The organism is Pseudooceanicola atlanticus, assembly GCF_000768315.1.
Taxonomy (GTDB): domain Bacteria; phylum Pseudomonadota; class Alphaproteobacteria; order Rhodobacterales; family Rhodobacteraceae; genus Pseudooceanicola; species Pseudooceanicola atlanticus.
In genome coordinates this window covers 1-56,378 of record NZ_AQQX01000017.1, presented here as the reverse complement: position 1 = coordinate 56,378, position 56,378 = coordinate 1, and the positions used below count along the sequence as shown (strand labels likewise).

54 protein-coding genes, 2 tRNA genes, 1 pseudogene and 2 riboswitches (1 of these 59 running past the window's edge) are annotated in these 56,378 nt (G+C 62.8%); of the genes and pseudogenes, 20 read left to right on the top strand and 37 right to left on the bottom strand.

Annotation, left to right across the window (positions count from 1 at the left end; translation table 11 throughout):
* From ATO9_RS20925 to ATO9_RS20875, 12 genes and pseudogenes are all read right to left on the bottom strand, one after another.
* Positions 1-326: the beginning of a strawberry notch-like NTP hydrolase domain-containing protein gene (locus ATO9_RS20925; protein WP_043754047.1), read on the bottom strand. The gene continues 3,934 nt to the left of window position 1, outside the view; the window shows 326 of its 4,260 coding nt (coding positions 1-326); the start codon lies at positions 324-326; the stop codon falls past the left edge of the window.
* A 112-nt stretch (positions 327-438) separates the two neighbouring features.
* On the bottom strand, positions 439-1,095 hold the full coding sequence (locus ATO9_RS20920) for a DUF6927 domain-containing protein (protein ID WP_043754045.1): 657 nt from the start codon (positions 1,093-1,095) through the stop codon (positions 439-441).
* A complete protein-coding gene (locus ATO9_RS20915) occupies positions 1,095-1,688 on the bottom strand; it encodes a hypothetical protein (protein ID WP_043754043.1) in 594 nt (197 codons plus the stop codon). The genes ATO9_RS20920 and ATO9_RS20915 overlap by 1 nt, the downstream gene beginning before the upstream one ends.
* Positions 1,689-1,758: 70 nt before the next feature.
* Positions 1,759-3,732: a ParB/RepB/Spo0J family partition protein gene (locus tag ATO9_RS20910; protein WP_043754041.1), complete on the bottom strand. Its 1,974-nt coding sequence runs from the start codon at positions 3,730-3,732 to the stop codon at positions 1,759-1,761.
* Positions 3,733-3,880: 148 nt separating this feature from the next.
* On the bottom strand, positions 3,881-4,270 hold the full coding sequence (locus ATO9_RS20905) for a DUF3768 domain-containing protein (protein WP_043754039.1): 390 nt from the start codon (positions 4,268-4,270) through the stop codon (positions 3,881-3,883).
* A gap of 90 nt (positions 4,271-4,360) precedes the next feature.
* A pseudogene (locus ATO9_RS20900) lies at positions 4,361-4,567 on the bottom strand (zincin-like metallopeptidase domain-containing protein); the annotation flags it as partial.
* A 56-nt stretch (positions 4,568-4,623) separates the two neighbouring features.
* Positions 4,624-5,526: an ArdC family protein gene (locus tag ATO9_RS20895; protein ID WP_043754035.1), complete on the bottom strand. Its 903-nt coding sequence runs from the start codon at positions 5,524-5,526 to the stop codon at positions 4,624-4,626.
* 51 nt (positions 5,527-5,577) lie between these two features.
* Positions 5,578-6,687: a hypothetical protein gene (locus tag ATO9_RS24810; protein ID WP_238318834.1), complete on the bottom strand. Its 1,110-nt coding sequence runs from the start codon at positions 6,685-6,687 to the stop codon at positions 5,578-5,580.
* Positions 6,648-7,766, bottom strand: a complete 1,119-nt coding sequence (locus ATO9_RS24805; protein WP_238318833.1) for a hypothetical protein — start codon at positions 7,764-7,766, stop codon at positions 6,648-6,650. The genes ATO9_RS24810 and ATO9_RS24805 overlap by 40 nt, the downstream gene beginning before the upstream one ends.
* Positions 7,763-9,550, bottom strand: coding sequence for a hypothetical protein (locus ATO9_RS20885; RefSeq protein ID WP_043754032.1), 1,788 nt, complete (start codon positions 9,548-9,550; stop codon positions 7,763-7,765). The genes ATO9_RS24805 and ATO9_RS20885 overlap by 4 nt, the downstream gene beginning before the upstream one ends.
* Complete coding sequence (locus ATO9_RS20880; protein ID WP_043754031.1) at positions 9,547-10,896, bottom strand: tyrosine-type recombinase/integrase; 1,350 nt, start codon at positions 10,894-10,896, stop codon at positions 9,547-9,549. The genes ATO9_RS20885 and ATO9_RS20880 overlap by 4 nt, the downstream gene beginning before the upstream one ends.
* 165 nt (positions 10,897-11,061) lie before the next feature.
* Positions 11,062-11,793: an ArdC family protein gene (locus tag ATO9_RS20875; protein WP_373284071.1), complete on the bottom strand. Its 732-nt coding sequence runs from the start codon at positions 11,791-11,793 to the stop codon at positions 11,062-11,064.
* Between the two features lie 276 nt (positions 11,794-12,069).
* On the opposite strand from ATO9_RS20875, the gene ATO9_RS20870 reads away from it, so the two are divergent.
* The 9 genes from ATO9_RS20870 (at position 12,070) to panC (ending at position 19,865) form a co-directional block, all read left to right on the top strand.
* A tRNA-Ile gene (locus ATO9_RS20870) sits at positions 12,070-12,145 on the top strand.
* A 1-nt stretch (position 12,146) separates the two neighbouring features.
* Positions 12,147-12,232 (top strand) — tRNA-Leu (locus ATO9_RS20865).
* Positions 12,233-12,872: 640 nt separating this feature from the next.
* Positions 12,873-13,190 (top strand): Dabb family protein, encoded by a 318-nt coding sequence (locus ATO9_RS20860; RefSeq protein ID WP_043754029.1) that lies wholly within the window; start codon positions 12,873-12,875, stop codon positions 13,188-13,190.
* Entirely contained in the window at positions 13,177-14,358 is a 1,182-nt protein-coding gene (locus ATO9_RS20855; RefSeq protein WP_156127932.1) for an aminodeoxychorismate synthase component I, read from the top strand. The genes ATO9_RS20860 and ATO9_RS20855 overlap by 14 nt, the downstream gene beginning before the upstream one ends.
* Before the next feature lie 173 nt (positions 14,359-14,531).
* Positions 14,532-15,584, top strand: coding sequence for a quinolinate synthase NadA (gene nadA, locus ATO9_RS20850; protein WP_043754027.1), 1,053 nt, complete (start codon positions 14,532-14,534; stop codon positions 15,582-15,584).
* A 4-nt stretch (positions 15,585-15,588) separates the two neighbouring features.
* The gene (locus ATO9_RS20845) at positions 15,589-17,172 is read left to right on the top strand and encodes an L-aspartate oxidase (protein WP_043754026.1); all 1,584 of its coding nucleotides are present in this window, start codon (positions 15,589-15,591) and stop codon (positions 17,170-17,172) included.
* Positions 17,169-18,029, top strand: coding sequence for a carboxylating nicotinate-nucleotide diphosphorylase (gene nadC / locus ATO9_RS20840; protein WP_043754024.1), 861 nt, complete (start codon positions 17,169-17,171; stop codon positions 18,027-18,029). The genes ATO9_RS20845 and nadC overlap by 4 nt, the downstream gene beginning before the upstream one ends.
* A gap of 124 nt (positions 18,030-18,153) precedes the next feature.
* A complete protein-coding gene (gene panB, locus ATO9_RS20835; protein ID WP_043754022.1) occupies positions 18,154-18,981 on the top strand; it encodes a 3-methyl-2-oxobutanoate hydroxymethyltransferase in 828 nt (275 codons plus the stop codon).
* The gene (gene panC, locus ATO9_RS20830) at positions 18,978-19,865 is read left to right on the top strand and encodes a pantoate--beta-alanine ligase (RefSeq protein WP_043754020.1); all 888 of its coding nucleotides are present in this window, start codon (positions 18,978-18,980) and stop codon (positions 19,863-19,865) included. Before panB ends, panC begins: the two co-directional genes overlap by 4 nt.
* A 15-nt stretch (positions 19,866-19,880) precedes the next feature.
* Here panC and ATO9_RS20825 read toward each other — a convergent pair whose 3' ends face one another.
* Positions 19,881-21,032, bottom strand: coding sequence for an HPP family protein (locus tag ATO9_RS20825; protein ID WP_043754018.1), 1,152 nt, complete (start codon positions 21,030-21,032; stop codon positions 19,881-19,883).
* Between the two features lie 99 nt (positions 21,033-21,131).
* Positions 21,132-21,248, top strand: a riboswitch (TPP riboswitch).
* Positions 21,249-21,282: 34 nt separating this feature from the next.
* Between ATO9_RS20825 and ATO9_RS20820 the strand changes: the two genes are divergently transcribed.
* Positions 21,283-21,732: an NUDIX hydrolase gene (locus tag ATO9_RS20820; RefSeq protein WP_043754014.1), complete on the top strand. Its 450-nt coding sequence runs from the start codon at positions 21,283-21,285 to the stop codon at positions 21,730-21,732.
* Positions 21,729-22,535, top strand: coding sequence for a bifunctional hydroxymethylpyrimidine kinase/phosphomethylpyrimidine kinase (gene thiD, locus ATO9_RS20815; protein ID WP_043754012.1), 807 nt, complete (start codon positions 21,729-21,731; stop codon positions 22,533-22,535). The genes ATO9_RS20820 and thiD overlap by 4 nt, the downstream gene beginning before the upstream one ends.
* Here thiD and thiE read toward each other — a convergent pair.
* The 10 genes from thiE to ATO9_RS24510 form a co-directional block, all read right to left on the bottom strand.
* Positions 22,524-23,162 (bottom strand): thiamine phosphate synthase, encoded by a 639-nt coding sequence (gene thiE, locus ATO9_RS20810; RefSeq protein ID WP_043754009.1) that lies wholly within the window; start codon positions 23,160-23,162, stop codon positions 22,524-22,526. The genes thiD and thiE overlap by 12 nt on opposite strands.
* Positions 23,159-23,962 carry a hydroxyethylthiazole kinase gene (gene thiM / locus ATO9_RS20805; RefSeq protein WP_043754006.1) on the bottom strand — a complete coding sequence of 268 codons (804 nt, stop codon included), beginning with the start codon at positions 23,960-23,962 and terminating at the stop codon, positions 23,159-23,161. The genes thiE and thiM overlap by 4 nt, the downstream gene beginning before the upstream one ends.
* The gene (thiC, locus tag ATO9_RS20800) at positions 23,959-25,773 is read right to left on the bottom strand and encodes a phosphomethylpyrimidine synthase ThiC (RefSeq protein ID WP_043754005.1); all 1,815 of its coding nucleotides are present in this window, start codon (positions 25,771-25,773) and stop codon (positions 23,959-23,961) included. The genes thiM and thiC overlap by 4 nt, the downstream gene beginning before the upstream one ends.
* A gap of 98 nt (positions 25,774-25,871) precedes the next feature.
* Positions 25,872-25,990: riboswitch (TPP riboswitch) on the bottom strand.
* A 126-nt stretch (positions 25,991-26,116) separates the two neighbouring features.
* Positions 26,117-27,691 (bottom strand): cytochrome-c peroxidase, encoded by a 1,575-nt coding sequence (locus ATO9_RS20795; protein ID WP_043754004.1) that lies wholly within the window; start codon positions 27,689-27,691, stop codon positions 26,117-26,119.
* Entirely contained in the window at positions 27,688-28,914 is a 1,227-nt protein-coding gene (locus tag ATO9_RS20790; protein WP_202902171.1) for a His-Xaa-Ser system-associated MauG-like protein, read from the bottom strand. The genes ATO9_RS20795 and ATO9_RS20790 overlap by 4 nt, the downstream gene beginning before the upstream one ends.
* The gene (locus ATO9_RS20785; RefSeq protein ID WP_229737720.1) at positions 28,898-29,296 is read right to left on the bottom strand and encodes a TIGR03982 family His-Xaa-Ser system protein; all 399 of its coding nucleotides are present in this window, start codon (positions 29,294-29,296) and stop codon (positions 28,898-28,900) included. The genes ATO9_RS20790 and ATO9_RS20785 overlap by 17 nt, the downstream gene beginning before the upstream one ends.
* On the bottom strand, positions 29,271-29,810 hold the full coding sequence (gene hxsA / locus ATO9_RS20780) for a His-Xaa-Ser repeat protein HxsA (RefSeq protein ID WP_043754003.1): 540 nt from the start codon (positions 29,808-29,810) through the stop codon (positions 29,271-29,273). Before hxsA ends, ATO9_RS20785 begins: the two co-directional genes overlap by 26 nt.
* Complete coding sequence (hxsC, locus tag ATO9_RS20775) at positions 29,807-30,886, bottom strand: His-Xaa-Ser system radical SAM maturase HxsC (protein ID WP_043754002.1); 1,080 nt, start codon at positions 30,884-30,886, stop codon at positions 29,807-29,809. Before hxsC ends, hxsA begins: the two co-directional genes overlap by 4 nt.
* Positions 30,883-32,292 (bottom strand): His-Xaa-Ser system radical SAM maturase HxsB, encoded by a 1,410-nt coding sequence (gene hxsB, locus ATO9_RS20770; RefSeq protein ID WP_043754001.1) that lies wholly within the window; start codon positions 32,290-32,292, stop codon positions 30,883-30,885. Before hxsB ends, hxsC begins: the two co-directional genes overlap by 4 nt.
* Positions 32,292-32,549: a hypothetical protein gene (locus ATO9_RS24510; protein WP_043753999.1), complete on the bottom strand. Its 258-nt coding sequence runs from the start codon at positions 32,547-32,549 to the stop codon at positions 32,292-32,294. The genes hxsB and ATO9_RS24510 overlap by 1 nt, the downstream gene beginning before the upstream one ends.
* 338 nt (positions 32,550-32,887) lie before the next feature.
* Here ATO9_RS24510 and ATO9_RS20760 point away from each other — a divergent pair, with 338 nt between their 5' ends.
* Entirely contained in the window at positions 32,888-33,220 is a 333-nt protein-coding gene (locus tag ATO9_RS20760; protein ID WP_043753997.1) for a YegP family protein, read from the top strand.
* A 186-nt stretch (positions 33,221-33,406) separates the two neighbouring features.
* Here the strand turns inward: ATO9_RS20760 and ATO9_RS20755 are convergent, their stop codons facing one another.
* Positions 33,407-34,294 (bottom strand): ImmA/IrrE family metallo-endopeptidase, encoded by an 888-nt coding sequence (locus ATO9_RS20755; RefSeq protein WP_043753995.1) that lies wholly within the window; start codon positions 34,292-34,294, stop codon positions 33,407-33,409.
* Positions 34,291-34,626, bottom strand: coding sequence for a helix-turn-helix domain-containing protein (locus tag ATO9_RS25075; RefSeq protein ID WP_081979695.1), 336 nt, complete (start codon positions 34,624-34,626; stop codon positions 34,291-34,293). The genes ATO9_RS20755 and ATO9_RS25075 overlap by 4 nt, the downstream gene beginning before the upstream one ends.
* Positions 34,627-34,765: 139 nt before the next feature.
* On the opposite strand from ATO9_RS25075, the gene ATO9_RS20750 reads away from it, so the two are divergent.
* The 6 genes from ATO9_RS20750 to ATO9_RS20730 all read left to right on the top strand — a co-directional run bounded on the left by ATO9_RS20750 (position 34,766) and on the right by ATO9_RS20730 (position 40,529).
* The gene (locus ATO9_RS20750; protein WP_043753993.1) at positions 34,766-36,133 is read left to right on the top strand and encodes a nucleotidyltransferase domain-containing protein; all 1,368 of its coding nucleotides are present in this window, start codon (positions 34,766-34,768) and stop codon (positions 36,131-36,133) included.
* Entirely contained in the window at positions 36,117-36,686 is a 570-nt protein-coding gene (locus tag ATO9_RS25115; protein ID WP_475274215.1) for a type II CBASS E2 protein, read from the top strand. Before ATO9_RS20750 ends, ATO9_RS25115 begins: the two co-directional genes overlap by 17 nt.
* A complete protein-coding gene (locus tag ATO9_RS20745) occupies positions 36,610-37,677 on the top strand; it encodes a CBASS cGAMP-activated phospholipase (protein ID WP_052418505.1) in 1,068 nt (355 codons plus the stop codon). Before ATO9_RS25115 ends, ATO9_RS20745 begins: the two co-directional genes overlap by 77 nt.
* Positions 37,678-37,938: 261 nt before the next feature.
* A complete protein-coding gene (locus tag ATO9_RS20740) occupies positions 37,939-38,769 on the top strand; it encodes a type IV toxin-antitoxin system AbiEi family antitoxin domain-containing protein (protein WP_043753988.1) in 831 nt (276 codons plus the stop codon).
* A complete protein-coding gene (locus ATO9_RS20735; RefSeq protein WP_043753984.1) occupies positions 38,759-39,676 on the top strand; it encodes a nucleotidyl transferase AbiEii/AbiGii toxin family protein in 918 nt (305 codons plus the stop codon). Before ATO9_RS20740 ends, ATO9_RS20735 begins: the two co-directional genes overlap by 11 nt.
* Positions 39,677-39,689: 13 nt before the next feature.
* Complete coding sequence (locus tag ATO9_RS20730; RefSeq protein WP_043753982.1) at positions 39,690-40,529, top strand: hypothetical protein; 840 nt, start codon at positions 39,690-39,692, stop codon at positions 40,527-40,529.
* A gap of 95 nt (positions 40,530-40,624) precedes the next feature.
* Here ATO9_RS20730 and scpB read toward each other — a convergent pair whose 3' ends face one another.
* A complete protein-coding gene (gene scpB / locus ATO9_RS20725) occupies positions 40,625-41,221 on the bottom strand; it encodes an SMC-Scp complex subunit ScpB (protein ID WP_043753981.1) in 597 nt (198 codons plus the stop codon).
* Between the two features lie 2 nt (positions 41,222-41,223).
* Positions 41,224-42,108 carry a DUF1403 family protein gene (locus ATO9_RS20720; RefSeq protein ID WP_043753980.1) on the bottom strand — a complete coding sequence of 295 codons (885 nt, stop codon included), beginning with the start codon at positions 42,106-42,108 and terminating at the stop codon, positions 41,224-41,226.
* 156 nt (positions 42,109-42,264) lie between these two features.
* On the opposite strand from ATO9_RS20720, the gene ATO9_RS20715 reads away from it, so the two are divergent.
* The gene (locus tag ATO9_RS20715; protein WP_043753978.1) at positions 42,265-43,362 is read left to right on the top strand and encodes a tyrosine-type recombinase/integrase; all 1,098 of its coding nucleotides are present in this window, start codon (positions 42,265-42,267) and stop codon (positions 43,360-43,362) included.
* A gap of 12 nt (positions 43,363-43,374) precedes the next feature.
* Here ATO9_RS20715 and repC read toward each other — a convergent pair whose 3' ends face one another.
* The 4 genes from repC to ATO9_RS20695 form a co-directional block, all read right to left on the bottom strand.
* Complete coding sequence (gene repC / locus ATO9_RS20710) at positions 43,375-44,667, bottom strand: plasmid replication protein RepC (RefSeq protein WP_081979697.1); 1,293 nt, start codon at positions 44,665-44,667, stop codon at positions 43,375-43,377.
* 241 nt (positions 44,668-44,908) lie between these two features.
* A complete protein-coding gene (gene repB, locus ATO9_RS20705; protein WP_224557949.1) occupies positions 44,909-45,856 on the bottom strand; it encodes a plasmid partitioning protein RepB in 948 nt (315 codons plus the stop codon).
* A 23-nt stretch (positions 45,857-45,879) separates the two neighbouring features.
* On the bottom strand, positions 45,880-47,064 hold the full coding sequence (gene repA, locus ATO9_RS20700) for a plasmid partitioning protein RepA (RefSeq protein ID WP_043753973.1): 1,185 nt from the start codon (positions 47,062-47,064) through the stop codon (positions 45,880-45,882).
* 199 nt (positions 47,065-47,263) lie between these two features.
* The gene (locus ATO9_RS20695; protein WP_043753972.1) at positions 47,264-47,602 is read right to left on the bottom strand and encodes a DUF736 domain-containing protein; all 339 of its coding nucleotides are present in this window, start codon (positions 47,600-47,602) and stop codon (positions 47,264-47,266) included.
* 595 nt (positions 47,603-48,197) lie between these two features.
* Here ATO9_RS20695 and ATO9_RS20690 point away from each other — a divergent pair.
* Positions 48,198-48,533 carry a hypothetical protein gene (locus tag ATO9_RS20690; RefSeq protein WP_224557947.1) on the top strand — a complete coding sequence of 112 codons (336 nt, stop codon included), beginning with the start codon at positions 48,198-48,200 and terminating at the stop codon, positions 48,531-48,533.
* 121 nt (positions 48,534-48,654) lie between these two features.
* Here ATO9_RS20690 and ATO9_RS20685 read toward each other — a convergent pair whose 3' ends face one another.
* The 6 genes from ATO9_RS20685 to ATO9_RS20660 all read right to left on the bottom strand — a co-directional run bounded on the left by ATO9_RS20685 (position 48,655) and on the right by ATO9_RS20660 (position 56,292).
* Positions 48,655-49,566 carry a DUF2493 domain-containing protein gene (locus tag ATO9_RS20685; RefSeq protein WP_043753967.1) on the bottom strand — a complete coding sequence of 304 codons (912 nt, stop codon included), beginning with the start codon at positions 49,564-49,566 and terminating at the stop codon, positions 48,655-48,657.
* A 298-nt stretch (positions 49,567-49,864) separates the two neighbouring features.
* Positions 49,865-50,911: a DUF7146 domain-containing protein gene (locus tag ATO9_RS20680; RefSeq protein ID WP_043753964.1), complete on the bottom strand. Its 1,047-nt coding sequence runs from the start codon at positions 50,909-50,911 to the stop codon at positions 49,865-49,867.
* Complete coding sequence (locus ATO9_RS20675; protein ID WP_043753962.1) at positions 50,908-55,305, bottom strand: strawberry notch-like NTP hydrolase domain-containing protein; 4,398 nt, start codon at positions 55,303-55,305, stop codon at positions 50,908-50,910. Before ATO9_RS20675 ends, ATO9_RS20680 begins: the two co-directional genes overlap by 4 nt.
* A 126-nt stretch (positions 55,306-55,431) precedes the next feature.
* A complete protein-coding gene (locus tag ATO9_RS20670; RefSeq protein ID WP_027246190.1) occupies positions 55,432-55,731 on the bottom strand; it encodes a type II toxin-antitoxin system RelE/ParE family toxin in 300 nt (99 codons plus the stop codon).
* A complete protein-coding gene (locus tag ATO9_RS20665; RefSeq protein ID WP_081979693.1) occupies positions 55,724-55,975 on the bottom strand; it encodes a type II toxin-antitoxin system ParD family antitoxin in 252 nt (83 codons plus the stop codon). Before ATO9_RS20665 ends, ATO9_RS20670 begins: the two co-directional genes overlap by 8 nt.
* Positions 55,976-56,025: 50 nt before the next feature.
* Positions 56,026-56,292: a hypothetical protein gene (locus ATO9_RS20660; protein ID WP_238318832.1), complete on the bottom strand. Its 267-nt coding sequence runs from the start codon at positions 56,290-56,292 to the stop codon at positions 56,026-56,028.
* Between the last annotated feature and the right edge of the window lie 86 nt (positions 56,293-56,378).

The window sequence follows — 56,378 nt, the reverse complement described above, 5'->3', positions numbered from 1 at the left end:
GAGAACTGTTGCAGACGGATTTGCTGCTCGGAGCGCCGGGTCTCCGTCAGGAGCCGTGAGGCGAGCAATCTGGCCGTCGCGAGCACGTCCGAACCGCTGTCCTGCATGATCGTCGTCACCGTGGCGGCCTGCATCAGGTCATAGGCCATGCGCCAGGACCACGCGCCGCCGGCATCGCTGCCACCGAAAGTCTCGCGCATGATCCGAGCGAGCGATGAGCTCTTGAGCGGTTGCTTCTCAATCTCGCTGCCGATCAGGCGAATGGCCTGCAGAAGGTGAGGTTTCGATGGGAAATCGCGTGCGAGTGCCAGGCTTCGGTTGTCCATATCGTCTGTCCTTTGAGTCAGGTTGTGGGTCCGACAGGACAGAAAGCCGCCTCTGCGCTTTCAAACGCGCGGAGGCGGCTCAAGGCCGGACAGATGACGTCGCTGCCGGCGGTCAGGACCCCTTCCCGGCGAAAAATTCGGCCAGAACCGGACTCGCCGCACTCTTCGCCGAGCTGAGGAGTTCGGACCCGGCGAGCGAGGCTTTCGACAGACGCACGAGGTCGCCTGTCTCCTCGATGCGGTAGCAGCGACGCTTTTGCCCTCCGCGCCGGTAATGGGTGGCGGTCACGATCTGGCAGGTGCTGCCATCGGTCAGCGTTACCGGTGAGGCCAGTTTGATCTTGTCACCCTCGTCGTAGTCCGGGATTGCCGCCCAATCGCGGCAGCGCTGACGCCAAGCATGGGCATAGCTGTCGGGATCCTTCAACTCGGAGAGCAACACCAGAAGGCTGAGCGGCGCGCGGGACTCGACCGGGCCGACGCTCTCCTCCATGTCCTTGTAGCCCCAGCAGCCCTCGTCATAGCGGGTGAGGAAGACGGCGCCGAAGGTGATCGACCCGTCGGCATCGGTCACGTAGGTTCTGTCTTCAACCGGCCCGCCATCGATGTTGGTGAGCCTCAAAGCTGCATACCAGGTCGAGCCGACCTTGCAGGCCTTGAGCAACAATGTCTTGCGGGTATCCGTCTCGAAGGTGCAGAGCCGGGCGATTTCTGCCTTCTCCTCCGCGTAGGTTTTGACGCGGCGGTCGGTGTAGAAGAGCCAACCCACTATGCCGCCCTCCGGTCATCGATTTCGATGAGCGCATCGAGCGGCACGCGGTAAGGCAGCATATCGTCGAAATCCTCGCAATTGCCGCTATTCTGCACGAGGGCGTGGGTGTCGGTGGCGTCCTTCAGGATCACCCGGAACGTCCCGCCGAGACCGGAGGGCACGTCGTAGGTGCCGCCGATCAGGTAGTCAGCGGCGCGGCGCAGGAAAACGCAGATCGTGTGGCCATCGGTTGCCAGCCGGATAGTGTCGTGACCGCGGTCGATCAGCATCTGCACGTCATCGAGAATGTCGGTGTAGAACTGGCCCGTCAAATCGCGAAACGCCGCCTGCCGCGCCGCCATCCAATCCGGATCGCGGAACGGGTTGATGCCCTTGGCGAAGGCATATGTGGGATCGGCGCGTTCGGTGGTGACGATCCGCGTGGTCGAACCGTCGATGCCATTGGAGCGCAGATGCACACCAGTGCCGACGATCAGGATCAGGGCGGGTTTGCCCACCGGCCCGTTCCAGTTGGGAAGGAAGGTGGAGCAGCCGCGCGCATGCGCGATCTGCGCCGCGACGCTCGCGGCAGTGAAGCTAAGAAGGGACATGGGATTTACCTGTAAGATGGAGGGAAGGGTGCGACCCGCGCCGGACATGCCGAGCGGGCCGCCTGCTCGATCAGGCCGCTTTGGCGACCCCGGTTGCGTCTACGGGTGTCTCGGACTCGCCAGCATCAACCGGCTCGACACCTGCCGTCTGCATCATCGGAGGACACCAGGCCGCGACCGCCGCGCGCTGCGCCTCCGTCAGCGTGGCGAAAGGCTCCGCAAAGAGCTTTTCGCAGAATTCGACGACTTGCTTCTTGGTCGAAGAGGCCAATGTCACCGCCTCTTGTGCGAGCCCCAGCTCCTCGCCGAGAATCTTCAGAAGCCAGGCCTTCTTGAAGCGGTTGAAAAGCGCCGCATTCGGCGTCCAATGCGCCCGTATGTCCGGCATGATCTCGACTTCGAAGTCATGCATCAAGCTGTCGCGCTGCCTGTCCCGTGCGAAACAGGATTGCGTGGTCGCGGCCGTAGCGTAGGCGACGAGTTTCGCCTTCTCGCCCGCGTCAAGGGCCCGGAAGAGCGCAAACTGGTCGGCAGGGGACTTCGCGTCATCGGCCCAGGAGAGGTTGAGCGCGTCATGCGCTGCCGCCACCTGTTCGAGCGATGTGCCGTCGATCTCGTCCATCTTCGCGTGGGTGCGATACTCCTGTCGCGCGTCGACCTTGATCGCCTGGGTGACGCCCAAACCGCTGGTAAGCACATCCGTAACCAGCTTGAAGAGCGTGAGATCAAGCGTCGCCTCCGGGTGCTTGGCCATGGCCGCGCCGAGCGCCATTGCCCGTTCGGTCTTGAGATCCTCGGTGAGCGAGGCGGGATAGGTGATCTCATCGCCGTCTGCGGCGCCCTTGTCACTCGGTGCGCCGGTGCCTTTGCCAGACCGCTCTGTCTTGTCTTCAGGGCGCACCATCCCGACATGCAGGGAGATCTTGCCATGCGACCAGGACGCGATCACGCCGGAGCTGGCAAGATCCTCGGTGCTATAGGCCTCCCGGAGGTCCCGCGCCTCGGCTTCCAGCGCGTCCACGCGTTCGTAGAGTTCATTGTACGCCTCGTCCTCGAGTTCTTCGTTCTCCATCTCGTGTTCGAGTTTCTCAAGCTCGGCGGTGATCTCGTCGACGCGCCTCGAACCCTTCTCGTCGGGCTCGACCGGACCCGGATAGACCCGACCATAATCCGCCATGGCGGCATAGTCGTACTGAATGACCGCGTCGGCCCAGGCAAAGCCGATCTCTGCCCGAGCCTCTTCGGCGGCGGCGGCGAGTTTTTCCAGCAGGATCGTTTCGACCAGCGCGGAATCCTCGAGCACGGAATGCTCGTCCAGCAGATCGGCCGCGATGGCACCGCCGCGCGCCTCGTAGTCTTTACGCACGAAGGCCCCGATATCGTCGCTGACCTGGACACCGCGGGACTTCAGCGCGTTCCGCACGGTGTAGGCCTGGACATGGTTGTCCTCCTTGGTGAGCGCCTCGAAGACCTCGCGTTGCACCTCCTGGCTGGGATGATCGGCGAAAGCCTTCATCGTATCGAGCGTGATCGATTTGGCGCGGGCCGCGGCGCGGATGTCGGGATGGATGAGCCCATAGCGCAGACGGCCTTTGACAGCGGCGACCGTGGTACCGAAGGTCTTGGCGATGGTTTCCGGCGTCTGACCATCGACCTCCATCATCCGGGCGAAGGCCTCGAACTCGTCGATCGCGTTCATCGGGGCCTGGGTGATGTTTTCGGCGAGCGAGAGCGCGGTGGTCACATCACAATCTTCGGAGACCAGTCGGCAATCGATCTTCGTGCTGTTGGTGAAGCCCTTGGCGGCCTTGTCCGCAGCAAGTTCCAGCAGGGCCGCGTGTCGACGGCCACCGGCGAGCACCCCGAACTTGCCGTCGATCTTCTGGACGAGCAGCGGTTGCAGGAGGCCCAATACGGCGATGCTGGCCTTGAGATGCGCGATATTCTCGGAGGCGTAGGTCTCGGGGGAATTGGTCCGTACGTTTGCGGGATGGGCGACAAGATCGCCGATGGCGACGGTGGTGGGTTTGAACGACTGAGTCATGGCATGTCCTTCTCGACGTGATTGAGAGGGCCGCGAGTTTCCGTGCGACCGATCCCCGGATCCGGGAACCAACAGGACAAGAGGCCCACTTTCCCTTTCGGAGGGTCAGCGGGCCTGTCGGTGATGTAAGGTTGGGGTGCGGCCTGCCCTACCAGTCGCGCGCCATCATGATGGTAAGAACGCGCATGGTGGTTTCTGGATTGTCGGGAGCCTCGGCGCCGTAGCGGAAGTCGGAACCGGCCTCGTAGAGGTCAATTTTCCAGAACACAGTCTCGCCGCGGATCGTCACCGCCCCGAAATCGTGCCAGCCGTCAGGGTCATTGTCGGGCTCGAATGTATCGAACGCACCGGTGGCCTTCACGGCTTCCGTCACGAAACCATCGCCGGCCTCGATCAGGGACTGGGTCACGACGAGGCGGCCCTGGATCGCCTGATCCGGGGCGATGCCCAGACAGGCAAACCTGCGGAAGGCATCGTTATGGGCGGCGATGACGGTGGCGTTCGGTCGGGGATACTCTGCGGGTTCGGCATGGCTCATGGGGCTGTCCTTTCGGGATGTGTTGAAACCACCAGACCCAAAGCCAGCTTTTCCTTTCACACGCCCTACCAGCCCGGACAGCCTCGGACGTCATGCGGCCTGTTCCCCCTGCCCCGCCTCCGACACGGCGACGAGATAGTCGCAGGCGCGCTGCGCGTCCGCCGCATGTTTGAAGATCGCCCGCTTGTCTGAGCGGAGCACCCGGACCCAGTTGCTGAGATAGGCCGCATTCAGCTCCAGCGTATGCGCCGAAAACCCCTGCTTCTGACCCAAAAACACCGTACAGAGCTCCGCGACATATCCTGACAGTCCAGCCCCATTCTGAAATTTTTCGGCAATGAGAACGGTTTTGGTCATGCCGCTACCTCCTCTGCATGGGGCTGCTGCGCATGCATCCAGTCGGCCGCCTGCTGCGCCTTGCTGGCGGCGGTGAAGATGGCCTTGGGGTCGTCTTTCAGGACCTTGAGCCACGAGGCAATATAGGCGGCATGATCGGGGCGTGGATGGTGGGCGATCCCGAGGTCTGCCAGGACCAGCCCGCTGAGAATTTCCACGCAGCATTCTTCGGCGGCATAGGCGGCCGAACCAAAGCGACCGGAAAGGTCGCGGTTGAGCCTGTGCTTTGCGCCACTGGCGTGACCATTCTCGTGTAGCCAGACACCGTAGAACGACGCGGCATCGCGAAACGAAGTGAACGGCGGCATGAACACGGTGTCGGTCGACGGGCGGTAATAGGCTTCCGATCCACCGAACTCCGTCTTGACGCCCAGGTTTGTGATGAACGCTTCCGCATGGGCAAGGCGTTCAGCCTCGGGCAGCACAGGGGTCGCCGGGCGCTCGTACCCGTCCACCTGAGCGATATTGAAGACAGAAAATGCGCGGGCGAACATCCGTCGATGCCCGTCATCATCGTCTTCGTCGTCGGCCTGCTGGGAAACCTTGATCTCCCTCCACAAGACGACCGTGGTAGAGCGTTCTCCTTTACGCACCTGCGCGCCGGCATCCTGCCATTGCTTGTACGTTCCCCAGATACCGTCGCAATATCCGGCGGCGAAGCCCGTGGCCCAGAGCGCCAAGGTGTTTATGCCGCGATAGCGCTTGCCAGATGAAACGTTGGTCGGACGCGCGATGCTGCTCCCGTCGTGGAACCAGGGCGCACGCCAGTCGCCGGAGCCTGCCTCGATGGCGGCGATGATCTCGGTGGTGATACGGTTATAAACATCGGCGCGCCCGGCCGATGAGGAAGATCGGGACATGACAGGTCTCCAGGACGGGCGGAACAGGCCTTTCCCGCTCTCCTCATCCCGTCACTCACCCCGATCCCAAGCCTCCTCTCCCTTTACCGCCGACCGAACGGGCGGCGGCGCGATCCGGGCCAGCACACCCTCGATCCGGTCAACTTCCTGCTGAAGCGCGGCCCGCTGCAATCCGGGCAGCCGCTTCTCGCGCAGCAACATGCGTGCCTCATCGGCACTCCGCTCCCACACGGGCCTGTGATGTTGCGCGATGCAGGCGTTCGGGCAGCGGGTCGGTTCACAAAGCGCTGTCAGCGGGCGGTCTGCCGCGGCATCCGTCACGCGCTTGAGGCACAGGGCGGTTGCCGGATCGAAGAAGCAATCGGCAAGCGGTCCGACATGCAGGGTGCGGGCCAGACTGGCGAGCATAGTGCGCAGACGGGACCGGTCGGCGATCATCGGCGGCAATGGCCCAAGCTCGGTGGCTGTCTCGTCGAGGGTACGCGCGACACGAAGACCGGCCGGCCCACCAAGGTCGGCTCCGCCGCGCCGCCTGTCGAAATACTCGAGCAGATCATCGATCTGGCCGAGCCGGCGTTGCGCCTCGACCTCGGCGCGGAAACCCGAGGCGCTGCTACCCGCGTAGCCTTCGAACGCGGCGACGGATGCATGCTTGTACTGGATCATGCCGGCCACCGTTCCGAAGGAACGGTTGGCGATGTGCCATGCGATCGTGCGACGAAACTGGCGCGTCGTGATCCGCCAGGGCTTACCGTCCGGCCCGGGCGGTATGGCGGGCGCCTCTTCCGTCCCGAACAGCCTGTTCAGGTGGTCACGATAGGCGTTTAACTGGCGCACGATCTCGGCGGAGACGTGCGGTTTGCTACTTCGCGTCACTGACAGCACGGGCCAGAGCGTATCGAGACCATGGGCAACAGCCGCGCGCCGGGTCAACTGTTCGAGCACCCCGATCGCATGGGCGACGGGCTCGATGGTCACCCACTCCGCCGACGCTCCCCGGCCCCCCTTTCCCTTGTACGCAGTGGAACGGACGCGGTGTCGTGACACGGTGCCGTCCTCGCTGCGCGCAAGCGTCAGGCATCCCCGGCGCATCGCCTGCACCTCGCAATCGCGCATACCGGTCAGATAGGCGCAGACCACATAAGCCGCTGCCTGCAGCATGCGCTCTTCCAGGACGAGGGATTTGGCATCAAAGCGGTGCCGCCATGGCCGGCCGAGATTGGCGTATCCATGCCGCCGGGTTCGATCCCGATATCCGCGATGGCGGCAGCGATGAGATCGGACGCGCCGCCAGCGAGAGCGAGATGCATCGCCGGCTCCCTGGCGGCATCGACGCCGACGTGTAGATGCAGAAGCTGCACGTTGACGACGGGCAGAAGCTCCCCGCTTACCGGATCGACGGATGCGGAACCGTTGGGTGGGCTTGCCCAGACCGGCACGCCCCGGCCCTGCCGCGCGCGGGACCGAAAATAGCGCGCCAGTCGCTGCCGTTGCCGGCGGCGGCGCTCCGCATGCGGCAATCCCTGTTCCGCGACGAAGAGCCGGTCGCGGCGCGCTTCGAGCCGGGAAAGCTCACGCCGGGCGGCGAGAATGTCCCCTGCGAATACCGTGATGTAGCGCAGCGACCATGCCAGAAGCGGCGCAATGATCGGCTCGGGGATGCGCGGGGTCCGGTTCTCGGGAACATGACGATAGCCCGCGACGCGCGCGGGTGGCCGCCCGTCCCACGGTTCGAACGACAAGCCGCCGCCGGGAAGGTGCTCGCGGTAGAGATAGAAGTCGATGACGACCTCGAGAAGCTGCCCGACAATGACGGGCCGCCTTGCCGGGTCCTCTCGGAGATGCCGCGCATAGGCGTCGATCAGCGGAGGATCAATGCGGGCAAGGTCCAGCGCGCCCAATCGTTCGCGGACGAAGCCGAAGAAGCGCCGCGCCCGGTTGAACGCCTGCCGCACGCAGCTGGGCGGCAGCTTCGGACGATGGCCGGGAAGGTCGACATTGAGACGCGCATAGAGATAGGCGCGCATCATTGCCTGCACATCGGCATCTTCGAGCACGTCGAAATACACGGTGACGTGGCAGCGCCGGGCGTTCTCACGGAAGACGGCGGGACCCAGATTCCAGCTTGGATCGCCGACGCGCGACAGGTCCTCGCGGGCATGGCCCGGCTTGAGCGGCGCGCACGCCAGCACGGGCCGATCATCGAACGCGTGCGCGCGGGCAAGGGCGGGCGCGGTCATGCGCGCGCCTCGGGAGGCAGATAGAGGCGCTCCTCCACGGCGCGTAACCGCGCTTCGGCGACAACGGTATCGGAAAACGCGGGCAAGATCTGATGGACGATCCGGGCATGAACCTGCCCGAACTTGACCATCCAGTCGGGACCGGGAAGCCCCTGCCGCTGGTCTTCGACGAAGGACAGGAAGGCCATGATCGCGGGGAGCTTGCGGGCGGTGATGACGGCGTTGGGGCAATGGAGGCACCCCCAGAACGGCTGCTGGCATGGCGAGCCGGCCTCGGCGAAGGGGCTGCTATGGAACCCCGCGCAGGCGGCGAGCCAGAGATCCTGCTCCCCATCGAGAATGGAACCGACCGCATCCGGCGGCATCAGCGGCCCGGCCTGTTCGGGCGCTTCGCGCAGCGTCTTCTCGGCTGCTGGCGCGAGGATGGTCGGCATCGCGGTGACGACAGCGTCGCGGAAGGCATCGGCGACGGTGGCCTCGTGCAGGGGCCGCAGCGATGGCAGATCGGCGTAGTGGCGCGCCGCGACCTCGGGCGTGTGGCCGACCGCGAAGCGGGCGATGTACCCTTCGGTTTTGGTGTACCACAGCGCCTTGTGGGTTTTGCGAAGCCGGGACAGCAGAAGATGGAGCGGCTTGCCGTCCTCATCGACAATCCGGTGCCGTGCCACCCAGGCGTCGAGGCGTTCGCGCGGATGACGGATGCCTGCATGGAGACCGCCGACGTTGTGGTAAACCCAGAGACAATCGTTGGGCAGATGCTGACGGGCGACGGTCGTGATCTCGATCAGCCGGCGGATAAGGCCACCCGGCGTGCCGAGGCCGCCGTCGCGCACGCGCATGCTCTTGTGCCCGGCGGCGCCGGCGCGTCGTTTCAGGTATCGCAGTTCGACGGTTCCGGCGGAGGGATTGTCCAGGCAATCGACCGTCAGCGCCTTCAGGCATTCCGGCTCGAGGCCGGTATCGAGAGCAAGCAGCACGAGCAATGGCGGCAGATCGGTGACGTGCAGATGATGTCGGCGATGCAGGTCGTCGATCAGCGTGCTGATCGGCAAGCCGCGCCGCAAGCGCATGAAATAGAGACGGCGCAGCTCGACGCTCTCGGTCCGAACGGCTCCATGGCGCGCGATGAGAGCTTCGACATCGGCCCGCGCTCCGGCAATGACCGGATCGCCCTCATCGGTCCGATCCTCGGCGCCGATCCGGCGGAATATCGCTTCCACGTCCGTACGGGCCGCGTCGCGCAGCGCGCGGGCGACGAAGGGACTGTAGGCATCACGCGGGGTCGAGCGTCCCGCCGAGGTCGCCATTGTATAGCGCAACCGCTCATGGAGGTCGGGCGTGATCCTGTCGGGCCGATCCGCCTCTATCGCACGCAGCGTATTGACGATCTTGCTGACCGTCACATGCCGGTAGATCGCGCCCATTCCCCCGCGTTCGAGTGCCGATGCGAAACCGTCGACATGGGCTGCGCGCACGTCTTCGGGCCCGTCCACCTCCCCCGCCTCATCGGAAAGCCAGGTGAAGAAACGGCGATAGGAGTTTACATACTGTTTGATGACGCTGGCCGCACCGATCCGGCCGCCGAGCGCGGCCGACCGGCGCAACGCGCTGGCAAAGGCGATACCGAGCGGACGAGGATCGAGATCGGTCATGTCGACCAGGACGGTCCCGCCATGCCGCGCCTCGATGACGAACCTGAGGCCGAGCACCGGATCGGGCTTGGCTCGCTCCGGCGTGACGGGTGCGAAAGCGACGGGCCTGCCCTTGCGGGGACGCCCGCTCATGCGCCCTGCGGTCCCGGCAGCAGTGCCAGCAACTCCTCGACCGCCGAATCCACCGTATCGGCGCGGGTCGCGATATGGTCGAGATAGATATAGGTGGTGGCGAGACTCGCGTGGCCGAGCAGGCGTTGCACCTGCTGCAGCGGGTCGCCCAGGATCAGCCGGTAGCTCTCCATCGGCCCCGCCGGCAATGCGGCTTCGCGCAGACGCTCCTGGATCAGCAAAGCGAGCATATGGACCGCGAAGGTGTGGCGCAGCTGGTGTGGGCTGATCGACAACGAGAAACCATAGTCTCTACAGCGCTTGCAGGCGCGGGCGAAGATCACCTCCCAGGAATTGGGTCGAACGGGCTGTCCGACCTCGGTCAGCCATAGCGCCGCGGGCTCGCGCGGCGTTCCGTTCTCGTTGCACAGAATCAGACGGCCTCGTTCCTCTGGCGTGCAGACATCGCGCATGCGGTCGAGACCGGCGTCGGTAATATGGATCGGCCGGTCAAAGCGCGCCGCGCCATCGCGCGCGACGAATTTGGCCGCGCCTGCCGCGCGCTCGACATCGATATAGGCCGCGATCTGACGAAGCAGCCGGCGTGGGACCAGAACACTTCGTCCGCGATCGCCCTTGGTGAGCGGCGGCGGCAGGCGCAGCCAGAGCTGCCGGTTCTCATCGCCGTCCGGAACGATGACCGCGAGATCACCGGCGAGCAGACCTGAGGCTTCTTCCAGTCGCAAACCTGTCGTGACGAGCAGATCAGCGAAGAGCGCGTTACGCAATCCGTTCCGATCACGCGCGCCGGGGCGTTCGCTGCCGTCAGGCGCGAGGCCGCGTAGACCGACCTCGCGGAAGATGCGGTAGTCGTCCATCGTGACGAACCGGACATCCGACCGCTTCACAACACGTTCATAGGCATCGTTGCGCGCGGCGATCATTCCGCGACGTCCACCCTGCGCCGGTCGCCACACGGCACGACGGTTGAACGGTGCCTCGGCGATCAGCCCTTGCCGCTCGCCCCAGCGATAGAGGCGATCAAGGCTGGCGACGGCCCTGTTCCAGCTTGCCGCCGTGATCCGCTGACCAGCATCGCCGCGCCGGCGCGCACGATGATAAGCCTCGACATCGTCGCGGGTCGCAGCCCATACGGTCTTGCCGCAGGCATCGAGAAAGCGAAGCCAGACCGTCACATCATAGGCCTGGGCGCGAAGCGAATGCCGTGATCGAATCCCCGATAGCGGCTGGTCGAGAAAGAAGCGATCCAGATCGGGGTCGTAGAGCGTGTCGCCGCGCAGGATCAACGGCACATGCGCGTCGAGACCCCCGGCCTCGCGACGCTCGCAAACTGAAATAATCGACACCAGCGCAAAACCCTCCCCATGCCCCCACCCCGTGCACGCTTCGGCCCGGCAGTTCTCAGGCTGGCCGCCGCCAGCTCTTTGGTAAGCGCGGCGGCCAGCCTGAAAACTGCCTACCGTCGACGCCTGTCACCCATCCTACGGCAAGGTGACATGCGGTGCAGACTGTCAAGATAAGGCCACAATCTCTTCGCGGGCATATGCCGTGTTCCCGAACCGAGCGTCGCCATAGCTTCGGTTCAACCGATGCCGGGGTTTCGTCCAGTGACCCAGCTCATGACCCCAGACGGCGTAGAAATTCCGCGGGTTCTCGAAGAGCTCGATCGGGGGCATGTAAATCTTGTCGAGGTTCGGGACGTAACATGTTTCGCGACCAGAGAAGCTGACATTGGCACCGATTGCCTCGAAGAAGCTCTGCATATGCGGGATCGGTGCGCGTTCGGGGTGAACTTCCGGTTCGGCCGCAGCGGAATGGAAGCGAGGGTCCAACCCCTCGATCTGATCGGCGTTAAAGACGCGATAGGATTTCATGAAGGGGATGGTTTTTGGGTCTTCGGTTTCCGCCTCCCCGCCGTGGGCGCCTTCGGCCTGTTCGCGCTCGGCCGTTCCGTAATAGACGACCACCGACGATTTCGAGCCCTTTATGACTTTCGCATCGAGCTCATTCGCCTGCCTCAACGTCATCCAGTAGGGCGAGGAGAATCCGGCCATCAAGGTGCGCATGGTCAGCAAGAAGTTGTTGACGCCCTGATAGGGTTCGCCGTTCTGGCGGAGCGGCACAGAACTGCCGCCGACCGTCCAGGGCTTGCGCCAGGGCAACACGCCCCGGTCGATGATCTTAATGAGTTCGTTGGTGATCGACGCCGCGGCGTCGAACTTTGGCTTGCTGGATTTGGCCATGATGATCTCCGATGTCTGGTAAGTGTGCAGACCCGGAGGTACCGACCGTCAGGAAAACACCCTTGGAGGGGACGGCAGGGTCCGTCCAGAACCCTGCCAGACCCCCATTCCGTGACTCTGGATCCGGCAAAACCCAAAGCTTGCTTTTACTTTTTTCATATCACTGACACGAAGTGCCTTTCGGCATCAGTCCAGCGGAAGCCCAGAAATCGCGCCAAGCTGACCCTAAGATCCTTGAGCAAGACACCGAATTCGCTCATTTAGTGATCCCCACGTGCCTCGGTAGCTCAGCGGTTAGAGTTGACCGCTCATAACGGTTAGGTCGCAGGTTCGAATCCTGCCCGAGGCACCACGCGGACATGGTGGAATGGTAGACACCGGAGACTTAAAATCTCCTGCTCAATCGAGCGTGCGAGTTCGAGTCCCGCTGTCCGCACCATTTCATAGGCCTAACGCCTTCAGCGACTGGAAGCCGGTTTGGTTCCTTGCAAGTCGAGTGGTGGACACATGCACCCATAGACAAGTGAATAACCGCGCTAGAAGACAAAGGAGAACCCATATCCAAAGTCGAGGACGAATGAAGATTGGTATATTGGCATGGGGTTCTCTCCAGTGGGACCCACGAACTCTTCAGATCAGTGGCGATTTCTTGTCTGGCGGACCGAACTTGCCGATAGAATTTTCCCGCATCTAGGGCAGACCCGGACCGATCCGACGACAAAACCTAAACAGAACGAGCTGAAGTACGCGGACACCAAGGGGAGCAGGCCAGCGCCTTTGGGACCACAAATTGTGGCCTGCAGGGACGGATCGTCCTCATATGCATCCTTGCCGAGGTCGACGTTGAAGCCGTGGTCGCGTTTGGGTGCCGTATCGTAGTCGGCAACAGTCTTCTTGAATGGCGCGACGCCGGTCAGAGAAGGACCAGAAGGCAGGCTAGGGTCAGGTGACACACACCTTTATGACCCAGCACTATCCGGTTGAACGACGCGAGGCAGACCCTACAACTCGGTCTGCGGACGACTCCGGGCCACGCGTCGGGAGCATCCGCATGTTCTCAGAAACCAACCGGGATTGCCATGATCCGCCACATCGTCTTCTTCACCGCCATCAACAACGACAATATCGAATCCATCAGAAAAGGGCTCCAGATGCTCACCGGCATCCCTTATGCCCAGCACCTCGAAATCTCGCTCAATCGGAAGTCAGATCCGAACAGCAAGGAAATCGACGTCGTCGTCTATGGCGAATTCGCCAATGATGCGGCTCTGGCTGCCTACAAGGCGCACGAAACCTACGCGGAATCGATCCGCCGGGTGAAACCCCTGCGCGAACTGCGCTTCGCGGTGGACTACGATCAGGCCCAGGCCTTCACGGCTCCCGATGGACAGGCCTGAAGCAGCCTATCGCGCGGACGGGCCAAGCATTCTGCTGCGCGATGACCTCGCCGGTACCGAGATGCGGTTCGCCACACCACGCGAGGTGATCCGCGCCGACCATCTGGACGAAGTCCAGGCCGCGCTCGACCGAATGGAACGCACACGTGCGGCAGGGAAATGGTGTGCCGGTTACGTGAGCTACGAGGCCGGTTACGCTCTCGAGCCGAAATTGCGTGACATCATGCCCGGAGGCCGCCGCCTGCCGCTCGTGCTCATTGGGGTCTTCAACGCGCCCGAGACTGGATCGGTCGGGACACGGGCAACAGGCAAGGCGACTTTGACGGATGTCCGGCCAGAATGGGCCTTCGAGAATTACAGGTCGCGCTTCGAAAGGGTTCACCGACACCTTCGCACAGGCGATTGCTACCAGGCGAACCTGACTTTCCCGTTCTCCGCGCGATGGTCGGGAGATCCGATAGCGCTGTTCGAAGAAATGACCGCCAGGCAGCCGGTCCGCTATGCTGCCCTGGTCGACTTGGGTGGGCCCATCATCCTCTCACGGTCGCCTGAACTGTTCTTCCAGGTAGACGCGGAAGACTGGATCGAGACACATCCGATGAAAGGCACTATCCGGCGCGGATCGACGCCCGAGGCAGACGCCGCCCTGGCCGAGACCTTGCGACAGGACGGGAAAAACCAAGCCGAGAACCTGATGATCGTCGACCTGTTGCGCAACGATATCTCGCGCATCTGCCAATTGGGCACGCTGCATGTACCCGAGCTGTTCCGGATCGAAAGTTATCCCACAGTGCATCAGATGGTCAGCCGCGTTCGGGCGCGGCTGGCACTGGGGACGACCGTCTCCGATACTTTCACTGCGCTCTTTCCCTGCGGCTCGATCACCGGAGCTCCGAAGATCCGTGCGATGCAGATCCTGCGTGCGCTGGAAAGTCGTCCGCGTGACATCTATTGTGGGGCCATTGGGTTCATCGCTCCGTCCGGCGAGATGCGCTTCAATGTTGCCATTCGCACCCTCACACTGCACGCAGGCGGAGAGGCCGTCTTCAACGTAGGCGGCGGCATCGTGTTCGATTCCGAGGTTCGCTCGGAATACGACGAATGCCTGCTGAAAGCCCGCTTCGCCTCTGGACCGGATTCAAAGACTTGCCCGCGCACCGACATCTGAGCCCATAATCGTATGACGGTGGCTTTCGGTACATGTTAGCGTGCGTCATTGAAATATGACGACCCGCACACTTGCCCTTAGGTAAGCCGGCCCGTAAACACCTCCCAGCCGACACCACCCGCGTGCGGTCGCGCCCTCCGCGTCGACCCGAAATAACCTCAGGAACTCCGCTCTTGCTCGACCAGATCGCGCTGCGCGCCGAACTCGCCGATCACTACGATCTCTCTCCGTCCACCGACATCGCCACGGCACATGCTGACATCTACGCCCGGATGGACCGTGTCGTGACGCCCCCCGACTGGGCGATCTATGCGCCCTATGTCGCGGCGATCAATCAGCTCAAGAAGGATCGCAACGCGGTCATCCTGGCGCATAACTACATGACGCCCGAAATCTATCACGGCATCGCGGACGTGGTCGGCGACAGCCTTCAGCTGGCGATCGAGGCGACGAAGGTGAAGGCCGACGTGATCGTGCAATGCGGTGTGCATTTCATGGCCGAGACGTCCAAGATCCTAAACCCCGCGAAGACGGTGCTGATCCCCGACATGGAGGCCGGCTGTTCGCTGGCCGAAAGCATCACCGCGGAGGGCATCGCGGAAATGCGCGCTAAATATCCGGGCGCGCCGGTCGTCACCTATGTGAACACCACCGCCGAGGTGAAGGCCGCATCCGACATCTGCTGCACCTCCTCCAACGCGGTGCAGATCGTGCGCGGGATGGACAGCGACACGGTCATCATGACGCCGGACAAATATCTGGCGCAGAACATCGTCAATCTCGTGCCCGAGAAAAACATCGTGTGGTGGGACGGTGCCTGCATCGTGCACGAACAGTACACCGCGCAGGATCTGCGGGATTTCCGCGAATGGAACCCCGGCACAAGGATCATCGCGCATCCCGAATGCCCGCCCGATGTGGTGGTCGAGGCCGATTTTTCCGGTTCGACCAGCGGCATCATCGACTACGTGACGCAGCAGCGGCCGGAAAAGGCGATGCTCGTGACCGAATGTTCGATGGCCTCGAACATCTCGGACGCGCTGCCGGATGTGGATTTCGTGGGCCCCTGCAACATGTGCCCCTACATGAAGAAGATCACGCTGGAAAAGGTGCTGTGGTCGCTGCACACGATGCAGGGCGCGGTCGAGGTCGACCCGGAGGTCGCCGCAAAGGCCCGCGTCGCTGTTCAGCGCATGATCGACCTGTCCGCCAAGATGGCCGGCTAGGGCCATGACCCCGACCGAAACGCCGATCAACACGGGCCGCGTCATAATCGTGGGCGCAGGGCTGGCGGCGCAATATGCCGCGCTGAAACTGGCCCCGCGTCCCGTGCTGATGATCTCTCCCGAGGCTTTGGGAACCGGCGCCTCCTCGGCCTGGGCGCAGGGCGGCGTGGCGGCGGCGATGGACCCGGCGGACAGCGCCGATGCCCATGCCTGCGATACCGTCACTGCCGGTGCGGGGACGGTTGATCCGGGCGTGGCGGTGTCGGTCACAGCCGAGGCGCGCGATCACATCCTTGACCTGACCGGGTTGGGCACGCCCTTCGACCGCACCGCAGACGGCGACTATGTGCTGTCGCGCGAGGCGGCGCATAGCTTCGCCCGTGTGGTGCGTGTGCAGGGCGATCAGGCCGGGGCCGAGATCATGCGCGCCCTGACCGCACAGGTGCGCGAGGCGGATCATATCCAGGTGCTAGAAGGGGTGATGGCCACGGGGCTTGAGGTCTCGGGCGGCCGTGTCACCGGCGTGGCCGTCGCCCGCTGTGATCGGGGGCAAAGCGCGAGCGTCACCCTGCGCGGCACCGCCGTGTTGCTGGCCGGGGGCGGATCGGGCGGGCTTTATGCCCTCACCACCAATCCGCCGCGCATTCGGGGTCAGGTGATCGGCATGGCAGCCCGCGCGGGCGCACAGATCGCCGACGCGGAATTCGTGCAGTTCCACCCGACGGCCATGGCCTGCGGGCTGGACCCTGCCCCGCTGGCGACCGAGGCATTGCGCGGCGAAGGGGCCACACTGGTCAACCGACAGGGCGAGCGCTTCATGCTGGATGCGCACCCCGACGCGGAACTGGCCCCGCGCGACATCGTGGCCCGCGCCGTCTATGCCCAGACGCAGGCAGGGCTGGCCCCCGCGCTAGACACCCGCGCCGCCCTTGGCGCAAAGATCCTGACAGATTTCCCCGCCGTCGCCGCCGCCTGCCAGCAGACCGGGCTGGACCCGGTGACACAGGTGATCCCCGTGGCCGCCGCCGCGCATTACCACATGGGCGGTGTGGCGACGGATGCGGAAGGGGCCAGCACCCTGCCGGGCCTCTGGGCCTGTGGAGAGGTCGCCTCGACCGGGTTGCACGGGGCGAACCGCCTGGCCTCGAACGGGCTGCTCGAAGCGCTGGTCTATGGCCGCCGCTGCGCGCTGGCGATTCATGCCACGCTGCCTTCGCCCATGGATGTCGCGCCCGTCACCCTGCCCGACCTTCTGCCGGCGGAAACGCCCGACCCTGCGCTGGTCAAACGGCTGCGGCAGGCGATGACCGACGGTGCGGGCGTGATCCGCACGGCAGACGGCCTGACCCAAACGCTGACCCAGATCGCCGACATCGAAGCCGCGCAGCCCGGTTGCGAGACGCTGAAGAACATGACCGCCACCGCCACCCTGATCGCCGCCGCCGCGCTGATGCGCCGCGAAAGCCGGGGCGCGCATTTCCGGTCGGACTATCCGCAGGCGGACGGCGCAATCGGCACCCGGTCGCTGATGACCCTGAACGACGCGCTGGCACTCCGCGCGACCACGACCCGAAAGGAACCGGCATGAGCCCCCGTGCAAAATCGGCCCCCCTGCCCGACCTGATCCTTGAACCCCTTGTCCGCGCCGCGCTGATGGAGGATCTGGGCACCTATGGCGACATCACCACCCGCACGGTCATTCCTGCTGGCACCACCTATTCCGCGCGGCTGAATGCGCGCGAACCGGGCGTCGTGTCGGGCCTGCAGATTGCCGCACTGGCCTTCCGGCTGGTGGATCCCGCGCTGAAGATCACCGCGCACAAGGCCGATGGCGACGTGATCGCGCCGGGCGACCTGCTGATGGAGATCTCGGGCGACGCGGCCTCGATCCTGTCGGGCGAACGGGTCGCGCTGAACTTTGCCGGGCGCATGTCCGGCATCGCCACGCTGACCGCCGCCTTCGTGGCCGAGACACGCGGGACGAACACCCGCGTGACCTGCACCCGAAAGACGACCCCCGGCCTGCGTATCGTGGAAAAACAGGCCGTGCTGCATGGCGGCGGGTTCAACCACCGCTTCGGCCTGTCCGACGCGATCCTTATCAAGGACAACCACATCGCCGCCGCCGGTGGCATCCGTCCCGTGCTGCAATCGGTCAAGGCGCGGGCATCCCACATGATCCGCTGCGAGATCGAGGTCGACCGCCTGGACCAGCTGGCCGAGGTCCTGGACGAGGGTGGCGCAGACGTTGTTCTGCTGGACAACATGGACACGTCAATGCTGGCGAAGGCGGTGGACATGACCGCCCGTCAGGTGGTGCTGGAGGCCTCGGGCAACATGAAGCTGGACCGCATCGCCGAGGTCGCGGCTACGGGCGTGGACTATATTTCATCCGGTGCGCTGACCCATTCGGCGCAGGTGCTGGACTTGGGACTGGACTTCTGAGTCCACAACCCATCACGCACATATATGGCTTTTTCTTATATTGAATCGCAATAATATTACGCTGCACTTGCGAAATAATGTCGAACCGGGTAACCCCACGGAAGCCTGTCTGAGGAGGACCGACATGAGCCAATCCGCCCCGCAACGCAGCCTCACCGCGTCCGACATCCGTGCGCGCAAGGGGGCCGATCCGCTGGTCTGCCTGACCGCCTATACGACCCCCGTGGCACAGCTGGCGGACGCGGACTGCGATCTGGTTCTGGTCGGTGACAGCGTCGGCATGGTGCTGCACGGGCTGCCCTCGACCCTCGGCGTGACGATGGAGATGATGGTGCTGCACGGCCGCGCCGTCGCCCGTGGCCTCAGCCGCGCGCTGATGGTCGTCGACATGCCCTTCGGCAGTTACGAAGAATCCCCCGCCCAGGCCTTTCGCAACGCTGCCCGGCTGATGGCCGAAACCGGGGCCGGCGCGGTCAAGCTGGAAGGCGGCGCGCATATGGAGGACACGATCCGCTTTATCGTCGATCGCGGCATCCCCGTCATGGCCCACATCGGCCTGACGCCGCAGGCGGTGAACGCGCTTGGCGGCTACAAGGTGCAGGGGCGCGGCGCGGATGCGGACCGGATCCTGGAAGACGCCCGCGCGGTGACCCGCGCCGGGGCGTTTTCAGTCGTGCTGGAAAAGGTGCCCGCCGCGCTGGCCGATCAGATCACCGCGGACATCGCCATCCCGACGGTCGGCATCGGGGCCTCGGCGGGCTGTGACGGACAGATCCTTGTGATCGACGACATGCTGGGCCTTTTCGACGCCTTCAAGCCGAAGTTCGTGAAACGCTATGGCGATCTGGCCAGCGATGCGCGCACCGCCATCCGCACCTACGCGGCAGAGGTCCGCGCCCGCAGCTTCCCCGCCCCCGAACATGTCTTTTCCCAGGAGGAACCGGGCACATGAAGATCATCCGCACCAAGGCAGACCTGCGCGCCCTGACCGAAAGCTGGCGCCGGGCCGGCGAAACCATCGGCGTCGTGCCGACCATGGGCGCGCTGCATGCCGGGCACCTGTCGCTGGTAGAGCGGGCCTGCGCCGAAAACGACCGGGTAATCGTGACGCTGTTCGTGAACCCCAAGCAGTTCAACAACCCCGAGGATCTGGCGAAATACCCAAGGACCGAGGACAGCGATGCCGAAAAGCTGACGCCCTATGGCGCGGATATCCTCTATGTCCCCGATGGCGCGCAGATGTACCCCGAAGGCTTTGCCACGACCGTGTCGGTGACCGGGGTCAGCGAAGGCCTGTGCGGCGGGGCGCGGCCGGGGCATTTCGACGGGGTGGCCACGGTGGTGACCAAGCTGTTCCTGCAATGCGATGCCGACCGCGCGTATTTCGGTGAAAAGGATTACCAGCAACTTCAGGTGGTGATCCGGCTGGCCGAGGATCTGGATCTGAAGACCGAGATCGTCGGCTGTCCGACCGTGCGCGAGGACGACGGCCTCGCCATGTCGTCGCGCAACCTCCGGCTCGGGCCCGGGTCACGCGAAATTGCGCCGGTGATCGCCCAGGTCCTGGACGACGCCGCGCGTGTCATCTCCCGCGGCGGACAAGTCGCGCAGGCCCTCGATAACGCCAGGGCGGCGCTGCTTTCTGCCGGGTTCGACACGATCGACTACCTGGAGTTGCGCAGCGATCCCGACCTCAAGCTGATGACCAGGGCAGACCGCCCCGGTCGCCTTTTCCTCGCCGCCTGGCTCGATGGCGTGCGCCTGATCGACAATGTCCCTGTCGCGGGTCTCGCAAGCGTCCCGACTCGCAAAGATCACCCGCTCGAACCGGCCTGACCGGGCCGCCGCCTCTCAGCCCTGTGCCCGCAGCCCGGACCGCGCGAGGGCGGCGATCAGATCCGTCCTGGTGACGATGCCGACGATCCGGCCCTTTTCAAGGATCGGCACCGCATCGACATCACCATCGGCCATCATCGGCAGGAGCACCCCGACCGGAGTCGCCGGTACCGCCCGAGGCCCGGCGACGCTCATGATGTCCTTGGCTCGAACCGGCTGCGTACGATCCTGGTCGATCAGGCGCCGAAACGCCGCGAGATAGCCACGGTCGAGCCGAAGCGCATCCTCGCGCGCTCGGTCGATCAGGTGCATCTGGAAGATCACGCCAAGATAACGCCCCTCGACCCCGGTCACCGGAAGCGATGTGAAGCGATGATGTCTGAACAGGTCCGCAATCTTTGACAGCGGAGTGTCCGGGCCAATGGTCACCAGATCACGCGACATGACGTCGGTCGCCAGAAGCGGACCTGTCCGGTGCGCGGCGGCCTGCAACTCGGCCGCGCCGATCAACCGCGCTAGGTCTTCGACACCCAGATTGAACGACTGGCGATACTGGTCCAGCAGCTCTGTCAGTTCTTCTCGGGACAGCCCGATGCGCTTGGCGGGATCGGGATCTTCGGTGCGGTGGCGATTTGGCTCATCGAACTGGCGGAATGGGTACCTGCGCCCCGTGAGCCGGGCGTAGATCGCAGCACAGACGACCAGCGCGAGGGTGCCCGTGGCGACGGGCGCGATCGCGAACCAGAACCCAAGTCGCTCGACCGCCTCCGGGCTCATCGCCGCTGTCATGGCGACCGCACCCGCCGGGGGATGGATCGCGCGACACAGGATGCCGACCGTAATCGTCAGCCCGACCGCAAGGGCGATCCGCAGGACAGGGTCCGCGATCACGGAACAGACCGCCACACCGACCAGTGCCGCGAGGGTGTTGCCCACCACCGCCGACCACGGCTGCGCCAACGGGCTGTTGGGCACTGCGAACAGCAGGACCGACGTCGCACCGAACGGAGCAATCAGGTAAAGCCCAAGTGTCAGGTCGACCACGGGCGACAACAGGAATACACCCGTCACCCCAAGGCCGATCAGAGCGCCGAGCCCCGCACGAAGGGCCTCGACTGGCGAGGGACGGCCGATGACCGGGCCAAGCGAACGGAACAGGGATTCCATGACTGCTTCCTCGTCTGTTTTGCCCAAAGTTTCAGCAACCGACAGCAGGCGCAAGCACATCCGCCCGGCATTGAACCGGGCGCTCAGCCTGATAAGCTGCCTCTCACCTAGGGGTGTCCCGACAAGGGGCTGAGATATCGCTGGCGATTGCAGCGCGGTGACCCTTTGAACCTGATCCGGATCATGCCGGCGAAGGGACAGGATCGCGCAGACCTCTTGCCCTTGCCGGCCTCAGCATGACGAGGCCGCTTTGCCATATCAATCGACAGACCCACGCCCGATCCCGGCGACCATCGCCGTAGTCGTGCGCGACACCCAGGTGCTTCTCGTGCGTCGCGCCAATCCGCCCGATGCGGGCCTTTGGGGATTTCCCGGCGGCAAGATTGACCAGGGCGAACCCCTGTTCGACGCAGCCATCCGCGAACTGGCCGAGGAGACCGGCGTTTCCGCAGACCCGCTACGGGTGATCACGGCGCTCGACGCCTTTGATCACGACGGCACCGGCACCTTGCGCCGCCATTTCATCCTGATCGCCGTTCTGTTCCGCTGGATCGCCGGGGTTCCGGTTGCCGCAGATGACGCGCTCGAGGCGCGCTGGATCGACCTTGCCGCGCTGACGGATGGCAGCCTCGCGCTCAGCCGCGATGTCGGCGCAGTTGCGGACCAGGCCGCAGCCCTGATGGCGGGGGCACCGACATGATCGCCAACGTCCTGACCATTGCGGGCACGGACCCGTCCGGCGGCGCCGGCATCCAGGCCGACATCAAGACCATGTCGGCGCTTGGCGCCTATGCCTGTTCGGTCGTCACGGCCGTGGTGGCGCAAAACACCTGCGGCGTTCGGTCCTTCCAGGCGCTTGACCCAGATTTCGTCGCCGACCAGATCGACTCTGTGCTCGAGGACGTGCGCATCGACGCGGTGAAGATCGGCATGATCGCCAACGCCGGGATCGCCCGCGCGGTGTCCGACCGGCTGCGCCATCACGCGGCGCGCAACATCGTGCTGGACCCGGTGATGGTGGCGAAAAGCGGTCACGCGCTGCTGGATCCCGAAGCGGTTTCGGCGCTGCGCGAGGCGCTGGTGCCTCTGGCCACGGTCATCACGCCGAACCTGCCCGAGGCCGCCGTCCTGCTGAACCGTCCCGATGACTGGAGCACCGCGACCATGACCGCCGCCCTGCCCGACCTCCTTTCTCTCGGCTCCGAGTACGTCCTGCTTAAAGGCGGGCATCTGGAGGGCGCGCACAGCACCGACCTGCTGGCCGGTCCCGAGGGTATCCAGACCCTGCGCGCGCCCCGCATCACCACGACCAACGATCACGGCACGGGCTGCACCTTGTCCTCGGCCATTTCCGCGCTCCTGCCGCATCACGACATGGCCGAGGCCGTGACCCGCGCCAAGGCCTACCTGCATGCGGTGCTGGCCCAAAGCGATGCGCTGGACGTGGGCCACGGGCACGGGCCGGTGCATCATTTCCACGCGCTCTGGGCGTCAGACGGTTAGCGCGTCGATCCTGTCCCTGAGGGCGCGGGCAGCGGCCTCGGGGTCGGGCTGGCCGCAGATGGCGGAAACCACGGCGACGCCCTGCGCGCCGGCCTTCAGGACCTGCGCCACGTGCTCGGCCTTCAGCCCGCCGATCGCCACGGCGGGCACCGGGCTGGCAGCAACCTGCGCCGCCAGCCCTTCGAAACCCACAGGCGCCTTGTGATCCAGCTTGGAAGGCGTGGCAAAGACCGGCCCCGCACCGATGTAGTCGACCAGCGCCGGATCGACGGCGGCGGCCAGCGCGGGTGTCTCGACCGACAGGCCCAGCACCATCGCCGGACCGATCCGGGCGCGGGCCTCGGTCACGGCCATGTCGCCCTGCCCGATGTGCAGCCCGTCCGCACCAATCGCAACGGCGGCCTCCACGTCGTCGTTCACGATCAGCACCACGCCGGTTCCGGCCAGCGCCGCCTTCAGTGCCCGGCCAGTCTCGATCATCCGCGCGGTGCCTGCCGCCTTGTCGCGCAGTTGCACAACCGTCGCCCCGCCCGCGACGGCAGCGCGGGCGGTTTCGACCATGCCGACCCCGGCGCACAGGCCGGGATCAAGCACGAGGTAAAGCGAGAGGTCAGGGCAGCGCCTCACGCGGGCACCGCCGCGTCGTAAATCGCCCCCCGTGACAGGTCCGCCGGGGTGACCGCCGCCAGCGCATCGAGGAACCGGGGCGCAAAGCTGCCCGGCCCCGAGGCGCCCTCATCCGCCTTCGCCCCCGCAACTGCGAAATGCGCAAGCCCAGCGACGGCGGCGTCGAAGGCGTCTTCGGCCACCGCAGCATAGGCTCCGCAGAGACAGGTGAGCGAACAGCCAAGCGCGGTGTTCATCGGCATGAAGGGCGAGCCTCCCCCAATCCGCACTGCCCGCTCTCCGTCGGTCACGTAGTCCACCTCGCCCGTCACGGCGACCACGGCACCGCTGCTGCGCGCCAGCCGACGCGCGCCCTCTTCCGCTGCCGCGACCGGATCGCGCCCGTCGACGCCCTGCCCCCTGCTCGCCTCTCCGGCCAGCGACAGGATTTCCGAGGCATTGCCCCGGATGATCGTCGGGCCTTCGGCAACCAGCGCCTGTACCACCGCGCGGCGATAGGCCGTCGCCTGGCAGGCCACCGGATCCAGCACCCAGGGCCGCCCCGCACCTCGCGCGCCCCGGATTGCAGCGTGCATTCCGGCGACGAAGGGCGGCGACAGGGTGCCGATATTCACCGTCACGGCTCCGGCAATCCCGGCGAATTCCTCGGCCTCCTCGACGTCGGAAACCATGGCGGGGCTGGCCCCCGCCGCCAGCATCACATTGGCGGCGATGTTCATAGCGACGTAGTTGGTGATGCACTGCACCAGCGGCGGCGTGGCGCGCAGCCCGGTCAATAGGGTTTCGGGGCTCTGGCTCATGCCTTGTCCTCCAGCGGGATATACAGGTCTCCGCCTTCGCGGAACTTCTCGGCCATGCGGGCCATGCCGTCCTTCTGCGCCTCGGCGCGGATGTCGTGGGAAATCCGCATCGAACAGAATTTCGGCCCGCACATCGAACAGAAATGCGCGACCTTGTGGGCTTCCTTCGGCAGGGTCTCGTCATGCATCGACCGGGCGGTTTCGGGATCGAGCGAGAGGTTGAACTGGTCTTCCCATCTGAATTCGAACCGCGCGCGGCTGAGCGCATCGTCGCGGATCTGCGCCGCCGGATGCCCCTTGGCCAGGTCCGCCGCATGGGCCGCGATCTTGTAGGTGATGACCCCGACCTTCACGTCGTCCCGGTCGGGCAGCCCGAGGTGTTCCTTGGGCGTCACGTAGCACAGCATCGCCGTGCCGAACCAGCCGATCATCGCCGCGCCGATGCCGCTGGTGATATGATCGTACCCCGGCGCGATATCCGTGGTGAGCGGCCCGAGCGTGTAGAACGGCGCCTCGCCGCAGACCTGCAGCTGCTTGTCCATATTGGCCTTGATCTTGTGCATGGGCACATGGCCCGGCCCTTCGATCATGACCTGGCAATCCCGTGCCCAGGCGATCTGGGTCAGTTCTCCGAGGGTCTCAAGTTCGGCAAACTGCGCCTCGTCATTGGCGTCCGCGATGGAACCGGGGCGCAGCCCGTCACCGAGCGAGAAGGACACGTCATAGGCGCGCGCGATCTCGCAGATCTCGTCAAAATGCTCGTAGAGGAAGCTTTCGCGGTGATGGTGCAGGCACCACTTGGCCATGATGGAGCCGCCGCGCGACACGATTCCCGTGACCCGGTTCACCGTCATCGGGATCATGTGCAGCCGCACCCCTGCATGGATGGTGAAGTAATCCACCCCCTGCTCGGCTTGTTCGATCAGCGTGTCGCGGAAGACCTCCCAACTCAGGTCCTCGGCCACGCCGCCGACCTTTTCCAGCGCCTGGTACAGTGGCACCGTGCCGATCGGGACCGGCGAGTTTCGCAGGATCCAGTCGCGGATGTTGTGGATGTTGCGCCCCGTCGACAGGTCCATGACCGTGTCGGCTCCCCATCTGGTCGCCCAGACCATCTTTTCCACTTCCTCGGCCATCGAGGAGGTCACCGCCGAGTTGCCGATATTGGCGTTGATCTTCACAAGGAAGTTCCGCCCGATCGCCATCGGCTCGGCCTCGGGATGGTTGATGTTCGCGGGGATGATCGCGCGGCCCTTGGCGATCTCGTCACGGACGAATTCCGGCGTGACGAAATCCGGAATCTCCGCTCCAAAGCCTTCGCCGTCGCGCGGCAATGTCTGTGCATGGGCCTCGGCCTGCGCCTTGCGGCCGAGGTTTTCCCGGATCGCGACGAATTCCATTTCGGGCGTGACGATGCCGGCGCGGGCATAGGCCATCTGGGTGACAGCCCGTCCTTGCGTGGCGCGACGGGGCGCGTTGCGGACGGGAAATTCGGGTGTCAGCCGCGCGCCTTCGGCAAAGCCGTTGTCAGCCGCCTGCACATGGCGCCCGTGGTAGGTTTCGGTATCGCCACGGGCCGCAATCCAGTCCTCGCGCAGGCGCGGCAGGCCGCGGTCGATGGCGATCTGTGCATCCGGGTCCGTATAGGGGCCTGAGCTGTCATAGACGGTGACGGGCGGTTCCCCGGCCGTGGGGTGCAGGTCGATCTCGCGCATGGGCACGCGGATATCGGGGTGACGGGTGCCCGCGTGCCAGACGCGGCGCGACGCGGGCAGCGGGCCCGTGGTGACGGTTGGGGTGAGATCTTTCATCGGTCGGAGCCTCCATAGCTCAAAGCGTTGGAGACCCAGTTCCGCGTCGAATGGGATTGCCGGTGTGGGAATAGCCCTCCACGAAAGTGGTCGGGGCCCGCGCGGCCAGTGCACCATCCCTACGCCAGTGTGAACTGGATCAGGTTCATCGGGTCACTGCGCTGCACAGGTGCCAGCAGTATCTCAGCCTCTTGTCGAGACCCCCCGGGTGAGTGCCCGCAGGCTGTTCTGGGCGCGCGCAAATGTCAACGCACGATAAGAGGGGCCATTATCGTTACCGGCCCTATGCCCTAATTCGATAGATACTCTTCAGATTCTAGGTTCCTCTAAGAGCCATGCCTGATCAGGGCGACAATGCGTCGGCACGGCGATCCTCCAAGGATTTCAGAAACGCTATCAAAAGCTCGATTTGAGCATCGGTGATCATAGATCTTGGCGCGAGGATCGGCGAAATCGCATCAATCTCTGTCGACCCCATCAGATGCTCTCCGCCTTCGGCGTAGGCCCGTGCAAACTGATATGGATTGAGATGTTGCTGGATCGCCTCGCTGAGAGTTTTGCCCTGACCGTTATGGAAATAGGGCGCCGTGAGCGTGACGTTCCGCAAGGGCGGCGTCCGGAACAGAAACCGGTCCTCTGCCAAACCGGTGGCATAGAAGCGGCCTAAATCCTTCTCCTCCCGCATGTCGGGCACCCCGATGGAATGGAACCCGAAGTCACTGAAGACATCGCCCACATGACACACGGCGCATTTACCGACGCCATAGAATAGGACCGCCCCGCGTTTCTGATCCGCCGTGAGGGCGGAAAGATCGCCGACGAGGTAGCGATCCCAAGGCGTTTCCCGGGACTGAAAGGCGATCTCGATGTAATGCGCGAGCGCATTGCCGAGATGAGCCGGACGCACCTCTTCGGCAGCCCCGACCCCGTAGCTCTTGCGAAACAACCTCTGATATGTCTCCGTATCCTTACCGCGCTCATCGTCCTCGTAGAGTCGCGTCGCGAGGCGTGTCAGCACAGCTTCGGGGAGCGGCGCGCCGAGTGACTTGGGAGCAAGAACATTCCCGGCGCCGGGCTCGCCAAGCATCTCCGCCGGGATAATGATCGGCCGAATCGATTGCAACGCCATGAGGTTCTCGAATCCCGTCGTCGGCAGGGGCTCGGGCGATACGAGCCCGCCCTCATTCGCGGCGGCGAGCGCCTGAACCCGACCATCCCAGAGCATGGTTGAGACGTCGTTGTGGTCGCGGTTCCAGAGATCGGGCACGTTGCGCGCAGGAACGCCGGGCAACCATTCTGGCGATACGTCAAGATGTGTCTCCAAGGCCGCCCCGTCCGCGGTCGCGGAGACCAAGACATGGCAGGTGGCGCAGGTGCGATCCCCCTGCCCGCTCAGGAGTGGATCGAAAAATAACCGTTCGCCGAGCCGGAACTTCGCATTGCGCAGATATTCCTTCAGAGGCAGCGGCGCGAGATCGAAGAGCCGGGACGTGACGCGCAGCTGGGCATCAAGCTGGTCCGCATCCGCGAGCACCGCCCTCAAGTCCGGATAAGCGGGATCGGAGGTTGCAGAGAGGTTGAGGGCCGCGAGCGCATGCCGCGATACGCCCTCCGAAAGCAACTGTTCGGTGAGCACACTGTAGCTTTTGCAGGGCAACCGGCCGATCTCGAGAGACAGGTCGAGGCGCGCCGCCTGCGCAGGGTCCAGTTGGGCACGGGTCTCCTCTGTCGCCTCCGCGCTGCGCAGCGCTTGGTCGCAGGCGGCGGCCAGCGCGCGGAGGTCCTTCTCCGTCCGGTGAAGCACGAAACGCGGACGTAGCTCTGCCAGGTAGAGCCAGACCGGCAGGGATAGACCGATCCCGATGATGGCGATCCGGGTGAAGAGGTCGAGCACATCGCGCGGGCGCACCCGCTTCACCGCCCGGGCTCCGGATCGAACTCCAGCGCCGCCAGGAAGGCGACGAGCTCGGCGATCTCCGCGTCGCTGAGCTCGACCGCGTAGCTCGGCTCCAGTGACCAGCGCGCGATTTTCTGGTAGACCTCGGCCCGATCTAGCGCGGAAAGTCTGCTGGTATCGATCTCTGCCAAAGGATCGACATGCGCCCGGATGGCGCCGGCGAGATCCGGCTCGACCCCGGAATGGGAATAGGGCGCGGTCTTGGTGACATTATAAAGCGGCGGCGTGCGGAAGGCGTAGCGATCTCGGGGGTCTTGCGTGAAATTGTAGCGGCCGTAGTCGATGCCGAAGCCGTTGAACCCGAACCCGAACTGCGCGAACGGAATCGCGTGGAACCTGAGGTCCGAGAAATAGGGGCCACTGTGACAGGCCGCGCACTGCCCGCGGCCGTAGAAAAGGAGGCCGCCGGCCAGTTCCTGGTCTGTCAGCGCCTGACGCTCGAAGACAAAGCGATGGAGCTTGGTCTCCCGAAGCCGGAACTCGGAGCGGATGAAGGCGGCAATGGCCTCGGCGATCTGCAAGTAGGTGAGCTGCTCGAAGTCAAGCCCGGACGCTTCAGACAGGGGCTCGGCGATCTCGGGCGTCCCCCGAATGCGGCGGGCGATCTCCTGGTGCACCCGGGCCGCGGCGTTGACATCGCCCTGGCGGAGCCATTCCGTGTCATTGCTCTCCCCGATCATCTCGCGGAACTCCACCGGCGGCAGATGCGCGGTCACGACCAGAGGGTCGTCGGAGGGCGCCATGGTGCCGAACTGGCTTCGGACCGCACCCGAACTGGCATCTACCCGTCCGTCCCAAAAGAAGACGTCGAAGCCGATCCCGCCGCGGCCCCAGAGGGCGAGGGCGTTGCGTGAGAGCACCCCTGCCGGGCTCTTCATCCGCTCGACGCCTTTGCCGACACCACCTGCCCCATGTCCAAGCGGCAGACCATCCGCGGAGCCGAACTCGTCGAGGTGGCAATTACGACAGGAGACGTTCCGGGTAAGCGAGAGAAGTTCGCTCTCGAAGAGGAGTTTGCCGACCGCCGCCTTTTCCGGTTCGAAATCGGGCCAGGACTCTTCGGCCGGACGCAATCCATTCTCCAGCGCGGCCTTGCGCAGGACGGCCTCGCGCATGGTTTCGGCCATGGCGGGGGCGGCGCAGATCAGCGCGATCGCGAAGAAGACCCTAGTAATGGATTTCATGGATCTCGATCACATCCTGCAGGTCTGTCGCCTTGGCCTCGATGGCCTTCAGTGCCATGTAGGACAGGGCTGTCTCGTCAAGCCCGACGAGCATCAGCCGCTTGCGCATCAGGTCGTAATCCTGGCAGTCGATCAGCGCGATCTCGCTCGCCTCGAGGTCCCGGACACTTTCAGCCGAAGGCGCAGCCTCCAGCTTCTGTTTGGCCAGGAGATGCGCGCGCATCGAGCGATCACAGCGATAGGTCGCCTCTTGGTACGACGGCTCGGCGACGAGGATCACCCCCCAGGTCCAGAGCGGCGGAACGATCTGGCCGATCACCACGCCACCGGCCAGGACCAGGGCATATCGGAGCCAGCTACTTCGCAACGATATTGAGCGCATCGAGGACCTCGGGGGTGATGGTGCCAGTGATCTTCAGGTTCCAGTCCTTCTGGAACTTGCTGAGCGCAGTTTTGGTGCCGGTGCCGACGATCCCGTCGATGGCACCGGTGTAATAGCCATAGGCATAGAGTGCCGTCTGAACCCGCCTGACAATCTCGGTGAAGGCCGTACTGTTGCCGGGCAATGTTTTCGGCGCCTGCGACGCGCGCGGCATGACATAGGATGGCGGCGTGCTGTTGCTTGAGGGTTTCGACGGGCGATAGGAACTGCCCCCACTCGAATATCCCCCGCTCGAGGAGGAGCGATGGCTGCCATGCGATCCGTGCGAGCCATGGCTCGAGTGTGATCGGTGCCCGGCCAGCGTGTACTTGTGCTCGCCCCGTAGGATCTGGAACAGCGAGGCCGACGCATCATCGTCATAATCGAGCCGCGGTGGTGCGACCACGGCCTGAGCCCCCTGTGGCAGGTAGCCCGCGGCCGCGAGCGTGATGGCGAATTTTCCGATCTTCTTCATTGCGGCCGTATCTCCATGAATCCGTCCTCCTCCCGGTACCACTCGAAGAACCCGGCGCAGTCGTCGCGCAGGCTGCACGTTGCGCAGGCCGGGAGGTACTTCTGCTTCCAGTCTGAAATCGATCGTGCCGCGAGATCCCGATAGGCCGGAGGCACCGTGCAGAGCGGGAAATTGTAGAGCGTCACGTCTTGGCGGCGCGCGCGCATCAGGTCGATGGCCGCGCCGAGACTGGCGAAGTCGATGCTGCTGTCGAAGAAGCACCGGCCCCAGTTCATCCGGCCATAGCCGATGCGTTCCATCTGCATGATCGCCCAGGTTGCGGCGAAGGGTAGATGTCGCGCGATGAAGTCGGCGAGACTTGACAACCCAGGAGCGTTCTGCCGCAGGACAACTGTTCTGAGCTCGAGCGCGGCGCCGGCTAGGCCCAGGAGCGCGAGGTTCGGAGACAGCTGTGCGAAGGCGCCAGGCTTGCCGACGATCTCGTCATGGGTTGCGGGGTTGTCGGAATAGATTGGCACGCCCCAAAGCAGCCGTGCCCGGTGCTTGCGCAACCATGCCAAATCCGCGCGCTCGAAATACTGCCCGTTGGTCAGGATGTGGAAGCAGAGATCATCGCGGGTCGCGAAAACTGCGTCGATAAAGGCGAAGAGGGCGTCCTTGTGCAAGAGCGGCTCTCCGCCGGAAAGCCCGATCTGCGCGCCCGTCGGCGCCAGCCGGGAGGCCGCGAGGAAATGGTCAAACATGTCCTGGTGCTGCGGCTTCGGCGGCTGGGAACACATAAGACAAAGCTGGTCGCATTGCTCGGTAATCAGGAACGTGTTGTGCGGCGAGGCCGCCCGGATGAGTCGATGGGCGATCTGGCGCCGCGGGTCGACGAGCAGCACATCGCCCGCGACCTCTGCGGGCGCGACATCCGAAAGCCTGAACTTGATCTGTCCGGTCTGGTAGCCCAAGGTGCCCGCCTCCTCCGACCAAAGCGTGGCATCCTCCGCGCAACGCGGCTCCTCTTCGGCGATCCGGGTCACGAAAGGCGCGAGGGTGCGGTCGCACTCCGATTTGAGACGCAGCGGGATCATGGCGCGATCGGCCTCAAGGCGTCGGGAAGAGTCTCGAGCCCGAACCAGCGCGACAGGGTAAATTCGACCGCTGGGTCTTTGCTGTAAATCAGCTCCATTGCGAGGTCGAAGACAGCGAGGTGGCGCTGGCAGAACCAGCTGTCTTGGCGGGGCACATCAATCCGACCGCTGCGCGAGAGATCATCGATCGGATCGGTGCCGCAGAAGGGCTGATAGGGGCAGTGGATACAGTCGGGATCGAAGTTGTTGATGTGTCCCGGCGCGAGCAGGGCCAGCTTTTCCTGGTCCAGGCCATCGCTCACATTGCCGATGGCGAGATTGACCCGCCGGATGCGCGCCAACATGCGCGCCTCGTCGCTGGGATAGATCTGTCCGTCGAAATCGATGACCGCATTCGCGCCGGTCGGGATGTTGGGATTGCGCAGATCGGTGTGACCGTCCAGCCCGGGAGCGAGGATGCGTCGCAGGCAATGGGCAAGATAGAACTCCTCCATCACCCGGCCCGTCAGCGCGTTTCGCGCGATCAGCGTGTCGATGAAACCTCGATAGTAGGCGTTCCAGGCGGTCGAGGTCCGGGCCGCGGGATGGCTCTTGCGGGCGAAACCCTGGTAGTTGACGGGGCGCAGGTAGAGCGAGGTGAAGCCGAACGCCTCGTAGGCCGCGATCAGATCTTCCGGATCGGGCGGGTCGTCCATGTCGATGGTCGGCAGGGCGGAGACCCGTGCGGGACCGATCAGGCCGATCACCCGCTCGAGGTTGCTGAGGAAGTTCTTCGTTAGCGCGCTATCTGCGGTCCGGTTACGGGTATGGATCTGGTGCGGTCCGTCGAGCGAGGTGCTGATCAGCACGTCCTCGCTGTCGAGAAACGCGAGGATGTCCTCATCGAGAGTTTGAAGGTTGCTGCAGACCACGAAACGGACGCGCTGAAAGCGCCGGCGCGCGAAGGCGGCGACGGCCTGCAGGAGGTCGAGCCTGAGGAACGGCTCCCCGCCCTGGAACTCGATCTGGATCTCCTCGACCGGCAGGCCGTCGAGAAAGCCCAGCACCTTTTGAAGCGTCTCCGAATCCCAGTCGAAGCCCTGCGCCGCGAGCGGCGCGCGCGAGACCTGGCAATAGGAGCATTTCAGATTGCAACGCAGCGTCGGGATCAGGATCACATAGGCCGACCCGCCGCCCACATGCTGGCGCCGCGACCACCTCGTGAGAAACCCGGTATGGGCGAGATCGCCCGCCCACTCGAAGGCGTGGCCCTTTTCCCGCAGGAACCGTTCCTCCGGAGGCGTTATCGCGTCGCGCGCGTAGCGATCGACGAACCCGCTCTCGGCCAGGAAATAAGCGCCGGAGTCATCGGCGAGGATGGTTCTTTGATCGTCGAGATCGCGAAAACGGAGCGGCCAGATCTGCATCAGCCTGCCAACATCGCGTAGAGGCTCTGCCGCATGGACAAGGTCTGCCGGAAGACCTTCTCGCGATAGACTTGGTAGGTCACCTCGCGTTTGAGCCGCGCGAGATCGGACCCCGACGCGCCGTGCACCGCGACGCCCTTGTCCGACACGAGAAAGTCGAGCTCGGGATAGAGGTATCCAAGGCGCAAAAGTGCAGCGGGAATGCAGGGATGAAGTTCCGGGTCTATGGAAATATCGAGAACGGGGCTCAGGGACATATCTGCGGTCTCGGGGTCTGCTCAAAAATTGACATCCGGTGTGCTATAACATTCATTGGGCGTGGAATGTGGCAAAATTCATGCCCACGACGCCCAAGAAATGCACGTCAAGTGAACTTCCCGCAACGGGTGGCGCAAAGACACCACCCGTCTTCCGACCCTGAGGATCGGCCCCCCCAAAGCAGAACCATCGGCTGGCTCACGCAATGTTACCCCCGGACAACGTCGCAATTGCGTTGGAACGATTTCGATCCGCGTCAGGGAAACCGGGTCTTGCCAAGCCTTTCTCGCACCTGTCAACTGCGCGCGGAAATCAGACTTTCGGAGGAAGTGACAGAATGGCGGGTAAATTCGAACTCTACGAGGACAGGGCCGGGGAGTACCGGTTTCGTCTGAAGGCCGGAAATGGTGAGATTATCTTGACAGGCGAGGGCTATAAGCAGAAGGCCAGCGCCGAGAATGGTATAGCCTCGGTGCGCACCAACGCACCGTTGGACACACGCTACGAGCGGAAGACCAATGCGGCCGGAAAGCCTATGTTCAACCTCAAGGCCAGCAACGGCCAAGTCATTGGAACCAGCGAGGCCTATAGCAGCGAAGCCGCACGCGAAAATGGCATTGCCTCGGTAAAAGCCAATGCGCCCGATGCCAGGCTAAACGATCAGAGCTGATGACATACATGCGCGGCGCATCAGCTTGTGGCGAGGCGCCGCGCATGCCGTGGTAGGAATCGGCACGTTGTCGCGATCATGTTCGGCCGCATCACAAATTGGACACGTGTGGCTACTAGTTTCGACCCATGCCCAATGGTCTTCCTCTCTGCCAGCGCGCGTACCAATCTTCATCGAATGGCCGCTTTAGCGACCTATCGCGAACTTGGGGGTCCAGCTCTCAATCAATAAGGCTTCTTCTTCGTAGGCTTCGTCATCGGGATCGTCAGCAAGTTCTTCGCTGGAAAGGACGGTAAGGGTGAAGCCGTAAGCGCCGAGACCGATGACTTCTTCATCCAACGCAAGCCGTCGCCCACAAGAGAACCATTCAGCAAGACTGGTTTGTCCACATATCGAGCGCGCGGACCGGATGCTTTGCGTATCAGCGTTGAACCGCAGGGTATGGGTTCGTGGCAGCGGAGTACCCTTTTTGAGGAATGTGAGCTTGTCGAGCTTTTTGAAGCTGTCAGACAAGAACGCATATGCGACCTTGTCGCCGGAACTGACGACAACCGCCATCGGATAGTCGCAACATTCGGCGGCTCTGATGGCAGAGGCCGTGAGCGAGCACTCGGCCAGCTGACTTAGCGCAATGATCCCATCCAGACCGACACGGCTGCCCCCGATGACCTCGCCCACGAGTCTCGACGGCATGAGCAGCCCAGACGCAAAATGATCCGCCTCTAGCTCTATCGAACTCGTCCCTTGTGAAAACCCCGCCCTGGACATGTGGATCGGAGCAGTCTTCAGAATTTCCTCGGGATGCCCCTCAAGAAAATAGTGGCCAAGTTCGTGAGCCACGGTGAACCGGCGAAACCCCTCGCTCTTGATATCGGTCGCATAGAAGATGCCAACGCTCTCATCATGGAAGATGATCCCGCCGCTCACGCCAACCCGGCCCGGATCCTTTGGCTCGACCAAGATGTCTTCGCTCTCCGCGATCGCAAACGGATCAACGGGGAAGGCATCGTAGCCATTTTCTTTTGCTTTGAGTTCACCTTGGCGCCGCGCCATATGAATTCGGAATTTGCTCAACGACCCGACTTTCTCTGGTTCATGAGGTCGATCATCATTTGAATGTGCTCTCGGTCGTCGTCTGACAGGTTCTCTTCACCACGAAATGCCGTTGTTGCTCCCGCCATGTCGTTGGTCCTGCCTAGCAAGTAGTCTGACGTAACGCTCAATGCCTTCGCGAGGGCCCTAATGTTTGCAAACGAAGGCTTGCGCCGCTCCTTCTCGAAATGGCCGATTGCTGATGGTTGTAACCCAGTCTTCGCCGCAAGTTCCGTTTGGTTGATCCCTCGCGCTTCTCTGGCTTGACGTAACCTGTCACCGAACCCACCATTGGAATCCGTAGAATTTGACATGACGCTCCCGCATGTGTTAGTATGACGATATCGTAGGATTACTGCCGCTTGCTCGCGGCTTCTTTTTTCGCTTTCTATCCTACGAAAACGTCAAAAACTGTAAGACGGATCAGCGAATCCGTCAAGCCTGAGGGGGCAGATGAAGATGAATATCAGGACGAACCTCGAAGATTTCGCCCGCAGCCTGGAGATCGACCCTGTAGAAGCTGCGCTGATGGACGTTGCACGTGCCATCCAGATCACCCGCACGATGCACGACGAAGCCGACCGCCATTTTCGCGGGCTCGCTCAGCATGTCGACCGCCCTGGCAGCCCTCTCGAAGATTTGGTCCTTGAGATCTACCCTTCTGGCAGCTTTGCAATCCACGCCGCGACTCGGTCACGCCTGAAGACCGACCAGCACGACGTTGATGCCGTGCTCGAGATCGCGATCGCTCCTGGCACCGATCCGGCATGGGTGCTTGAACAACTGTACAAAGCGATCAAGGGCGAAAAAGGCAGCAAGTACTACGACTACCTGATTGAGAAAAACAGTCGCTGTGTCACGGTTACCTACCCGGACGGCGTCACGGTCGATCTGATGCCGGTCGTTCGCATCGATGGGGCACCAGAACGCGTGGCAACCTTGTTTCACCACAAGCCTGAGACGGACGAGCGGTACCACAAGGAGATCAATCCTAAGGGGTTTGCCGATCACTTCAATGCTCGCGTCGAGATCAGCGAGGCGTTTCAGAAGCGCTTCGATGCGCGTCGTTACCTCGTCGATGGCGAAACCTACACCGAACTGGCCACGCGGCTTTCAAATGAGACGTCTGGTCTGGCGTTGCAAAAGGCAGATACCCAACCGATGCCGGTGCATGTCCCGCTCGACCAGAAATCGCCTCGCGTGGTTGCCCTGCAACTGATCAAGAGGTTCCGCGACAAACGCTATCGCAAGCACGACGATCACCGTGGCAAACGCAAACCACCGGCCGTCATTATCGCAGCGATTGCAATCGATGCCAGCCCTGCAAACGATAGCCTGGTCGATGAGGTGATAGCGATTGCCAAGCGGATGCGCTGGCAGATCCGCAATGCTGAACAGAACCTGCGGTTGCTGGAAGTTCGCAATCCGGCACATTACCCCGACCTCTTCACCGATCGGTGGCCGGCTCAAAGGAGCGACCAGCAACTTTGGGCGGCGGACTTGCTCACCCTCATCGAACGCCTCGAAAACCTGAAGCGGGTTGGCTTCGATCCTGCGGTTATCCAATCGACGTTCGACGATCTGTTCGGTGAAAAGGCCGGTGAGACCGCTCTGCAGGCCTATCATCGTGCACAGACTGTCCAGCTCGAACATGGTGCGCTCGGCATGACACCGAGCGGGCATCTGAAACCTGCGGCACCTGTTTCGTCTCTGGCTGCACCAGCTTTGGGTGCTGGGATCGCGTCGGCACCAGGCCTCGTGAGGCCTGCGCGCGCGAATACGAACATGGGGGGCACTGTACCTGATGATAACTGTTGGTGATCAGATTGCGGACATGGCCGATGTCTATTCGGAATGGTCATGCGACCGGCTGAGCAGACGGACTTGTGTCTGGGAGGGGCGCCTGCAGCCACACAGAACGACGTACCGGCTGCGGGTAGAGTATACGGAACCCCTACTGCTCGAAGGTAGATCGAACCTGTACCTGCAGCCTCTTGTTGAGGTTCTTGAACCGACCATGCAAAGGCGTTTCGGTAACGAAGAAGGGTCCCTACCGCATGTTTATGTATCACATCCGCGAACAGAGCGTACGGGGCCATTCCTCTGCCTCTTCGACGACGAAGCGGATCAGTGGTCGCCAGATGACCTGATCAGCAATACGACCATTCCCTGGGCGTCCAACTGGCTGAGCTGCTACGAAAGCTGGCTCGCTTCGGGAAAATGGTTTGGGACCGGCAAACACATCAGAAGTCAGTCAGGCGGGCGATCCAGGTTGGCGGCACTTATGGAGAGATTTCATGGCACAACCTCAATCCCGCCGCTCGCAGGGCACCATCTTTCACCGTCGAGATCAACTCGAATGGCCCGCAGATGATTTTCGCGTACTTTCCATTGATGGCGGCGGCATAAAAGGCATTCTGCCTGCGGCGGTGCTGGCGGAATGTGAGCGTCGCTTCTTGAAGGGCGGTTCGGCAGCCAGCTACTTCGACATGATCGCCGGCACTTCAACCGGAGGAATAATCGCGCTCGGCATGGCAGCAGGAATGCGCGCAGAGGAGGTTTTGGAAATCTATATGCGCCACGGGTCGGAAATATTTCCCAGGCCTTGGACTCCTCCAACTCGAATTGGTCGCGCGATGCGATCCGCTTACCAGTTCGCCCGCGATCTTGCCGTCTATCGATACAACCGCGAACCCTTGGAACGAGCGCTTCGAGATCGCTTTGGCAACAGGACATTGGGCTCCGTCAATGTGCGTTTGAACATTCCCGCCTTCGATGGGTTCAACGAGGTCAACGTCCTCAAGACCCCGCACCACCCTGACTTCCGCCTCGACTGGCAGGAAGAACTGGTCACGGTAGCATTGGCGACGTCAGCCGCGCCGACATTCTTCTCGACCTACCGAAATGGCACCCGGCACTTTGCCGATGGCGGTGTTTGGGCGAACAACCCCGTCATGGTGGTGCTGGTCGATGCCATGAGCTGTTTCAACGTAGACAGACACAAAATCGACATCCTGAGCCTAGGCTGTGGCGATCAAGACCTTCGTATGACTGACGGTCAGATCAAGCGCGGCGGCATGTTCCACTGGAGAACAATCATCGAGAGCGCGATGCACCTGCAAAGCCAGAACGCCCTTGGACAGGCCGGACTTTTGATCGGGCGAGACCGCATGCTTCGTCTGACATCCGCTCCGACGCTCGAACCCATTGCACTTGATGACTTCACGCGAGCGAGTGCCGAACTTCCGCAGCAGGCGAAACGTCTTGTCGAAGAAAACGCCGAACGGCTTGAGACATTCTTTGATGCTCCTCGGGCTTCGGCTGCATTTTACCACGGACCGCTTAGCACGTCGGGCGGGACTTAAAGTCGGCCACATTCGCCGATAGACAAACACCGGTTTTCTCGTCGCAGGAACGACCGGTAGTCGCTCATCTGCGAAGCCCACATGGCCGGGTGTTTTCTCAGCTGTTCGAGGGCATCCCCCCTGCTTTGCTGGTGAGTTTCAGAGCCGACAACCACCGGTCTCTTTGAAAATGAGAAAATTTGTCCATCCTTGACAGACTATTTTGTGGGTTTCCACTGAAACAAGTGGCGGTCCCTTTAAAAATATATCATTGTGTCGCCTATGAGCGGACAAGAACACGAAAAACTAAAGGGCCTTCTTGAGGCTGTTCCCACGGGGTTCCTCGTGGACTCGGTCTGGCTTGAGCACCACGGGATAGGCCGGCGTTCGTCCTACGCCTATGTCCAGCGTGGCTGGCTAGAACGCCTTGGACGCGGCGTCTTCCGCCGCCCGGCACCAGGCAGCGCCACCACGAATACGCTCGATTGGAAGACCTGCCTGCTCTCGCTCCAGCACATCATGCACTACCCTGTCCATGTCGGGGGGGCGACGGCATTGGACCTGCAAGGCTATGCGCACTATCTCTCACTCGGCGACAAGAGCACAGTCTGGCTCTACGGCTCAAAAATCCCCAACTGGCTCGAAAAACTGCCGCTCAACGCCGAACTCCGCACACGCAGCGTATCGCTGTTCTTCGATCCAGAGTTGGGTGTCAATGACGCACGAAAAAATCTCAACGAGACAGCATCGTCCCTGCCATGGGACTGGAAACTGGTGATGTCCTCGCCGGAACGCGCGATCTTTGAGGCGCTGGACGAGTTGCCGGATCAGGAGAGCTTTCACAACCTCGACATGGTGTTCGAAAGCCTGACGACGTTGCGCCCAAGAACCCTCTCGGCACTGCTCAGAAGTTGCAAGAAGATCAAGGTCAAACGCCTGTTCTTCGTGTTCGCCGACCGCCACGACCATGCCTGGCGCAAGCGTCTCGATCCAGAAGACTTCGACCTCGGCAGCGGGGATCGCGCATTGGTCAAAGGCGGCAAGATACATCCACGCTACAGGATCATGGTGCCCGAAGAGTTTGTGGGAAAGGAACTTGGTCATGGCGCGTGAGGACTATGCCGCCCAAGTGGCCCTGCTCGTGCGGGTACTTCCGTATGTCGCGAAGGAGGAGATATTTGCGCTCAAGGGCGGGACGGCCATCAACCTCTTCTATCGCGACCTTCCGCGCCTCTCGGTCGATATCGATTTGACCTATCTGCCTGTCAAGGACCGCGGCGAAAGCCTCGTCGAGATCAACAACGCGATGGACCGGATCGCCGCCGCCATCGAAGGCGGCATCACCGGCGCCAAAGCTCAGCGCATTGCCGGCGGTGGCGGTGGGGCTACGCGTGCGCTCGCCCGCCTCGGCACAGCCGAAATCAAAATCGAAACCTCCCCCGTTACCCGGGGCGTCGTGCATGATCCGGAACAACGCGAAGTCTCCGAAGCCGTCGAGGAGGCGTTCGGATATGCGACGATGAACATCGTATCCTTCGAGGATTTGTTCGGCGGCAAGCTCCATGCGGCCCTTGATCGCCAGCACCCGCGAGACCTCTACGACGTTAAACTGCTCTACGAGAACGAAGGGTTTACCGACGCGTTGTTCCGTACTTTTCTGATCTACGTCGCGAGTTCACCCCGCCCGCCGCACGAACTTCTGAACCCAAACCTGATCGATCTGGATCAGCCCTATGCCCGGGAATTCGAGGGCATGACGAAGGAAGCGGTCGACCTCTGGGAATTGATCGCGACGCGCGACCGCCTGATCGGTGATATCCAATCCCGCTTGGATGAGGGCGCGAAGAGGTTCCTGAGAACCCTGCATGACGGCGCCCCCGACTTCGACGCGATCGACCGCCCTCAGGCGGCCGAGCTTCCAGCGGTCAGATGGAAGCTCATCAACGTGAACAAGCTGAAAGCAGAAAACCCCAAGAAGCATGCCACCCAAGGGGAAGAGCTGGAGAAGCTCCTCGGCTGAAGATGGACCAGAGATGACTGTTTTCGAGAACGACCCCGCCTACGAAGAATGCCTTGTGACCTTTTTTGATGTCCTCGGTTTCAGGAACCTCCTGCACACGCGAAGCGGTGCAGAGATCAGGCACTTGCTTTCCATGTTTCGCAGGGTTTCCGAAGGAGATGCCACGCCGCCCACCCGCTCCGACGAAATGCGGATGATCAGCGAAGTCCATGCCGAGATCGTGTCTGATGCGATCGTGAGAACCAGAACCATTGAAACTCAGTACCAGGCCGGCCCCTTGGTCTGGGAGCTCATCGATCTGCTGCACATCCAGATCGAATGCGTGGCAAATGGCATATTGGTGCGCGGCGCGATGACGATCGGCCCCATGCATCTCGGCATGGACTTCAGTGGTCCGGTGTTTGGGCCTGCCCTCGTTCAGGCATATTTCATGGAAGAAGGCGAGGTCATCTTCCCGCGCATTGCGATCCACGAAGATGTTATCGAACGCCACCGGCAGGACCAAACGCTCTGGCGGGAAGGACATTCCTATGAGGATGAAGAGCGTCACCTGAACAACCTCCTACGACAGGACGAGTCAGGCCTTCACTACATCGACTATCTTCGCGCCAGTCTCAGCGAGCTCGACGGCGAATACGCCGGCTGGATCGAGTTTCTGGGTAGGCACAAAACGTTGGTGGAGAGCGGTCTCGCCGACAGTCCCAATGCGACGGTGCGGCGCAAATACAGCTGGCTCAAGAACTACCACAACGCAGTCATCGACGAGAACATGGCAAACTTGGAACCGGGCGCAATGACCGAGGATGGCGACCCTTGCGAAGCTCTGTTCAGCGGGCTCAGGATCGAAGCCTGAGTTCTCTCAATAAGTCTCAACTGAGAGCGTCACGAAACGTCCACGACATGCCTCACCGTTTGGCCAATACGAGGATTGCCAGCCCGCCACCATTCCTATGACCCGCCTTCCAGACCTGCGTCCTCCAACTGCTCCCGCTCTGGCAGATCCGCGAGAGTCTCCAGATCAAATGCAACAAGGAACTGCTCGGTCGTCACAAAGGTGTAGGGCGCCCCGCGTCGAGGCGACCGAGGCCCGGTCCCGATCAGGTCGCGCGCATTCAGCCGACCGATCAGGTCACGGCTGATTTCCTTGCCGAAGATGTCCTTGAGCCCGTCGCGGGTGATCGGTTGATGGTAGGCGATGGCAGCCAGCACCGCGACGTCGAATTCACTCAGATCGAGTAGCTGGTCCCCGACATCCGCCGCAGCGCGGATCGCGGGCGCGTAGGCCGCCCGGGTCCGGAATATCCAGCCGCCGGCGACTTGAGCGATCTCGAAGGCCCGCCCGTCCAGATCGGCGGCGAGGTCCTCGACCAGCAGATCGACCGAAGCCCCCTGCCCCACCACGCGGACCAGGTCGTCGCGCGGCACCGGCGAGGCGGAGGCGAAGAGCACCGCCTCGATCCGGCGCATCCACTCGCGCCAGCGCAGCTCGGGCGGCAGGTCGGCCAACTCGCGATCCAGTTCGGGGTCAGAGCGATCCTTCGCCATCGCTACACCCCGTAGAGCCGAAAGGTGTCGCGCCCGGTCAGTTCGCGCACCGCGCCGAGGTCGACCAGCCGCTCGCAAAACCGCCGCGCAGCGCGATCCGGCAAAGGCAACGCCGACGGCGCCACGGCATCGCGGGTCAGGAACATCTCGACCGCGTCGCCCGCTCCCTTGGCCCGCAGCTTGGGTGCGACCGCCTTCAGATGCGCCGCCCGGCGCGTGAGGTCGGCGGCCTGCCGCACGGCGTCGACCGCCGATGAGACGAGCGACCGATGACAGGCGAGACGCAAGTCGTCCCCATGCTTGCGCAAGTCAACGCGTTTCAGGCCCGCGGCGAGTAGCGGCAGGAGGTGATCCCAGCCAAGCGCCTGGGCGAGGGCGGCATCCGCGAGGATCAGCGCCGGGGCGTCGGCACGCGGCGCGTCTGTCAGCACCGCCTCGAGCACCATCGCGACCTGGGTGACCGGCGCGCCTCTCCCCGCATCGAGCCACGTCGCGATCTGGCCCGGCTCGAGGGTCGGCAAGGCTCGACCGAGAGCCTTGACCGACACCGGCCGCTCCACCGCGCGCCGCCAGGCCAGGTAGGTCTCCCCCGCGGGTCCGGGAAGATCGCCGGACCGCAACAGGTGCACCGCATCGCGCAGCTCCCCTGCCCGCTCCGGACGACCGGAAAACGCAACGCAAGCCCCCGCCGCACGTAACGCGAGCCGGTCCCGCAACAGGGCGTGGGGTACCTCTTCACGCCCCAACACAAGATGCAGGTGGTTCAGCGCCGCACCCGATAAAAACGCAACATCTTCAGGGGTTTCAGCGCGTGCAGAGGTGACCCAGGCGGGCATCCGGGGTAACGTGTCGAGGTCGCTGATGTGATCCGGCCGGGCAAAAGTCATGCCTGAAGCCTACATCAGCACGGCGCTTTTCTCCAGAAAATAGCGATATAACCGCCCCACCCTGCCGCTTCCCGCAATGTCCAATAAGTTTGCCTTATCGGACACGAAAAGATACGCTGGGAAACAGTTCAGTTTCACCGCCGGATTTTCTGGAAAATGCCCACAGAGACCGAGAAATCGACGTCAGCGCCCTCTGATGAGCTGGATGATGCGCGCATCGACGACAGAGATCAAGAGGAAAGCGATGGCATTACTTTGCCGTCCCATGTCGCTGGCTCCGGCACGCTTGACCGGCTGGTCGACACCGCCCGCGACTATGCGCGCGCGGCGGCGTCGGACAACACGCTGAAGGCCTACGCGAAGGACTGGGCGCATTTTACCCGCTGGTGCCGGATGAAGGGTGCCGAACCGCTGCCACCGTCGCCGGAGATGATCGGGCTCTACCTTGCCGATCTGGCATCAGGGTCCGGCAACTCCCCTGCCCTATCAGTCAGCACCATAGACCGCCGCCTGTCGGGCCTTGCCTGGAACTACGCGCAGCGGGGATTCACCCTTGATCGGAACAACCGGCACATAGCCACGGTGCTGGCCGGGATCAAGCGCAAACACGCACGTCCACCGGTGCAGAAGGAAGCGATCCTGGCTAAGGACATCCTCGCGATGGTCGGCACCCTGCCCTATGATCTGCGCGGGCTGCGAGGTCGCGCAATCCTTCTTCTGGGCTACGCCGGAGGCTTGCGCCGCTCGGAAATTGTCAGCCTCGACGTGCACAAAGACGACACACTGGATTCCGGCGGTTGGATCGAGATCTTCGACAAGGGCGCCCTGCTCACTCTCAATGCCAAGACGGGCTGGCGCGAAGTGGAGATCGGCCGAGGCTCAAAGGATCAGACCTGTCCCGTGCATGCTCTCGAGCAATGGCTGCACTTTTCGAAGATCAACTTCGGTCCGATTTTTGTCGGCACCTCTCGGGACGGCAAGCGCGCCCTCGATACACGGCTGAACGACAAGCATGTGGCCCGGCTGATCAAGCGCACGGTCTTGGACGCCGGCATCCGATCCGAGCTGCCCGAGAAGGAGCGCCTGGCGCTGTTCTCTGGCCACTCGCTGCGTGCCGGCCTCGCCAGTTCGGCGGAAGTCGACGAGCGCTATGTCCAGAAGCAGCTGGGGCACGCCTCGGCCGAGATGACTCGTCGCTACCAGCGGCGGCGTGACCGGTTCCGGGTGAACCTGACCAAGGCCGCCGGGCTCTGATCCCCTGCCCCATCACGCCGCCTGCCCACTGAGCCTGCCATAGAAGCTGCGCTCGAGATGCAGCTCCCCTGCCCCGGCCTTCTCGACCATGCCACGCAGATAGCCGCCCGGCGAGGACACTTCGCCTGCGCAATGCTTCTCGAAGACAAGCGCCAGCGCTGCTGTTGCTACTTGTTTACCCAAACGGTCCTGCGCCACGTTCCAGGCATGCTCGGACACCCCGATCATCGGCCTGAGCTGCCCCGCAACACGATGCAGATCGCCCCAATCCTTCAGGAAACCGCCCAAATTGCGGGCCCAGGACGCGAATTCCGGGCAGGCCTGCATCACGGTAGGTAGATCCAGCGCTGCGCGCTTCTTGCGCACTTCGGCAACCCACTCTTCCAGATCCCTATCAAGCTGATCTTCGGGTTGAGCATTGGGCACTACAGCCGCGACTTCCTCACTTTCTGAGGAATTACAAGTTACAGGATCAAGTTGTTTTGTAATTAGTATATGAGGGTCAGAAATGACCTCCCTGGGGTTCATTTCTTGAGTCTTCTCAGAAACCTGTACCTTGGTTTCGCGCGTGTTTTCCACAGGCTGGGTAGCCTCTGTTGCCTTGAGATAGGCGGCCTCAACACGCTCCTGAAGCTCCCTGAACCAGGTCAAGAGCCGGGCAAGCTGTTCTGAAGCTTCATGGCGGCGCGGAAGCCGGTCCAGAAGCTCTTCGAAGAGACCCCTGAACTGCGCCCAGGGCCCGCGCAGCGCGCTGCTGACGGCTGCCTCAATCCGCGCGCGGATCATCCGGCGTGCCACCGTGATCTGGCGCTTCAGGCGCTGGCAGAGTTCGCGTTCAGCCTGCAATTCGCCATGCAGTCCTTCGAACTCCTCGACGCGCGCCGACAGAGGCGACAGATCGAAGCCGTAAGCCTCGACGATGCGCCCCTCGGCGTCTCTGCGGCCCCACCGCTTTCCGTTGGGGCTGTCCTGAAAGGAAATCACGCCAATCTCAGCCAGGCGCCGGGAATGGCGCTTGAGCGCGGAGAGCGAGAAACCCGTCTGCTCCATCAAGTAGGCGTTCGACGCCCAAACGAGCGGGCGTTGCCCTTCTTCCCAGTCCTGGGCCTGCGTAAAGGCCCCAAGCGTGTCGAGGAGCATCATGTCTCCGGCCTTGAGGCCAATGTATGCAGCGACCCGCTTCACGGCCACGAAGGCCCGCGTTTTGGATACTGCTACCTGTTCACCGGCTTGGGCAAACTGCTCCGCGGCAGCGAGACCTGCTGAGGCTTTGCGCCAACCGGAGGGCTGCCATGCGATGGACATACCTCTCTCGTGCTGAGACATGTCTGCCTCAGTCGCTCCAGACGGAGCACTACTGAATTTTTCCATACTTTGTCAGCAGACAAAGAAATCCCGTTCGCTCAGAAGCATTTTCTCTTGTATGGCGATTCGCTGGCTGCTAGATTCTAGGTGTCTAATCTAAGAATTGCGTTCTGCGCAGCAGCCCTCGAAGCTTCGGTTTCGGGGGTTTTCTTTGTTTACCTTTCCTCCTTTCTGCTCTTCCTCACTTGTCACCCTCCGAGTTTACATCTGTAAATTCGGTATAGGATCTCTTGATGATTTCCTCGAGATTGCTCTCAAGCCAGCTTGCGAATTCGGCACTTGTGCCGGACTTCTTCACCGAAAGAGACACGCTCCCTCGGCCTGCTTTGATGACAACGCCGTCCATCGGCGTAATCTCACGAGGACCGCTGGACACTTTCGTTCCGCGCTTGCTTGCTTCCTTGATCAGCGCTTCCAACCGCTCATCAGACGTTAACGAAGCGCTGATCTTAGTCAGCAGATCGAGCGCGACTTTCTCGGTAAGCTTCCGTTCGAGGAACAGTTCGGCCAGGTCCGTCCACCTCGGCCGGCCTGATTTGGGCGCAGCGCCTATCAGGTCGCCGACTCTGGACGGGACATTCTGCGTCACCTTCGTCAGGTGCGAATGCCCTGATGCTGTAAGATTCAAAACCTGGCGCACCGTCGCGTTTTCGTGACCCGCGGCTTGGATGGCTTCCGCAAAGCGCGCCTTTTCATAGAACGAGAGGTTGCGACGTGCTGCATTTTCCAGCCCTTTGGCCAACAAGGCCGTGGTGTCATCGACATCCTGAACGTTGGCACGGACCTTAATGCCGAGCTCCCGGCAAGCTTTCAATCTGCGGCGACCATAGATCGCTTCGAAGCGCCCCTCGGCAGCCTTGGAGCGCCGAACGAGGATTGGCACTTGTTGACCGCCTTCGCGGATGCTGTTCTTGAGCGCCTCAAAACCCTCACCGTCATCTTCGGCGTTTACAGTTGTAAACTCATCCAGTCGATCCTTGGGTCCCCAATCGTCGATCAGACCAGGATCGATCTCGCGGATAGACGCAAGTGACCCCTGAAGAGCTCCTAGCGCAGGTGCGCTTGTCTTGGGGGGCCTCTCAGTCGCAGTGCTGCTGGAACGCGCGATGGTGTTCGCGATACCCGACATATCTCGAAGGGATTTCCTAGCCATTATTTACGCCCCCATGATTGGTGGATCATGACTTCCACTTCCTGTCCTACAGCATCCATCGAACCTTTCGCGCGATCGTAGGTCGCGCGGGTCATTTCCGAGCGTACAACCTCATAGATGGACTGCTTGAGCATGGTCGCGTCACTGATTGCAGTGCTCTTGAGAGCGGTCGCAGACATGACGCGGTCTTGGAATAGCGCACGCATAAACGAGGTCAGCTGCTGTGAGGGAACATCCGTCGGCTCATCCCGAGTGATCAGGAACTTGAAGTGATCATACTGCAGCGTCGCGCCAGCATCCTCGATCACCCCCATGTAGGCCCCGGCCAGTTCGAGGAACTGAGCGGTCGACGAAACGTCCAACATCGAGGGCGTTAGAGGTACAATCAGAGAACTCGCTGCGGCCATTCCAGCGATGGTCAAGAAGCCCAACTGGGGCGGACTGTCCATCAAGACAAGGTCGAAATCATCCTCAACTTGGGACAATGCATTGCGGATCCGCGTAAAGAACGGCTGGTCGGGGTTCGAATGGACTGCAGATTCAGTCTCGAACTCAGATAGCATGAGGCGCGACGGCGCAATCGAAAGCCCCGGGAAGTAAGTGGGAACAACGACATCGGCCATGCTGACCGGATCGTCATAGCGGATCGCGTCATAGACAGTCAGCCCATCAAACTCGATTTCCGGGCTGATACCGCACATGGACGTGAGTGATCCCTGAGGATCAAGGTCAACGACCAACACTCGATAGCCGCGTAGCGCGAAATAATGCGCAAGATGGATACTCGTGGTGCTCTTGCTTGATCCGCCCTTGAAGTTCATCAACTGCCATATTTGCAGTTTCTCATCACCAAACCGACGCGGCAGATAGCGTCCTTTCTTTCGTGATGACTTCTCTAGGATCTCGCGTGCATCCCATATCTCTTGCGCCGTGTAATAGCGCCGCCCTCCACGAACATCCTCCGGCTCTGGGATCGTTCCCTCTGAGTGCACCTTTCGCATGAACTGACCGGAGACCCCAAGAAGTTCTGCCGCCTCAGGTGCCGAAAAAGACCGTAGCGTTTTGGCGCTATCTGGGGCAAAAGCTGAAAGAAGGTGCTCCCGGATGGCAGCATTCAACCGCTCGGAAATATCTGTCGCGAGCGCTGAAGGCTTCTCGTTGGCCAGTGGTGTCACAGGAATCATCTAGTTGCCCCAAAATCTAAAATATGGCCTTTTTCACGCCACTTGGGGATAAAAGCCGTGATTCACGGCGCTAAGTCAAGATTTTTCCTCTATATAGTGTCTAGTGAAGCATGAAGAGACTACATACACGGACCGGGCTTACTCTGGAGTTTACAGTTGTAAACGGGTTGGCAGAGGCGAACCCCCACCAACCCTTCGCTTAGGCGGCGTCTTTCGGCCCCCAGGGAATAACCGCCTGCAGGGACAGATCGTCCTGGTTCGCGGCCTTGCCGAGGTTGGCGTTGAAGCCGTGGTCGCGGATGGTCAGCGTGTAGTAGTCGGCGCCGGTCTCCTTGTTCTGCTTCTTCCAGATGCCGCCGCACTCGACCAGTTTGCCGCGCGGGGAGCGGCCGAGGACGCGGTGCGTGGGAGCCATCGGGTTCGAGCTTGCGACGGGTTCGACCGTGATGTCGAGGTCGAAGGTCAGGGTCGAAATGGAACCGACGCCCTTGGCGGTTTCGATGTCGGTGCTGGTGAATTTGATGCAGTTCGTGGTCATTGCTCTTCTCCTTTTTTGCGTTGCAATGATGGTCACCTTGCAGCTGGCCAAGGCTCGGCCACACCGAAGGCGAAGCGTAGCGGAGAGGGGCAGGCGCCGGTCTTTTTGCTCCGCGAGGAATGGCCCGCAGGGTCAGGGGAAAAAGATCGTCGACAACCTTTGTGGACGGGACGACAGCTGCGACCAGCATGTCATGCAACTCAGACAAAAGGAGAAGAGCGGTGGCCACGAAGGAAACTGGGTGAACAGCCGAAAGCCAAGAACGCCGAAGCTTCCCTTGCACAGTCACGCCTGATCTTTCGATACACACCACGACCCGTCGCAACGCAACACCGGCCAGTGTTCCGATCCTCGATGGAGTTGCCAGGGCCTCAAGCAGAAAGTGATCTGACAGGCTGAAGAAGATGAAATGCTAGGGCGAGGACACGCGCATCTGTCCCCGACGGTCTCAATCCCCGTGGCGTTGCGGACTTCGAGGATGTCCCGTATGGCATTGCTAAACTGAGCAACGACGCATGCGACTCGGAAGATCAGGTAGAAGCTTGGGCCCGCTCCAATCCCGATACGTGCCGGCATAAGTGAAGAGGATAAGCTGTTGGACGGCGCAACACCGAATGTGGTCACCGAGGATGGCCTGCGCGATCTGCTCTCAGATGGCTACCTCATCGAGGTAATCTGCAACCAGACTGCCGAGAAACGCCATAATAGTTGGTATGGCTCCTGGGCCGTGCACGCGGTGGCGGAGGATGGCCAAGACGCGAAGTTGCTTGTCACGAGCCGTAGCGTCTTCAAATTGCGCGAGTTCAAGACGATCGTCGGACTCGTCAGTTTCCTGGCCGACATGGGGTGCCTTTCGGCAAACATCCCGCTGATCGCGGGACGACGAGAGCGTCACGCGGCTTCAGGAAGGCCCGCGACAGCGACCAGCTAGAAATACTCATCCACACACTCAGCAGTCTGACCGACCAAATCACGCAGAACTGCGCACCTCTGCGAACTCATAGAGCGAACCGTACAGTGCGCTCTGACTGATGTCATGGTAGAACCGGGGCCTAAGCCCCGATCCTCTTGATGCGGATCCCGAGCTTGCGGGCCTTGTCTACGATGTTCTCGGTGATGCCCGAACCGGGGGTGGCGATCAGACCCTGGGGCATGGTCTCGAGCATCTTGTCATTGCGCTTGAAGGGAGCCGCCTTGCCGTGGCTCTTCCAGTCGGGCTTGAAGACCACCTGGGTGACGCCACGGGTATCTGCCCAGCGGGCCGCGATCATCTCAGCACCCTTGGGCGTCCCGCCGTGCAGCAGCACCATGTCGGGGTATTTCGCGTGCGTGGCGTCGAGGACGGACCAGATCAGGTCGTAAGCCTGATAGTCCCCGCCCGAGAAAGCAATCCGCGTGCCTTCGGGACAGTGCACCTCGGTCTCCTTGCGCCGCTTGGCCGAAAGATAGGCCCGGCTGTCCACCACGGCGGATGTGAGGCCGCGATGCGAGACCTTGGATCCGGTGCGGGGCAGCCAAGGCGAACCTGTGGCGGCCGAGAAGTGGTCCACGGCCAGATCGCGCATCTGTTCGAAGGCTTCACGATGGTCCCAGAGCTTGAGCCCGATCAACTGGAGGCGCTCGAGCTCGACCGAGGCGACCTCTGAGCCATCCTGGACGGCCAGACTTTCCCGGACCTCGAATTCGTTGTCATCGAGAAGCTTCTGGATATGGGTGAGCCGGCGATGGAAGATCGAGGTCAGGGACCAGAGCATTTCTTCGAGATTGTCTTCCAACTGGCTGCCAGTGAGGAGGCCGACGGTCGTGTCAAAGAGCGTCGTCATGGCGAGCTCGACCTCATCAGGCTGGGGCAGGGGGCGATGATCGGTCTCGCCGGGCCCGGGCGTTGCGCCGTGAAGTGCGAGGTGGTTGAGGATGGCGGAGGTTACGCCGGTTTCCTCTTGGGTGTCTGTCTGATGGGGCATTGTCTGGTTGCTCTGTTTGATCTGACCCGATTTGGATGGGGCGATATCGGGACCGGCGGCGACCGGGCCGCATCCGTCAGGATCGGAGCAAAGCGGAGAATGCGCCGCGGACCGGAAAATTGTTCCCGCGAGGAATGAGCCGAAGGCTCAGGGGAATTTTCCGGGTAGCGGCGCATTGCTGCCCGGGCGAGGGGCACTCAGCCCCGACCCGCCGGTCCATCGCTCCCCTTTTCCAAACGGGATCAGATCGAACTTGCGGAACCTTTGCCATTTCGGACTTCGCTGAGGAAGTTGGCGATCACCCGTCCTCGATCTCCAGACCTTGTGCTTTCATGGCCTTGAGCAGCGACCGGCGCAGCGCATCTTTGCCGAAAGCCAGCAGATCGTCGTTGAAATCGTCCAACTGCGGCACAAGATCACCACCAGCAATTCCAAGCGATTCCAGATGGTTACGCAATCTCATGGATGCGTTCCGTCCAACTTCGTCATTGTCCCGCGCTATCCAGATACGCTTGATCCCCGGCGGCGGGATGAAGAGACCGAGATGGGTGGCGGTGAGACAGGAGGCGAGGTCGAACTCAGGGAGGGCAATGCCGACCGAAAGGGTATTCTCGAGACCTTCGCCGACGATGAGGTCGGAGCGGCCCGTACCGGACCAGAAACGGATGGCATGGCCGTGCAGCTGCCCCAGGATCCGTTTCGGGCTCTCGATCGCGGCCAAACCGCCGGTGGACGGGTCCAGATATGTGCGCGCACAGCCGGTGATCTGACCCCGATTGTCGGTGATCTTCGCGAGCAGGGCAGGGGCCTTTTGCGGCGGAGCGTTCTCATCCTCGCCTTGCCGCAGAAAGACCCGGGGGTGATAGCGGAGGGCCGGGCCGAGCCGTGTGATCCCGCGCCTCTGCAGATAGGTGGCGGCCAATGTGCCGAGCACCGGCTTGCCGGCGGCAAAGAGCTTCCGCGCCCGCGCGATGCGTTTTTCGGAGGCAGCATCCGGGCGCTCAGCCTTTCGGGCCGCGTGCGGGACGGCGGGGCAGGGCGATTCACCGAGGAAGGACCGGGCCTCCCTCAGCGTTTCCTTAAGCGTGACCGACCCGAGCCGTTCATGCAGCAGATCGATCAGATCGCCATATTGCCCCGTCGCGAAATCTTGCCAGGATCCGGCTTTACGACCACCCTGCGCTTGCAGCCGGATGGCGAGGCTCTGCCCCTTGGCACCAGAGGTATCGCCGACCTGCCAATAGTTGCCCTGCTTGCGTCCGTCGGGGAAATACTGGCGGCAGAAACTCTCGACCCGGTTCGCAAGATCGGCCGAGAGGTCTGCGATGCTGCGCTGCGCGCTCATGCCGCCGTATCCGCTGCGCTGGCACCAACAGGATGCACCGCGAGAACCCGCGCCAGCACCTCGATGCCATCCACCGGGATGAACACCCGCGTCTTCCATTGGATCACCTCGGTGAAACAGCCCATGGCCTTCAGAGAGGGCAGGGCCGCGCTTGACCCCCCAATGAGTTCGAGCCTCGGCTGTCCCATGACCAGCGACCGCCGCAGCTGGTAGCCCCCGAGCAGGCTGAGGGTCGTCTTCGCCTCCATCACTGCGCTGAGCACTTCCTGCGGCGTCATCTCGATCTGGCAATCGAGCCCGAGCCGCGCGTAGACATTGAGAAGCTGCTCCTGGCTGACCAGACGACCGATGGCGCGCTCCCCGTCTTCGGTCTGAAGGCGATAGATGCGCATGTTGTCGGCTGGCAGCCGGTCCCAGATCGGCAGAAGGAGGCCGCAGATCAGCGTGATCTTCGAGGTGGTGAACTCGGGCACCGCCTCAACCTCAGCCTGCCAGAGCTGTTCGAACATCGCATCATCGATCTCCTCCCAGTGTGAATTCGAGAACTCGGTCAGCGCGAGAATCTCGGTCGCCATGGGCCGCAGCAGTTTCACCCTCAGGATCGGCACGCCGTCCTCATCCATGAAGGCCGGCGCCTTCACCATCAGCGCCGCGCGTTTGGAGGTCTTGTTCCAACAGAGCGCCGCGCCTTTTGTATCAGCGCAGATGGCTTTGACGCGGGGCAGGGTGAGCGGGTCGTTGCGATCGGTCCGCTCAACGGTCAGGGCGGTCGCCGTCGCCCCCGTCGCCTCATGCTCGAAGATGACCTTGCGGTCGACAATGTCGAATTTCTCGGCGCGCAGGGTCTCTAGCCCGACGTCCAGCGTGCCCGCCTGGCGCGCATCTTCAATGATGGCCGAGAGGAACCCGCCGAAAGCCTCAAAAATCGCGTCCTGCATGTCGATGCGGAGAGCGAGGCAACGGTTCAGGAACTGCTGTATCGGCGGCAGGTTTTCCTTCATCGTGCCATCCGCCTCATCGAGCGTCAGCCCGGTCATCTCCTGGAACTTCGCGTAGGAGCAGGCCTCGATCTTGCCCGCGCGCAGCTTGTAGAAGAACTGCCGTAAAGCTGCCCGGGCGTAGGGGCTCTCAAGGTTGTCCTCTGCGCGGAACATGTTCTGACCGCCGGTCTCGCGTTGGCCCTTGGTGATGGCGCCAAGCGTGTCGAGGCGGCGCGCGATGGTGGAGAGAAACCGCTTCTCCCCCTTCACATTGGTCGCCACGGGCCGAAAGAGCGGTGGTTGCGCCTGATTGGTGCGATTGGTGCGCCCGAGGCCCTGGATCGCATTGTCGGCCTTCCAACCGGGCTCCAGAAGGTAATGTACCCGAAGGCGCTGGTTCTTGGCACCAAGATCGGCGTGGTAACTGCGCCCGATGCCACCGGCATCGGAGAAGATCAGGATGCGTTTGGCGTCGTCCATGAAGGCCTGGGTTTCGCCGAGGTTGGAGGAGGCGGGGCGGTTCTCGACCTTAAGCCGCCCTTCGCGCGTCTTCACGATGCGCCGCTTGCGTCCGGTGACCTCGGCGACCGCATCCCCGCCGAAATGCCAGAGGATCTGGTCGAGCGCGCCCTGCACCGGGGCGAGGGCCCCAAGATGCTCGACAAGCTCATCCCGCCGCCGCTCCGCCTCACGGCAGATAATCGGATTGCCGTCGCCATCGAGGGCGGGACGCGAGCGCAGATCGCCATTCTCGTCCGTATAAGGCTCGAAGAGCTGCGTCGGGAAGCTGTGCATCAGGTAGTCCATGATGTTCTCCCTCGGCGTAAAGTCGACCTGCAGATCGTCCCAGTCCGAAGGCGGGATGTCTTCGAGGCGGCGTTCCATCACCGCCTCGCTGGTCGAGACGACCTGGATCACTGCCGCATGCCCCGCCGCCAGGTCCGCCTCGATGGCGCGGATCAGCGAGGGGCATTTCATGGCGGTGATGAGATGGTTGAAGAAGCGCTGCTTGTTGCTCTCAAAGGCCGAGCGCGCGGCGGATTTCGCCTGGGCGTTCAAGGTGCCCGTCTCAGACGAAATACCCGAGGCCTGAAGGGCGGCCTCGAGGTTATTGTGGATGATCTGATAGGCATCGGCGTAGCTGTCGTAGATCGCGACCTGAGCGGGGGTCAGCACATGGACCAGCATCTCGTATTCGACCCCGGCATAGGAGAGGGAGCGCGCCAGATAGAGCCCGAGCGCCTTCAGGTCGCGCGAGATCATCTCCATGGCGGCAATGCCCCCAGCCTCCATCGCGGCGACAAACTCGGCCCGCGTCACGAAGGGGAAATCCCCGGTGCCCCAGAGACCGAGGCGGGAGGCATAAGCAAGATTGCCGACGACCGTGGCGCCTGTGGCAGAGACGTAGAGCACGCGGGCGTCAGGAACCGCGTTTTGCAGCGCGAGGCCAGCGAGGCCCTGTTGGGACGCCTTCTTGTCGCCGCGGTCGGACTTCTCGCCGGCGGCATTCGCCATGGCGTGGCTTTCGTCGAAGGCGATGACCCCATCGAACCCGTCCCCGAGCCAGGACGTCACCTGGTCGAGGCGGGAGGCTTTGCCCTCACGTTCGGCCGAGCGCAGCGTGGCATAGGTGACGAAAAGGATGCCTTCGGGCAGCCTGATGTCGCCGCCCTGACGGAACTTCGAGAGCGGCACGATATCGCTGTCGCGCCCCCCGAGAGCCATCCAGTCGCGGCGCGCATCTTCGATGAGCTTGTCACTCTTCGAGACCCAGACCGCCCGGCGGCGCCCATGCAGCCAATTGTCCAGGATGATGCCGGCAACCTGCCGCCCCTTGCCGCAGCCCGTGCCATCACCCAGAAACCAGCCCTTGCGCAGACGGAAAGCACCTTCGTCACCCTCAGCCGCGGCCATCAGCTGGCCTTCGATCTCGCCGCGCTTGAACCAGCCCTTCAGATGCGTCTCGTGCGCGTTGCCCGCATAGATGACGCTTTCGAGCTGCGGCGCGGAGAGCAGGCCGTCCTGGACGAGGCTCTTCGGCAGGATGGGACGATAGGTCGGCACGGGCGGCGGGACCGAGGCCATGGCGGCGGATTGGACAAGTGCTGTCGGATGCACCGCCGCGCAGTCTATCCGGATCGCCTGAAGGTCATAGGCCTCGTAGACCGTGTCCTGCAGCGTGCCCTCGGGTTCGCTCCAGGCTTTCGGCAGGTAGTCGAGCGGTGCCGTCTCGATGTCGTCAAACGGATGCCTCGCGCGTTCTTCGGCGAGGGCGCGGGTTTCCTTGCGGGCGGCGTTGCGCAGGGCGTGGAGGTTGGTGCGACCTGGGCGGATCGGTAACGACAGGGCCGAACTAGTAGGGCAGGGCGGGGGGCTGCGGCGCTCCGGGCAGTTAGTCAGAACAGACGCGAGGAGATCGGCCGTCGTCGCGCAGATCGGATGATAGGCGGCCTTTATGTCGACCGGCGCGGTCGCTTCAGCGCCAACCGCACGCTTGTCGATCACCGTGAGCCGCGTGTCGATCGTGGTGCCATGCCGCGCGAAAACCTTGCCGTCGATCGCAGCGGAAAACACCACATCAGCGCTTTGTGCGATCCGCTGAAACGTCAACTGAAAGGACTTCGTGGAAGGGCGGAAGCTCTCGCCCGTTATGACGACGAGACGACCGGCCGGCGCGAGGCGCGCCAGGGCGGAGAGCACATGCTGACTGGTTGCCTGCCGAAACTGACCCTCGACATGGTTGGCCGCAGAAAACGGCGGGTTCATCACGATGACCGAGGGCGTGATCGACCGATCCAGCCGGTCATCGATCGAGGCGGCATCGTGATCTGAAAGGGTTACATTTGGGAACAGCCGCCCCAGCAGGGCGCGGCGGGTTTCGGCAAGTTCGTTCAGCGCAAGCCGAACGCCTGCGATCCGGGCGAAGATCGCCAACATGCCGGTGCCAGCGGATGGCTCGAGTACGAGGTCGTCGTCCCGAAAGCCTGCTGCCTGCGCGACGATGGCGGCAAGAGGCAGAGGGGTCGAGAATTGTTGCAGACGGACGCTGTCCTCAGAACGCCGCGTGTGAGAAGGCACCAGACCGGCGAGGCGCTCGATCATGGTGAGGAAAGCCTGTGGCGAAGGTGCCTGACGCTGCATCAGCGCGCCGTAGCGCGAAAGCATCAGGATCTGGGCGGTCTCGGCGGCCTCATAGGCGTCCTTCCAGACCCAGGCGCCACTGGTGTCACTGGCGCCTAAGGTATCTTCCATCGCGGCGCGGAGGGCGGCCGCGTCGATAGGTTTGCCTGCCTCGAACACAGGGACGAGGATTTTCGCAGCCTGCATCAGGTTTTGGGCGAAGCCCGAGGCATCCGGCAGGGCAGGAGCTTCAGGCTCGGCGGCAAGCGGGACGGAATGGGGGTGAGCGTTCATTGGCGATCTCCGGGGTTGAGGGTTGGCCCCAAGCTCCGTGCGCACTCTCTCGCCCGGGAGGGGTCACCCCTCCCGTCCTGTCTTTTGCTCTTTCATGGCAGAGCCCCGCTGCGTGTTTGTCCGATGTCAGGCCGGACGCAGATGTTGCGGCACGTCCATGGATTGATGCAGGACCCGGATCACGAATATCCTGTCCCGACCCACCTCGTAGAAAACCAGGTGCCGACCCGTGATCAATTTGCGTGCGCCCTGCAGAAGATCAGAGCAGTCAGACCCCATTTGAGGATTGGCGATCAGCCCCTGCAAGGCACGATCGATGTCGTCGAGATAGCGGTCTGCCTGCGCCGCGCCCCACTGTCGGTATGTCTCGGCCCAGATGTCGACGAGATCGGATCTTGCGGCCTGGGAGAGATGGATGTCACGCATCAGGAGCGCCGGAGCGGCTCCGCGCCTCGCGCTTGATCTCATCCATATCGAGCGGACCCGCGTAGCCGGATTGCTTGCCCTCCATCAACGCAACGCGAAGCCGCGCCCGCTGACCTTCCTGCTCTTCCATCAGACGCAAGGAAGCGCGGATCAACTCGCTAGTCGAGCCGTATCGGCCTTCTTTCAGCATCAGGGCGATAAATTCATCCCAATGGGGGCCGAGTGTCACGCTTGTGCTTGCCATTCTCATCTCCGGAATACGCATGAATAAGATATATGAGTATTGCGGGCATTTCAACTCGGGGCTGGGCTTGCGCCCTGCTCGGCGGCGGCGGGCCAGTGTGCCTCTCGCAAGTTCATTTGGTCTACAAATGCTCGTGCCTCGGACAGGCAGTCCAACTCATAGTGCCCTAAAAAACCCCAGCAGGCATCGATCTCCTCGCCGTCCTGCTCGATGACATAGCCATAGACCCGGCCGCCGAGATAGGCATCGTAGCTGACGATTTCGCCGCGCAGGATGTCTTCAGCCTTCTCGCGCAGCGCCTTGGTGACGCGTTTCACACCGAACTCTTTCCGAACCGCCTCGAGCGTCACATAGTGACCTGCCCCCTGTTGGTCCCTCGTTCATAATGAGAGTCTGCAGGTTG

Bases quoted from the DNA above. Each gene is read 5' to 3' on its own strand.
- ATO9_RS20885 (WP_043754032.1), bottom strand. From the start codon at position 9,550: ATGAGCGGGCGTCCCCGCAAGGGCAGGCCCGTCGCTTTCGCACCCGTC.
- ATO9_RS24810 (WP_238318834.1), bottom strand. From the start codon at position 6,687: ATGCTGCAGGCAGCGGCTTATGTGGTCTGCGCCTATCTGACCGGTATG.
- hxsA (WP_043754003.1), bottom strand. From the start codon at position 29,810: ATGAAGAAGATCGGAAAATTCGCCATCACGCTCGCGGCCGCGGGCTAC.
- hxsC (WP_043754002.1), bottom strand. From the start codon at position 30,886: ATGATCCCGCTGCGTCTCAAATCGGAGTGCGACCGCACCCTCGCGCCT.
- ATO9_RS20670 (WP_027246190.1), bottom strand. From the start codon at position 55,731: ATGCGTGACATCCATCTCTCCCAGGCCGCAAGATCCGATCTCGTCGAC.
- hxsB (WP_043754001.1), bottom strand. From the start codon at position 32,292: ATGCAGATCTGGCCGCTCCGTTTTCGCGATCTCGACGATCAAAGAACC.
- nadC (WP_043754024.1), top strand. From the start codon at position 17,169: ATGAGCCCCCGTGCAAAATCGGCCCCCCTGCCCGACCTGATCCTTGAA.
- ATO9_RS20665 (WP_081979693.1), bottom strand. From the start codon at position 55,975: ATGGCAAGCACAAGCGTGACACTCGGCCCCCATTGGGATGAATTTATC.
- thiD (WP_043754012.1), top strand. From the start codon at position 21,729: ATGATCGCCAACGTCCTGACCATTGCGGGCACGGACCCGTCCGGCGGC.
- repB (WP_224557949.1), bottom strand. From the start codon at position 45,856: ATGTCGGGTATCGCGAACACCATCGCGCGTTCCAGCAGCACTGCGACT.
- ATO9_RS20750 (WP_043753993.1), top strand. From the start codon at position 34,766: ATGAAGATGAATATCAGGACGAACCTCGAAGATTTCGCCCGCAGCCTG.
- repA (WP_043753973.1), bottom strand. From the start codon at position 47,064: ATGATTCCTGTGACACCACTGGCCAACGAGAAGCCTTCAGCGCTCGCG.
- ATO9_RS20845 (WP_043754026.1), top strand. From the start codon at position 15,589: ATGACCCCGACCGAAACGCCGATCAACACGGGCCGCGTCATAATCGTG.
- ATO9_RS25115 (WP_475274215.1), top strand. From the start codon at position 36,117: ATGATAACTGTTGGTGATCAGATTGCGGACATGGCCGATGTCTATTCG.
- ATO9_RS20745 (WP_052418505.1), top strand. From the start codon at position 36,610: ATGGCACAACCTCAATCCCGCCGCTCGCAGGGCACCATCTTTCACCGT.
- ATO9_RS20915 (WP_043754043.1), bottom strand. From the start codon at position 1,688: ATGTCCCTTCTTAGCTTCACTGCCGCGAGCGTCGCGGCGCAGATCGCG.
- thiC (WP_043754005.1), bottom strand. From the start codon at position 25,773: ATGAAAGATCTCACCCCAACCGTCACCACGGGCCCGCTGCCCGCGTCG.
- ATO9_RS20720 (WP_043753980.1), bottom strand. From the start codon at position 42,108: ATGACTTTTGCCCGGCCGGATCACATCAGCGACCTCGACACGTTACCC.
- ATO9_RS20895 (WP_043754035.1), bottom strand. From the start codon at position 5,526: ATGTCCCGATCTTCCTCATCGGCCGGGCGCGCCGATGTTTATAACCGT.
- ATO9_RS20785 (WP_229737720.1), bottom strand. From the start codon at position 29,296: ATGCGCTCAATATCGTTGCGAAGTAGCTGGCTCCGATATGCCCTGGTC.
- scpB (WP_043753981.1), bottom strand. From the start codon at position 41,221: ATGGCGAAGGATCGCTCTGACCCCGAACTGGATCGCGAGTTGGCCGAC.
- ATO9_RS25075 (WP_081979695.1), bottom strand. From the start codon at position 34,626: ATGTCAAATTCTACGGATTCCAATGGTGGGTTCGGTGACAGGTTACGT.
- ATO9_RS24805 (WP_238318833.1), bottom strand. From the start codon at position 7,766: ATGACCGCGCCCGCCCTTGCCCGCGCGCACGCGTTCGATGATCGGCCC.
- ATO9_RS20695 (WP_043753972.1), bottom strand. From the start codon at position 47,602: ATGACCACGAACTGCATCAAATTCACCAGCACCGACATCGAAACCGCC.
- ATO9_RS20680 (WP_043753964.1), bottom strand. From the start codon at position 50,911: ATGAGCGCGCAGCGCAGCATCGCAGACCTCTCGGCCGATCTTGCGAAC.
- ATO9_RS20685 (WP_043753967.1), bottom strand. From the start codon at position 49,566: ATGCCCCATCAGACAGACACCCAAGAGGAAACCGGCGTAACCTCCGCC.
- ATO9_RS20730 (WP_043753982.1), top strand. From the start codon at position 39,690: ATGACTGTTTTCGAGAACGACCCCGCCTACGAAGAATGCCTTGTGACC.
- panB (WP_043754022.1), top strand. From the start codon at position 18,154: ATGAGCCAATCCGCCCCGCAACGCAGCCTCACCGCGTCCGACATCCGT.
- ATO9_RS20675 (WP_043753962.1), bottom strand. From the start codon at position 55,305: ATGAACGCTCACCCCCATTCCGTCCCGCTTGCCGCCGAGCCTGAAGCT.
- ATO9_RS20905 (WP_043754039.1), bottom strand. From the start codon at position 4,270: ATGAGCCATGCCGAACCCGCAGAGTATCCCCGACCGAACGCCACCGTC.
- ATO9_RS20740 (WP_043753988.1), top strand. From the start codon at position 37,939: ATGAGCGGACAAGAACACGAAAAACTAAAGGGCCTTCTTGAGGCTGTT.
- ATO9_RS24510 (WP_043753999.1), bottom strand. From the start codon at position 32,549: ATGTCCCTGAGCCCCGTTCTCGATATTTCCATAGACCCGGAACTTCAT.
- ATO9_RS20715 (WP_043753978.1), top strand. From the start codon at position 42,265: ATGCCCACAGAGACCGAGAAATCGACGTCAGCGCCCTCTGATGAGCTG.
- ATO9_RS20910 (WP_043754041.1), bottom strand. From the start codon at position 3,732: ATGACTCAGTCGTTCAAACCCACCACCGTCGCCATCGGCGATCTTGTC.
- ATO9_RS20875 (WP_373284071.1), bottom strand. From the start codon at position 11,793: ATGGCCAAATCCAGCAAGCCAAAGTTCGACGCCGCGGCGTCGATCACC.
- panC (WP_043754020.1), top strand. From the start codon at position 18,978: ATGAAGATCATCCGCACCAAGGCAGACCTGCGCGCCCTGACCGAAAGC.
- thiM (WP_043754006.1), bottom strand. From the start codon at position 23,962: ATGAGCCAGAGCCCCGAAACCCTATTGACCGGGCTGCGCGCCACGCCG.
- ATO9_RS20860 (WP_043754029.1), top strand. From the start codon at position 12,873: ATGATCCGCCACATCGTCTTCTTCACCGCCATCAACAACGACAATATC.
- ATO9_RS20790 (WP_202902171.1), bottom strand. From the start codon at position 28,914: ATGAAATCCATTACTAGGGTCTTCTTCGCGATCGCGCTGATCTGCGCC.
- ATO9_RS20735 (WP_043753984.1), top strand. From the start codon at position 38,759: ATGGCGCGTGAGGACTATGCCGCCCAAGTGGCCCTGCTCGTGCGGGTA.
- ATO9_RS20760 (WP_043753997.1), top strand. From the start codon at position 32,888: ATGGCGGGTAAATTCGAACTCTACGAGGACAGGGCCGGGGAGTACCGG.
- repC (WP_081979697.1), bottom strand. From the start codon at position 44,667: ATGTCCATCGCATGGCAGCCCTCCGGTTGGCGCAAAGCCTCAGCAGGT.
- ATO9_RS20825 (WP_043754018.1), bottom strand. From the start codon at position 21,032: ATGGAATCCCTGTTCCGTTCGCTTGGCCCGGTCATCGGCCGTCCCTCG.
- ATO9_RS20855 (WP_156127932.1), top strand. From the start codon at position 13,177: ATGGACAGGCCTGAAGCAGCCTATCGCGCGGACGGGCCAAGCATTCTG.